The sequence below is a fragment of the Shewanella sp. Iso12 genome, from assembly GCF_012030025.1.
Classification (GTDB): domain Bacteria; phylum Pseudomonadota; class Gammaproteobacteria; order Enterobacterales; family Shewanellaceae; genus Shewanella; species Shewanella algae.
This window is the reverse complement of the sequence record NZ_JAAUHW010000006.1, coordinates 1-57,671: the sequence shown is the minus strand read 5'-3', so window position 1 is coordinate 57,671 and position 57,671 is coordinate 1. Positions and strand designations below refer to the sequence as shown.

General features: G+C 52.5%; 49 protein-coding genes, 6 tRNA genes and 1 pseudogene (1 of these 56 running past the window's edge). 16 read left to right on the top strand and 40 right to left on the bottom strand.

Going from position 1 to position 57,671, the window contains the following annotated elements:
• From HCX89_RS12255 to HCX89_RS12245, 3 genes are all read right to left on the bottom strand, one after another.
• Positions 1–943 carry the 5' portion of a class I SAM-dependent DNA methyltransferase gene (locus HCX89_RS12255; protein ID WP_167716213.1) on the bottom strand. The gene continues 677 nt to the left of window position 1, outside the view, so only the first 943 of its 1,620 coding nucleotides appear in the window; it begins with the start codon at positions 941–943; its stop codon lies beyond the left edge, outside the window.
• 730 nt (positions 944–1,673) lie between these two features.
• Positions 1,674–1,764: transfer RNA gene (locus HCX89_RS12250), tRNA-Ser, on the bottom strand.
• A 416-nt stretch (positions 1,765–2,180) separates the two neighbouring features.
• A tRNA-Ser gene (locus HCX89_RS12245) sits at positions 2,181–2,271 on the bottom strand.
• Positions 2,272–2,477: 206 nt separating this feature from the next.
• Here HCX89_RS12245 and HCX89_RS12240 point away from each other — a divergent pair.
• Both HCX89_RS12240 and fabA read left to right on the top strand, forming a co-directional pair.
• Positions 2,478–4,082, top strand: a complete 1,605-nt coding sequence (locus HCX89_RS12240) for a Lon-insertion domain-containing protein (RefSeq protein ID WP_044734388.1) — start codon at positions 2,478–2,480, stop codon at positions 4,080–4,082.
• Between the two features lie 76 nt (positions 4,083–4,158).
• A complete protein-coding gene (gene fabA / locus HCX89_RS12235) occupies positions 4,159–4,674 on the top strand; it encodes a bifunctional 3-hydroxydecanoyl-ACP dehydratase/trans-2-decenoyl-ACP isomerase (RefSeq protein ID WP_025009632.1) in 516 nt (171 codons plus the stop codon).
• Between the two features lie 97 nt (positions 4,675–4,771).
• Here fabA and rmf read toward each other — a convergent pair whose 3' ends face one another.
• From rmf to rlmKL, 5 genes are all read right to left on the bottom strand, one after another.
• Positions 4,772–4,948 carry a ribosome modulation factor gene (gene rmf, locus HCX89_RS12230; RefSeq protein ID WP_081737068.1) on the bottom strand — a complete coding sequence of 59 codons (177 nt, stop codon included), beginning with the start codon at positions 4,946–4,948 and terminating at the stop codon, positions 4,772–4,774.
• A gap of 181 nt (positions 4,949–5,129) precedes the next feature.
• On the bottom strand, positions 5,130–6,971 hold the full coding sequence (locus HCX89_RS12225) for a DUF3466 family protein (RefSeq protein WP_167716211.1): 1,842 nt from the start codon (positions 6,969–6,971) through the stop codon (positions 5,130–5,132).
• A 29-nt stretch (positions 6,972–7,000) separates the two neighbouring features.
• Complete coding sequence (locus HCX89_RS12220) at positions 7,001–8,914, bottom strand: ABC transporter ATP-binding protein (RefSeq protein ID WP_167716209.1); 1,914 nt, start codon at positions 8,912–8,914, stop codon at positions 7,001–7,003.
• Between the two features lies 1 nt (position 8,915).
• Positions 8,916–9,146, bottom strand: a complete 231-nt coding sequence (locus HCX89_RS12215; protein ID WP_144190525.1) for a glutaredoxin family protein — start codon at positions 9,144–9,146, stop codon at positions 8,916–8,918.
• The gene (gene rlmKL / locus HCX89_RS12210; RefSeq protein WP_167716207.1) at positions 9,139–11,268 is read right to left on the bottom strand and encodes a bifunctional 23S rRNA (guanine(2069)-N(7))-methyltransferase RlmK/23S rRNA (guanine(2445)-N(2))-methyltransferase RlmL; all 2,130 of its coding nucleotides are present in this window, start codon (positions 11,266–11,268) and stop codon (positions 9,139–9,141) included. The genes HCX89_RS12215 and rlmKL overlap by 8 nt, the downstream gene beginning before the upstream one ends.
• Positions 11,269–11,511: 243 nt before the next feature.
• Here rlmKL and HCX89_RS12205 point away from each other — a divergent pair.
• The 4 genes from HCX89_RS12205 (at position 11,512) to HCX89_RS12190 (ending at position 11,960) form a co-directional block, all read left to right on the top strand.
• Positions 11,512–11,588 (top strand) — tRNA-Met (locus HCX89_RS12205).
• A gap of 41 nt (positions 11,589–11,629) precedes the next feature.
• Positions 11,630–11,717 (top strand) — tRNA-OTHER (locus HCX89_RS12200).
• A 41-nt stretch (positions 11,718–11,758) separates the two neighbouring features.
• A tRNA-Met gene (locus HCX89_RS12195) sits at positions 11,759–11,835 on the top strand.
• A 48-nt stretch (positions 11,836–11,883) separates the two neighbouring features.
• Positions 11,884–11,960, top strand: a tRNA-Met gene (locus tag HCX89_RS12190).
• Positions 11,961–12,229: 269 nt separating this feature from the next.
• On the opposite strand, the gene lpxM is transcribed toward HCX89_RS12190, so the two are convergent.
• From lpxM to pheS, 4 genes are all read right to left on the bottom strand, one after another.
• A complete protein-coding gene (lpxM, locus tag HCX89_RS12185; RefSeq protein WP_167716205.1) occupies positions 12,230–13,183 on the bottom strand; it encodes a lauroyl-Kdo(2)-lipid IV(A) myristoyltransferase in 954 nt (317 codons plus the stop codon).
• 146 nt (positions 13,184–13,329) lie between these two features.
• The gene (gene ihfA / locus HCX89_RS12180) at positions 13,330–13,626 is read right to left on the bottom strand and encodes an integration host factor subunit alpha (protein ID WP_025009628.1); all 297 of its coding nucleotides are present in this window, start codon (positions 13,624–13,626) and stop codon (positions 13,330–13,332) included.
• A 3-nt stretch (positions 13,627–13,629) separates the two neighbouring features.
• Positions 13,630–16,017 carry a phenylalanine--tRNA ligase subunit beta gene (gene pheT, locus HCX89_RS12175; RefSeq protein ID WP_144168306.1) on the bottom strand — a complete coding sequence of 796 codons (2,388 nt, stop codon included), beginning with the start codon at positions 16,015–16,017 and terminating at the stop codon, positions 13,630–13,632.
• A gap of 15 nt (positions 16,018–16,032) precedes the next feature.
• On the bottom strand, positions 16,033–17,013 hold the full coding sequence (gene pheS, locus HCX89_RS12170; RefSeq protein WP_044734381.1) for a phenylalanine--tRNA ligase subunit alpha: 981 nt from the start codon (positions 17,011–17,013) through the stop codon (positions 16,033–16,035).
• A gap of 365 nt (positions 17,014–17,378) precedes the next feature.
• Between pheS and HCX89_RS12165 the strand changes: the two genes are divergently transcribed.
• The 3 genes from HCX89_RS12165 to HCX89_RS12155 all read left to right on the top strand — a co-directional run bounded on the left by HCX89_RS12165 (position 17,379) and on the right by HCX89_RS12155 (position 22,282).
• Entirely contained in the window at positions 17,379–19,127 is a 1,749-nt protein-coding gene (locus HCX89_RS12165; protein ID WP_129979761.1) for a DEAD/DEAH box helicase, read from the top strand.
• Between the two features lie 50 nt (positions 19,128–19,177).
• On the top strand, positions 19,178–19,435 hold the full coding sequence (locus HCX89_RS12160) for a GrxA family glutaredoxin (RefSeq protein WP_025009626.1): 258 nt from the start codon (positions 19,178–19,180) through the stop codon (positions 19,433–19,435).
• A 225-nt stretch (positions 19,436–19,660) separates the two neighbouring features.
• On the top strand, positions 19,661–22,282 hold the full coding sequence (locus tag HCX89_RS12155; protein WP_052658015.1) for an ATP-binding protein: 2,622 nt from the start codon (positions 19,661–19,663) through the stop codon (positions 22,280–22,282).
• Positions 22,283–22,537: 255 nt separating this feature from the next.
• Here HCX89_RS12155 and HCX89_RS12150 read toward each other — a convergent pair whose 3' ends face one another.
• The 4 genes from HCX89_RS12150 to HCX89_RS12135 all read right to left on the bottom strand — a co-directional run bounded on the left by HCX89_RS12150 (position 22,538) and on the right by HCX89_RS12135 (position 24,955).
• Positions 22,538–23,419: a RimK/LysX family protein gene (locus HCX89_RS12150; protein WP_025888977.1), complete on the bottom strand. Its 882-nt coding sequence runs from the start codon at positions 23,417–23,419 to the stop codon at positions 22,538–22,540.
• Positions 23,420–23,502: 83 nt separating this feature from the next.
• Positions 23,503–23,868 (bottom strand): STAS/SEC14 domain-containing protein, encoded by a 366-nt coding sequence (locus HCX89_RS12145; RefSeq protein WP_025009623.1) that lies wholly within the window; start codon positions 23,866–23,868, stop codon positions 23,503–23,505.
• Between the two features lie 22 nt (positions 23,869–23,890).
• Complete coding sequence (locus HCX89_RS12140) at positions 23,891–24,244, bottom strand: DUF3802 family protein (RefSeq protein ID WP_025888976.1); 354 nt, start codon at positions 24,242–24,244, stop codon at positions 23,891–23,893.
• A gap of 135 nt (positions 24,245–24,379) precedes the next feature.
• Positions 24,380–24,955 carry a YceI family protein gene (locus HCX89_RS12135; RefSeq protein ID WP_025009622.1) on the bottom strand — a complete coding sequence of 192 codons (576 nt, stop codon included), beginning with the start codon at positions 24,953–24,955 and terminating at the stop codon, positions 24,380–24,382.
• Between the two features lie 271 nt (positions 24,956–25,226).
• On the opposite strand from HCX89_RS12135, the gene HCX89_RS12130 reads away from it, so the two are divergent.
• Positions 25,227–25,442, top strand: a complete 216-nt coding sequence (locus HCX89_RS12130; RefSeq protein WP_025009621.1) for a cold-shock protein — start codon at positions 25,227–25,229, stop codon at positions 25,440–25,442.
• Positions 25,443–25,501: 59 nt separating this feature from the next.
• On the opposite strand, the gene pdxH is transcribed toward HCX89_RS12130, so the two are convergent.
• The 12 genes from pdxH to HCX89_RS12075 form a co-directional block, all read right to left on the bottom strand.
• Positions 25,502–26,140 carry a pyridoxamine 5'-phosphate oxidase gene (gene pdxH, locus HCX89_RS12125; protein ID WP_028779301.1) on the bottom strand — a complete coding sequence of 213 codons (639 nt, stop codon included), beginning with the start codon at positions 26,138–26,140 and terminating at the stop codon, positions 25,502–25,504.
• A 121-nt stretch (positions 26,141–26,261) separates the two neighbouring features.
• Positions 26,262–27,191: an agmatinase gene (gene speB, locus HCX89_RS12120; protein ID WP_167716203.1), complete on the bottom strand. Its 930-nt coding sequence runs from the start codon at positions 27,189–27,191 to the stop codon at positions 26,262–26,264.
• 31 nt (positions 27,192–27,222) lie between these two features.
• Positions 27,223–28,152: an adenosylmethionine decarboxylase gene (locus HCX89_RS12115; RefSeq protein WP_071239000.1), complete on the bottom strand. Its 930-nt coding sequence runs from the start codon at positions 28,150–28,152 to the stop codon at positions 27,223–27,225.
• Positions 28,153–28,204: 52 nt separating this feature from the next.
• On the bottom strand, positions 28,205–30,118 hold the full coding sequence (speA, locus tag HCX89_RS12110; protein WP_167716201.1) for a biosynthetic arginine decarboxylase: 1,914 nt from the start codon (positions 30,116–30,118) through the stop codon (positions 28,205–28,207).
• 28 nt (positions 30,119–30,146) lie between these two features.
• On the bottom strand, positions 30,147–31,022 hold the full coding sequence (speE, locus tag HCX89_RS12105) for a polyamine aminopropyltransferase (protein WP_028779304.1): 876 nt from the start codon (positions 31,020–31,022) through the stop codon (positions 30,147–30,149).
• A 107-nt stretch (positions 31,023–31,129) separates the two neighbouring features.
• Positions 31,130–31,276, bottom strand: a complete 147-nt coding sequence (locus HCX89_RS12100; RefSeq protein WP_093983023.1) for a hypothetical protein — start codon at positions 31,274–31,276, stop codon at positions 31,130–31,132.
• A gap of 224 nt (positions 31,277–31,500) precedes the next feature.
• Positions 31,501–31,635, bottom strand: a complete 135-nt coding sequence (locus HCX89_RS22995) for a hypothetical protein (protein ID WP_302476693.1) — start codon at positions 31,633–31,635, stop codon at positions 31,501–31,503.
• A gap of 120 nt (positions 31,636–31,755) precedes the next feature.
• Entirely contained in the window at positions 31,756–32,415 is a 660-nt protein-coding gene (locus HCX89_RS12095) for a CoA transferase subunit B (RefSeq protein ID WP_028779305.1), read from the bottom strand.
• Between the two features lie 15 nt (positions 32,416–32,430).
• A complete protein-coding gene (locus HCX89_RS12090; RefSeq protein ID WP_071239002.1) occupies positions 32,431–33,132 on the bottom strand; it encodes a CoA transferase subunit A in 702 nt (233 codons plus the stop codon).
• A 30-nt stretch (positions 33,133–33,162) separates the two neighbouring features.
• Complete coding sequence (locus HCX89_RS12085; RefSeq protein ID WP_167716199.1) at positions 33,163–33,933, bottom strand: 3-hydroxybutyrate dehydrogenase; 771 nt, start codon at positions 33,931–33,933, stop codon at positions 33,163–33,165.
• 36 nt (positions 33,934–33,969) lie between these two features.
• Positions 33,970–35,202, bottom strand: a complete 1,233-nt coding sequence (locus tag HCX89_RS12080; RefSeq protein WP_167716197.1) for a homoserine O-acetyltransferase — start codon at positions 35,200–35,202, stop codon at positions 33,970–33,972.
• 9 nt (positions 35,203–35,211) lie between these two features.
• Entirely contained in the window at positions 35,212–36,510 is a 1,299-nt protein-coding gene (locus HCX89_RS12075; RefSeq protein ID WP_167716195.1) for a GntP family permease, read from the bottom strand.
• Between the two features lie 288 nt (positions 36,511–36,798).
• Here HCX89_RS12075 and HCX89_RS12070 point away from each other — a divergent pair, with 288 nt between their 5' ends.
• Positions 36,799–39,078 (top strand): TonB-dependent receptor, encoded by a 2,280-nt coding sequence (locus tag HCX89_RS12070; RefSeq protein ID WP_167716193.1) that lies wholly within the window; start codon positions 36,799–36,801, stop codon positions 39,076–39,078.
• Between the two features lie 88 nt (positions 39,079–39,166).
• Positions 39,167–39,811: a response regulator transcription factor gene (locus tag HCX89_RS12065; RefSeq protein ID WP_167716191.1), complete on the top strand. Its 645-nt coding sequence runs from the start codon at positions 39,167–39,169 to the stop codon at positions 39,809–39,811.
• A 32-nt stretch (positions 39,812–39,843) separates the two neighbouring features.
• Here the strand turns inward: HCX89_RS12065 and HCX89_RS12060 are convergent, their stop codons facing one another.
• Complete coding sequence (locus HCX89_RS12060; RefSeq protein WP_144159624.1) at positions 39,844–43,296, bottom strand: PAS-domain containing protein; 3,453 nt, start codon at positions 43,294–43,296, stop codon at positions 39,844–39,846.
• A 275-nt stretch (positions 43,297–43,571) separates the two neighbouring features.
• Here HCX89_RS12060 and HCX89_RS12055 point away from each other — a divergent pair, with 275 nt between their 5' ends.
• The 4 genes from HCX89_RS12055 (at position 43,572) to HCX89_RS12040 (ending at position 47,172) form a co-directional block, all read left to right on the top strand.
• A complete protein-coding gene (locus HCX89_RS12055) occupies positions 43,572–44,405 on the top strand; it encodes a S1 RNA-binding domain-containing protein (RefSeq protein WP_096141686.1) in 834 nt (277 codons plus the stop codon).
• A gap of 170 nt (positions 44,406–44,575) precedes the next feature.
• Positions 44,576–45,277 carry a YceH family protein gene (locus HCX89_RS12050; protein ID WP_096141799.1) on the top strand — a complete coding sequence of 234 codons (702 nt, stop codon included), beginning with the start codon at positions 44,576–44,578 and terminating at the stop codon, positions 45,275–45,277.
• 150 nt (positions 45,278–45,427) lie between these two features.
• Entirely contained in the window at positions 45,428–46,270 is an 843-nt protein-coding gene (locus HCX89_RS12045; protein ID WP_044734371.1) for an ABC transporter permease subunit, read from the top strand.
• On the top strand, positions 46,267–47,172 hold the full coding sequence (locus tag HCX89_RS12040) for an ABC transporter ATP-binding protein (protein WP_093983030.1): 906 nt from the start codon (positions 46,267–46,269) through the stop codon (positions 47,170–47,172). Before HCX89_RS12045 ends, HCX89_RS12040 begins: the two co-directional genes overlap by 4 nt.
• Before the next feature lie 542 nt (positions 47,173–47,714).
• Here HCX89_RS12040 and HCX89_RS12035 read toward each other — a convergent pair.
• The 11 genes and pseudogenes from HCX89_RS12035 to HCX89_RS11985 all read right to left on the bottom strand — a co-directional run.
• Positions 47,715–47,924: a cold-shock protein gene (locus HCX89_RS12035; protein ID WP_025009607.1), complete on the bottom strand. Its 210-nt coding sequence runs from the start codon at positions 47,922–47,924 to the stop codon at positions 47,715–47,717.
• 253 nt (positions 47,925–48,177) lie between these two features.
• Positions 48,178–48,981 (bottom strand): 23S rRNA (guanine(745)-N(1))-methyltransferase, encoded by an 804-nt coding sequence (rlmA, locus tag HCX89_RS12030; RefSeq protein WP_044734369.1) that lies wholly within the window; start codon positions 48,979–48,981, stop codon positions 48,178–48,180.
• A gap of 43 nt (positions 48,982–49,024) precedes the next feature.
• Complete coding sequence (locus HCX89_RS12025) at positions 49,025–49,825, bottom strand: hypothetical protein (RefSeq protein WP_167716189.1); 801 nt, start codon at positions 49,823–49,825, stop codon at positions 49,025–49,027.
• Between the two features lie 459 nt (positions 49,826–50,284).
• The gene (locus HCX89_RS12020; RefSeq protein ID WP_025009604.1) at positions 50,285–50,755 is read right to left on the bottom strand and encodes a hypothetical protein; all 471 of its coding nucleotides are present in this window, start codon (positions 50,753–50,755) and stop codon (positions 50,285–50,287) included.
• 29 nt (positions 50,756–50,784) lie between these two features.
• Positions 50,785–50,997 (bottom strand): hypothetical protein, encoded by a 213-nt coding sequence (locus HCX89_RS12015; protein WP_025009603.1) that lies wholly within the window; start codon positions 50,995–50,997, stop codon positions 50,785–50,787.
• Positions 50,997–52,838 carry a hypothetical protein gene (locus tag HCX89_RS12010; protein ID WP_167716187.1) on the bottom strand — a complete coding sequence of 614 codons (1,842 nt, stop codon included), beginning with the start codon at positions 52,836–52,838 and terminating at the stop codon, positions 50,997–50,999. The genes HCX89_RS12015 and HCX89_RS12010 overlap by 1 nt, the downstream gene beginning before the upstream one ends.
• Before the next feature lie 9 nt (positions 52,839–52,847).
• Positions 52,848–53,147 (bottom strand): hypothetical protein, encoded by a 300-nt coding sequence (locus tag HCX89_RS12005; RefSeq protein WP_167716185.1) that lies wholly within the window; start codon positions 53,145–53,147, stop codon positions 52,848–52,850.
• On the bottom strand, positions 53,140–54,132 hold the full coding sequence (locus tag HCX89_RS12000) for a hypothetical protein (RefSeq protein ID WP_167716183.1): 993 nt from the start codon (positions 54,130–54,132) through the stop codon (positions 53,140–53,142). Before HCX89_RS12000 ends, HCX89_RS12005 begins: the two co-directional genes overlap by 8 nt.
• Positions 54,133–54,175: 43 nt before the next feature.
• Positions 54,176–56,599, bottom strand: coding sequence for a hypothetical protein (locus HCX89_RS11995; protein ID WP_345857453.1), 2,424 nt, complete (start codon positions 56,597–56,599; stop codon positions 54,176–54,178).
• Between the two features lie 4 nt (positions 56,600–56,603).
• The gene (locus tag HCX89_RS11990) at positions 56,604–56,984 is read right to left on the bottom strand and encodes a hypothetical protein (RefSeq protein WP_167716181.1); all 381 of its coding nucleotides are present in this window, start codon (positions 56,982–56,984) and stop codon (positions 56,604–56,606) included.
• Positions 56,984–57,671 (bottom strand): annotated as a pseudogene (locus tag HCX89_RS11985) (phage tail protein); the annotation flags it as partial. The pseudogene HCX89_RS11985 and the gene HCX89_RS11990, both read right to left, overlap by 1 nt.

Sequence of the window (57,671 nt, the reverse complement as noted above, 5' to 3'; positions counted from 1 at the left end):
CCCAGCGCGGATCTGTGGTGAGCTCGGCTTCCTGACGCCATTGACTCTGGTTAAACGGCGGGTTGGCCATAATAAAGTCGGCTTTCAAATCAGGATGCTGATCTTTAAAGAAGGTATCAGCGGCCACTTCGCCCAGGTTGGCCGCAATGCCACGAATCGCCAGGTTCATCTTGGCCAGCTTACGGGTGGTGTTAGCGTACTCCTGACCATAAATGGAGACATCCCTCTGGTTGCCCTGATGGGCCTGAATAAACTTGAGCGATTGCACGAACATCCCCCCTGAGCCGCAGCAAGGGTCGTAAATTTTGCCCTTGTAGGGCTCAAGCATTTCGGCAATCAGGGTAACCACACACTTGGGAGTGTAGAACTCACCGCCGCGCTGGCCTTCACTGGCGGCAAACTTACCCAGAAAGTATTCATACACCCGGCCGACCACATCCTGTTCCGACAGCCGGCACTCATTGGACTGCTGCTCAACAATCAGATCTATGTTATTGATGGTGTCCACCAGGGATGCCAGCTTGCTGGGCTCCAGATTCAGTCGGGAAAAGTAGTTTTCCGGCAAGGCGCCAGCCAATGATTTGTTGTTCTTCTCCACTGTCTTCATGGCAGTGTCGATAATCAGCGCCAGATCATCCTGCTTGGCATTGGCGATCACATGGCTCCAGCGCGCCTCCTGCGGCAGGTAGAAGACATTCTCCATGGTGTAGAAGTCCACCATATCGGCAAAAGTCGCGCCCATTTCTGCATGCTCTTTGAGGATTTGGGCTCGGCGCATTTCAAACTTGTCGGAGATAAACTTGAGGAAGATAAGACTGAGCACCACATGTTTGTACTCGGCAGACTCAACGCTGCCACGCAGCTTGTTGGCACTGTCCCACAGGGATTCTTCAAAACCTTTGGATACGTTTGCCGCGCCTTTAGCCGATGGGCTTTTCGCCATAATGATTGATTCTCTTCTCTGCGCTCTACCATGTTGCATAAACTGCGGCAAAGCGGTACTTAAGCTGTGACAGAAAAGGAAGCAGAGCACCTGGTGGTGCAAAAGACAGGATCCAGCTTCCTTATCTTTAGGATTAGCGGCGGTAATACCAGTAAACCGCCCAAGATATGGAGGGTGATTGTGCCATATATTGGTTTGAACTGACCAGCAGAGCAGCTTGATGGCCCTCATAAAAATCGCTTTTAGACCCGACTTACAGTTAAGCCGCCAGCAAACGCTGAAAACGCACAGAATAAACGCCAGTAACAGCAGAAAATTCTGTCTTGGCAAGCAGGTAATAATCACATCAGGCTACTAGTACGCCATTAGCGAGGTGTTGTTGCCGAAATTTTTGAAACATCATACAAAAAAGCCCGCCTGTTTACACAAGCGGTCTTCTCTAAATATGGCGGAGGAACCGGGATTGGTACCCTGCATGACGGCGCGATAACCCCAGCAATCCGCTAACCGATACCAGGCTAATCGCTATTATCAAAACTGAGATACGAAAAAGCCCGCCTGTTTACACAAGCGGGCCTCTCTGAATATGGCGAAGGAGCAAGGACTTGAATCCTGCATGACGGCGCTATAAACCCGCCATTCTCTAACCGCCTATACCAGGCTAATCGCTATCATCAAAACTGAGATACGAAAAAGCCCGCCTGTTTACACAAGCGGGCCTCTCTGAATATGGCGGAGGAGCAGGGATTTGAACCCTGGATGGGCTATAAACCCATGCCGGTTTTCAAGACCGGTGCATTCAACCACTCTGCCACCCCTCCGGAACGACGCAAATAGTATATCCAACAAAAAAGCGTGTAAACCTTTAATAAATCATTTTATTCCAACTGCTTATTCGTTAAACAAAGCGGCTTTTAGTTGAGCATTTCAGGGCTACAAACTGTCCCAACCCCGTCAGATAGATCTGAGTATCGTTGATGTAGTCGTTGGACAAACAAGTGGATTGCCTACTCTATTGGCGACTTTAAGTCTATGACTGGCATAGGAACGGAAATACGAAAAGCCCGCCTGTTTGCACAAGCGGGCTTCTCTGAATATGGCGGAGGAGCAGAGATTTACACCCTGCATAACGGCGCTATAAACCCAGCAATACTCTAAGTGGTACCTGGCCAATAGCAATCATCAAAACCAAATACGAAAAAGCCCGCCTGTTTGCACAAGCGGGCCTATCTGAATATGGCGGAGGAGCAGGGATTTGAACCCTGGATGGGCTATAAACCCATGCCGGTTTTCAAGACCGGTGCATTCAACCACTCTGCCACCCCTCCGGAACGGCGCAAATATTATAAGCTCACTAAGCCGTTGTAAACCCTTATTTCTAAAAATATGTTCATATGCCTAAATCTCAGCCATCCGAAAGATTCAAACGGAACTCATATCGAACAATAAAAGCCGCTCCAGAATGGAGATTTACCATGCCGCTCCGTCACCCCTGTGGTAAAATCAGCTTATCTTTAAATGACTTTGAGCCACAATGAAGCCTAGCTTGATCCCGGCCGGGGCCCTTACCCCTCAATACTCCAATCTGCAGCTTCCCACATCGAGCCAACTGACAGATCTATTACTTGGACAAGAAAGAGTCATAGACGCCTTTGGTCTGCTGCAAACCTTATCAGGACAACAGCTCTTCCTGGCAGACTTCCAGGGTATCCACCGCACTTGGCTGTTTGAAGCCCTGAGCGCCCAAAGCAAAATGCCGATGCAATATTTAAGCGGTCGCATCACCCGGGCGCAGCTACTCGGCTATCCGGATAGTCAACCATCAAGGCAACCGGGTGCCCTCACAAAGCCCGGACTACTTTTTATCTGCGCCGAGTCCTTGTGGAAACGTGAGCCTTTGTGGGAGCTATTGTTGGATGCCATCGAAAAAGGTGGCTTCGAGCTTCAGGGACAATGGCAGCCACTGCAAGCCAAAGTTGTATTGGTGGGCTCGAGTCTGCTCTACAGCGAGCTCAGGTACCATGAGCGCAGATTCAGCGAGTTGTTCGCCCTGCTTGGCGAGCTGGTATTTGAAATTGATTTGCAAAAGGTTACTGTCAACGCCTATGTAGCCTGGCTGGCAGAGCTGGCCAAGCTCAGTGATTGTCAACTGACCGAGTCGGCCTTACTGCCTCTGCTCAGATACAGCAGTCGCCTGACAGAGCATCAGCAGCGTTTGAGCCTCGCCAGCGCAGATTTGGCACAAGTGTTCGCTGAAGCTGCTTTTTACAGCCAGGGGCAAGCGCTGGATGCCAACGCCATTGAACATGCCCTGGCACAACGTCAGCAGCGACATAACGCCCAAGAACAGCAGTCGGCACAAAATCTTGATGACGCCTTCATCTATTTGCCAACTGAGGGTGCTATGGTGGGGCAAATCAATGGCCTGACAGTGATAGATACCTTGGATTATTGCTACGGCGAGCCAGCCAGGATCACGGCATCAGTGCATTATGGTGATGGTGAAGTGGCCGACATTGAGCGGAAATCTGAGTTGGCGGGCAATATCCACGCCAAGGGAATGATGATCCTGTCCGCATGTCTCTATCGGGTATTTGGCCGCGACGCGCCCTTGCACCTCAATGCCAATATTGTATTTGAGCAGTCCTATCAGGAGATTGACGGCGACAGTGCCTCCTTGGCCGAATATTGCAGCCTGATCTCGGCGATAACCGAACAGCCGATAGACCAAGGGCTGGCGGTGACAGGTGCGCTTGATCAGTTCGGCAACGTGCAGGCCATCGGCGGTGTCAATGAGAAGATTGAGGGGTTCTTCAAGCTCTGCGCCAGACGTGGCTTGACCGGCAGCCAAGGGGTGATTATGCCCAAGTCCAATGTGCAGCAACTCAATCTGGCACCCGAGATCATAGCGGCGGTAGAGCAAGGTCAATTCCTGCTCTACGAAATCACTCATGTCGACCAAGCTGTCACTCTGTTGATGGGGATAGAGGCCGGGGAAGCAGACGAAGACAACAACTTCCCCGAAGACACTTTATACGGCATGGTGCAACAACGACTGGACAAGTTGGCAGGCAATCTTGATGAGGAACCGGGCTATTTTGCGAGCTTGCTGGCAAGATTGCCATTTTTTCGCCAATAAGTAGCTGATCGGAGTTGTTTGGCTTACACCTGTTCGCTAATCTTGGCGGCACTTGATGAAGGATGTGGTAACAACAATGACTAAAGCAAACAGTTTCAACAAAGAAGAGCTCATCGCCTGCGGCCATGGTGAGATATTTGGCAAGAACTCCCCTCGCCTGCCCGTGGACAACATGTTGATGATCGACAGAGTCGTCACCATCAACGACAACGGCGGAGCCTTCGGTAAAGGTGAAATTGTTGCAGAACTGGATATCAACCCGGATCTCTGGTTCTTTGGCTGTCACTTTGTTGATGACCCTGTTATGCCAGGTTGTCTGGGACTGGATGCCATGTGGCAACTGGTTGGCTTTTTCCTTGCCTGGGAGGGCGCCGTGGGTAAAGGCCGTGCACTTGGTGTAGGCGAGGTCAAATTTACCGGCCAGGTGCTGCCAGGCGCCAAAAAGGTGACTTATAAGCTTAATATCAAGCGCACCATACACCGCAAACTGGTGATGGGTATTGCCGATGCGACTTTGGAAGTAGATGGCCGCGAGATCTACTCGGCCACGGATCTGAAAGTGGGTGTATTCAGCGATACCTCAACCTTCTAAAGCCATCGAATACAAGTAACAAGGTCGGCAATTGCCGACCTTGTTGTTTTCAGAGCGCTATAAAAATGCCCTCATCTGGGAGGGCAGTCTTGCTGAATTACTTATTGAACAGGCCGTTTATCCGGCCTTCTACCCCTTCGCGCCAGCCTCCTAGCCACTGGGAGCGAGAATCAAGATTCGAATAAGGACAAAGCTCCTTGGAGCGGCCGCCGACACCGGCTTGGAATCCCTTCGAAAAGGCTCGGTCTAAACGATCTCGTTTTTGTCTCTTCATGCAAGCGTCCTCTGTACTATTTTACATAGAAGCATCAGCTTCACTTGCTATGAATAGAACTTTTCAACGCCGAGATCAATCAAAAAATCGCCAATTATAGCGAAGAAATTTTAAACTATTGAGATCCTGATTAAAAAAATCGGCGCCTTTTGGGCGCCGATCTCACAGGCTTAAACTAAGCTTAAATTTTGCGTCTGCGCCACCAGATCAGCGGCAGCAATGCCAACCAACCCAAACTGGCCGCACCGGAACGCTCAAACGGCTTATCGATATCACCGTCGTCCACCTGAGTACAGGCTTCCCCACTGCCACTGGGCTTAAGAACAACCATACGCGGCAGATAAGAAGTCACTGGCTGACCGTTACCGTTAAGCTCAAACAGCGGCTTGCCGTTTTCACCGATCACCAAATTACCTTTTTCATCAAACTGGTAAGAAGGCTTACGGATAAAGGCGGTACCTACTATGGTGCCTTCCTCATTGATGCTGTTGGCTTCCACCACCACTATGTCAGTGTTGTAGGTCAGGGTTTTGCCTGAGCCATCTTCAACACTCACTTCATGACGTTTCCAGTTGCCTTCGGCATCTTTCTCATAGCCTTTGGACTCACAGGTCAGCAGCTTATTGAGATTACTGAACTCACCGGACTCTTTGTCAAACAGGAAACCCACCTTAGGTCTTGGTTTGTCCTTGTCATGGGTAGACTCGATATAACCCACGACCTGACCTTTGTTGTTGATATCTCTGGGCTTGCTGGAGAGATCAGACATGGTGTTGTAGAAATCATTGGGGGTAACCGGCTTGGTCTCAGGGTTATTGGTATCATAGATAAAGAACTTATCGCGGATATAACCCTGAATGTACTTGTTGTAGCTACCGACCAAGATCCCTGCATCATTGACATCATAGGCAATGGAGTTGCGCACATCATCATCGACAACCGGGATCCAATGGTACTTGTATTCACCATTGGCATCTTTACTCCAGTAGGCCGCATCCATTCTCAGGTTGTCTGAATCGTTATAACGATAAACATGGGAGCGTCCGGCAACAACTCCAGAGTTGTTCAGCCCCAGCCCCTGAGCGGTAAAGGTATAGTCTGAATCACCGGGAGTCAGACCAAGTGGTAGTTCAGTGCCGGTAACCGCGCCATTTTCATACTGCCAGACATAGGCACGCATCTGGTACTGAATATTGCGGGTGTTGTTGGCGTTGGGATATTTTTCCCGCTGCAGACACACATCCAGCGGCAGCGTGTTGTCGTCACTGAGACAAGCCGCGGCCCGTTCGGCGCCATAGTTACTGATGGCGGTACTGGCATAGCCGGCAACCAGGTTGTTGCTGTTGATGGCTGATGCCATGGACCAACCGCCGAGCTCGGCCGTCTTGTCGTCCTTGGTATAAGTGGTATAAGGCGGCAACAGCGGCACTTCAGTACTGCCGTCTTTAACAAAACCGCGCTGCTCGAAGTCACGGTAATACCAGTACTCCTGCCCTTCGGTTTCCCCGGTGTAGTCGACTTTCTTCTCTTTACCTGTCATGGCACCGACACGAATACCGGCGTCATTGACGTCATAGAAGAAACTGTCAACCGAATTGACACTGGCCGGATCGGCAGGGTCGGTATCCGCAGGCGGCGTGCTACCGTTTACACTCTCGAAATTGGGTGTCCAGGGACTGGCAGGATCGTTTTCCTGAGAGTTGAAGGTGAAGTTATTGGCAATGATGGGATCATTGATGGAATAGGTGATCTTTTCCTCTGGGGCGATACCATCTTCAATGTCGATAATGCCGTCATCATTATCCACATCCGAGGTGCTGAGCTTTTTCTTGCCCTTGGCCACACCTATGGCTTCATTATTGGCATTAACGCCCATACCATAACCAGTACGAGTATCGGTCAGGTTACCTTTGAGATCATATTCATCCAGGTTGACGACTTCATAGACAGGGGCCGCCTGCGATACCTGTAATACACTGATAACCCCCATGGCCACCAATGACAGCGCACTATTCAACTTCATTAATTTGATTCCCATTTAATTTTTTGAGCTTACTTCATTGACTCGAGTTCTTCCCAACGCTCGAAGTAAGCCTCCAGTTGCTGTTCTTTCTCTGCCAACTGTTGCAATTCGCTGCTCAAAATAGCTTGATCCTGCGAATAAAAGTCCGGCTGATTGACGCGCTCCTGTAGCTGTTCCAACTCCTGCTCCAGAGTTTCCATCAAGGCAGGTAAAGCATCCAACTCACGTTGAAGCTTATAGGAAAGCTTTTTGGCTGTCTTGGGTTCTGCGGCTTTTTGCGGCGCAACCTCCTGTTTGACAGGCTTAGCTGCCTCAGGTTCCTCAGCGTCGCGATAGAAACGTGCCCCTTGGGCAACCGCATCCTGATAGCCGCCGACATATTCACTCCAACGGCCGTTGCCACTGAACCACCAGGAACTGGTGACCGTATTATCAATGAAGGCCCGATCATGACTGACAAGCAGCAGAGTACCTTCATATTCAGTGAGCAGAGACTCTAGCAATTCCAGTGTCTCTATATCAAGATCATTTGTCGGTTCATCGAGAATGATAAGGTTGGCCGGCCTGAGCAGCAGTCTGGCCAGTAGCAAACGGTTTTTCTCACCGCCACTGAGCGCCTTGACCGGAGTACGGGCCCGCATAGGCGAAAACAAAAAGTCCTGCAGATAACTGAGGATATGCCTGTCTTTGCCGTTAACAGTAACAGTGCTCTTACCCTCGCCGACGTTTTCTTCAACCGTCTTCTCCGGATCCAAGGCTTCGCGGTATTGGTCAAAGTAGGCGACTTCCAGCTTGGTACCCGTCTTGATTTCACCACTCTGCGGCGCTAACTGACCTATCAACAACTTGATAAGCGTGGATTTACCGCAACCGTTGGGGCCAATCAGCGCGATGCGATCGCCGCGCATCACATTGGTGGAAAAGTCCCGCACCAGGTCCTTATCTGCCAGGTTGTAATTGAGATCCTGCACCTCAAACACCAACTTGCCACTGCGATCGGCTTCAGACACCTGCATTCTGGCATTGCCCTGGCGTTCCAGCCGGGCCCGGCGCTCCATTCTCAAGGCCTTGAGAGCCCTCACCCTGCCTTCATTACGGGTACGGCGAGCCTTGATCCCCTGACGGATCCACACCTCTTCCTCGGCGAGTTTCTTGTCGAAGTGCGCATTTTGCTCGGCCTCAACCCTGAGCCACTCCTGCTTACCATCGAGATAACTCTGGTAATCACCGGGCCAGGAGGTAACCACTCCGCGGTCCAGATCCACTATGCGGGTGGCTATCTTCTGAATAAAGCCACGGTCGTGACTGATAAAGGCGATGGCGCCCTTATATCCCAACAGAAACTGTTCCAGCCATTCTATGGTGTCGATATCCAGGTGGTTGGTAGGCTCATCAAGCAGTAACAAATCCGGCTCACTCACCAAGGCTCTGGCCAGGGCGACTTTTCGTTGCCAGCCGCCGGAGAGTTCAGACAGAGGTTTATCCGGGTCCAACCCCAGCAGCCGACAGTTTTGCTGAATACGGTTGTCGAGTTGCCAACCATCGAAGTGATCCAACTTGGATTGCAACCGCTCGAGGTTTTTCAGCATTTTCTCGAGCGCTTCACCCTGGGCCTTGGCCATAGACTGCGACAGCTGATGGTATTCTTCAAGCAGTTGGCCCACATCGGCCAGACCTGCGGCAATATAAGAATAGACAGTGCCCTGTTCCGCTTTGGGTGGGTCCTGTTGCAGGCGGCTGACTTTAACATCGGTGGCGATATTGAACTCACCATCATCGAGCAGGACTTCTCCTGCCAACACCTTCAACAGACTGGATTTGCCGGCGCCATTACGGCCGACAATACAGACCCGCTCGCCGGCTTCAATACTGAAATCTGCCTGCTGCAGCAGAGGGGTATAACCATAGGCAAGCGAGCCACTATTGATACGAACCAGACTCACATTATGCTCCTGTAAAGCGTTTTACTTGCTGTTCATCGAAGGGCCAACAGAGCTCTTCACCCTGGCAGTTGGCCAGCACAGGAATAAGCACTCCATAGCGCTCGGCAAGCGTTTCTTGCTCGCAAATATCCTGGGTGCGATAACCAATATTCAGGCCATCGAGCAAGGTCATGGCCAACTCACACAGATGGCAACCATCTGTGTGGTATAGGGTCAATGGCGTCTCAGGCATGGGTTATCAACCAGGTATTATGAATATGCGGATTGCGCTTGTAATCCATTGGCAGCATCTGGGCATCCATATTGGTGACTGACATGCCCTGAGCCGCCATGGCTTCGATATCCATTTTGAACTTACGTTTATTGTTGGAAAAGATTATCTCTCCGCCCAGATTGAGCAGCTTGAATAGATCAGACAACAACTTGACGTGATCGCGCTGCACATCGAACGAGTCTTCCATCCGCTTGGAGTTGGAGAAGGTTGGCGGATCGATAAAGATAAGATCGAACTTACGGTCACAATCGCGGATCCATTGCAGACAGTCACCCTGTTCGAAACGGTACTGTTTGCCAATCAAACCATTGAGCACAAAGTTATCCTTGGCCCAGTTAAGGTAAGTGTTGGACATATCCACAGTCGTGACCGACTTGGCACCGCCAAGCCCGGCGTGCACCGACGCGGTTCCCGTATAGGCGAACAGGTTGAGTACGTCGCGACCGTTGGCTTTACTGCCCACCAGTTTGCGAATAAGCCTGTGATCGAGAAACAACCCGGTATCCAGATAGTCAGTCAGGTTGAGTTTGAAACGAGCACCGTACTCCTGGGTAACCAGCTCCAGCTTTTCTTTGTCGAGCCGCTGATACTGATTTGTACCCTTCTGCCGCTCGCGGGTCTTGAGGATGATCTTGTCCGGCTCAACACCTATGGCACCGGGCAAAGACAGAAGCACATCGGTCAAACGTCGCTTGCTGACGGCTTCAGGTATGCTGGCGGGCGCTGCATACTCTTGGATCACCACATAATCCAGATACTTGTCGATGGCGACATTGTACTCGGGGATATCTGCATCATAGAGGCGATAACTGTCGATTCCCTCTTTACGGGCCCACTTATCCAGCTGTTTCAGATTCTTTTTCACCCGGTTGGCAAATGCACTGGCGATGTCACTGACCTCAGCCCCTGACTGCTCGGCCGCTACAGCCGCCCTGCGGGTAGAGTTGGCATGCAGGGTATAGAGATTAAAGGCGCACTCCAGTGCCCCGTTGAACATCTTCATCTGCTTATCGGCCTTGAGCTTAAGCGATGAGATCAATTCGATATCACTGCAAAGCAAGGCCACTTGCCAGCCTCCAAACTCACGCTTGAGCTTGTCGCCAAACTGATAGTAAAGCTGCAACAAAGAGGAGACATTGCCCAAACGCTCGCCGTAGGGCGGGTTGGAGATCAACAAGCCTTTGTCCAGCGGTGGCGTGATATTGAGAGCATTGGCCACACTGAACTCAATCAGGTGACTGACACCGGCGCTCTTGGCATTACGTTTGGCCAGCGCCACCATGCGCGAGTCCATGTCCGAGCCGAAGAACTTCACATCACAACGGTTCTTGCCTATGCTGGCCCACGCCTTGGCTTCCTCGACTATGCTTTGCCAAAGCTTGGCGTCATGGCAATACCAGTGCTCAAAGCCAAAGCGACTGCGTTGCAGCCCCGGGGCCATATCGGCCGCTATCATAGCCGCCTCAATCAACACTGTGCCGCTGCCACAAAATGGGTCCAGCAAAGGCGTTTGTTTATCCCATTGGGCCCTGGCTAACATGTTGGCGGCAAGGTTCTCTTTTAATGGCGCCTCACCGGTACCGCTGCGATAGCCACGTTGATGCAGCGCCGGACCGGAGAAGTTCAGCGCTATGGTTACCTGGCCGTTACGGTAGTGGGCATCGATTTTGAAGTCGGCATCGACACGTTGCACATTGGGGCGGTTGAGATCGTCTTCGCGGAAGCGATCCACTACAGCATCTTTAATCTTGAGGGCGCCGAACTGGGTGTTCTTGATAAAACCGCCCATGCCGTGAAAGTCGATACTAAAGGTACAACGGTTATCAAAGTGGCTCGGCCAATCGATACAGAAGGCCGCATTATAAAGCTGTTCGGCGGAATCACAGGGACCGCGATGCAATATAAGCAAAATACGGCTTGCCAGTCTGGTCCAAAGGGTAATGCGGTATGCCAGCTCCAGTGGACAGGAGAAATAAACCCCGGCCAGGCTTTCCTTGACCTCAAGCGCACCAAACTCGCGCAGTTCCTGCGCCAAAGCATATTCAAACCCCTTGGGGGCCGCCGCAAAAAAATTCAACATGAACAAACCAGATAGCAAAGCAAAAATGAATGGCGCATTATACCCTTTGATTAAGGTAAAAGATAAAAACTTCCGTTTTCAGGACCGCTTTTCTTGGTCAATCCTGCCGAATTGTTGGAGTTGTGACCGATACGTTTAATCTCCGCGCACGGATGAATTAAATTTGAACACTCAATGGCATTTTGATGATTTGTCCTTGCATTGCCGCCCCTTGGTCGTTATAGTCCACCCCGCTTTAACGGACGCGGGATGGAGCAGCATGGTAGCTCGTCGGGCTCATAACCCGAAGGTCGTCGGTTCAAATCCGGCTCCCGCAACCAATTCCTTAATTATGAATTCAAACTGATTAGCACAATTCGGACGCGGGATGGAGCAGCATGGTAGCTCGTCGGGCTCAGTTCTTTATAAGAGCCTCGAAGGTCTTCGGTTCAAATCCAGCGCCGCAACCAATTCCTTAATTATGAATTCAAACTGATTAGCACAATTCGGACGCGGGATGGAGCAGCATGGTAGCTCGTCGGGCTCATAACCCGAAGGTCGTCGGTTCAAATCCGGCTCCCGCAACCAATTTCAAATTCCTTAATTATGAATTCAAACTGATTAGCACAAATCGGACGCGGGATGGAGCAGCATGGTAGCTCGTCGGGCTCATAACCCGAAGGTCGTCGGTTCAAATCCGGCTCCCGCAACCAATTCCTTTCTAAAGAACCAACTCCTCTTATTAACTAAATTTGAATGATGAGCATAGCAAGAGCTTATCGGGATCGGCTTGTTCTCGTGTCGCAAGAAATTGTAAATGCTTCCCCTCCTCTTGCTTCAAGCTCAAAATATCAACCTTTGCCATAACCACCAATTCCTTGGGCACATGATTCTTCCCCAAGCCTGCAAGCAACAGGCAGCACTTTGCCGATAGTACATAAAAGAAAAGCCACTCTGTGAGTGGCTTTATCTGTGTTCTATTTCAATAAATCGGCGGCATACCTTCCGGACGAGTGCGTAGTACCTTAAGAAACCACATGTACTGCTCAGGATAGGCGTTGATCACCTGCTCCACCGCCTTATTCAGCGCCTTGGCTTCATTTTCCTTGCCCTGCATCGACTCGGGATCAATTGCCGGCATAACAGTCAAACGAAAGCACCTGGCTTGCTCGTCGTAGCCAATCTTCACCGGCATTACCTGAGCGTTACCAGCCTGTGCCAAACGGCCAACCACAGGTAAAGTAGCCTTGACTGTTCCTAAAAATGGCGCAAATACGCTCTGTTCCGGTCCCAAGTCTTCATCCGGCAAATAGAAGAAACTGTTACCCTGTTTCAGCTCAGCCAACAAGGCCCGGATCCCGGCTTCACGCATATAGATATTGCCGCCTTGAGAGCTGCGCATCCGGTTATTGAACCAGTTGAACAATTCATTTCGATGCGCCTTGGCCATGGAGACCATGGGCAAGTCCAAATTCAGCCTCAAACCGGCATACTCTATGCCCCACACATGGGGCATGATAAAGATAATCGGCTGCCCTGCTTCACGGGCAGCGGCAATATGCTCTTCTCCCTCAACCTTGACTCTTTTGCGTATATAGCAGCTCGGCATCAAGATAAGCTCAGATTGGGCCAGCAAGGTCATCACAAAAGCTTCGGTGTTGCGCTCCAGCAACTGCTCGATTTCCGATTCACTCTTATCGGGGAAACAGGCTTTGAGATTGGCTCTGGCCACCTTAATGGGCTTATGGGCTATACGCCTGACCAAACGTGACAAGCCGCGAGCGATAGGATCGCGAATAATGGCGGGCAAGAGACCGAAGAGAACCAGTACGCCTATCGCCAACCAACTGCCCCAAAATCTCGGATGCAACAATGAGCAACGGAAGCGCCTATCGAAGTATTTGCCTTTCTTAGGCTTGGAAGGTGTATTTGACAAGGTTTAACCCCTGGGTGTAATTCCAATGCAATGCCAAACCAGGCATTAAAAATGCGATACAGCATAGTAGAAGTGTTTTCTACAGACACAAACAGGGAAGCCACTCACAGGAGCGGCTTCCCTGTTCTGAATTACTGACCGAGCAGTTATTTGCCTTTGTTAGCGGCTTCTACGCGACTCTTCAGCTTCTGTCCCGGACGGAATGTCACCACCCGACGGGCAGAAATTGGAATGTCCTGACCTGTTTTGGGATTCCTTCCCGGTCTTTGATTCTTATCCCTAAGATCAAAGTTGCCAAAGCCAGATAACTTGACCTGCTCACCATTTTCAAGCGCAGTTCGGATCTCTTCGAAAAACGCTTCAACCATCTCTTTGGCTACCCGCTTGTTAATGCCAAGCGTTTCAAAAAGATGCTCTGCCATTTCGGCCTTGGTAAGTGCCATACTTTAATCCCTCAACGATGCGTTGAACTCGGACTTGAGTGCAGAAACCACTGTATCAACCATCTCAGCTATCTCTTTTTCCTCAAGTGTACGAGTGTTATCTTGTAACGTAAGTGCGATCGCCAGACTCTTTTTGCCCTGCTCTACACCTTTACCTCGGTATACATCGAACAAGTTTAAGCCAACCAACTGATTTTCGCCAACTTTTCTTATCAGCGTCATCACGTCACCTGCGGCGACTTCTTCATCAACCACTATGGCGATATCGCGGCGATTGGCTGGAAACTTAGACACAGCCTGGGCTTGCGGTAATTTAGCCTGCAGCAAGGCGTCCAATTCCAGCTCAAAAACTATGGTTTTGCCATTCAGCCCAAAAGGCTTCTCGAGGCTGGGATGGACTGCACCTATATACCCTATGACCCGATCATTTCTCAATATTTCAGCACATTGCCCCGGATGCATAGCCGGATGCTGCGCTCCTTTAAAACTAAATTCAGCTTCGGAAACTGTCAAGCCAATAATGGCCTCTAAATCACCTTTAAGATCGAAGAAATCAACGGTTTTCGACTCCATGCTCCAGTGCTCGTCGCTCTGGGGACCGGCGATCACCGCACCCAGCATGGCTTGTTGTCTTACGCCGGATTCTGCTTGTGCATCAGGAATAAAGCGTAAACCAGTCTCAAACAGGCGTACACGAGTCTGTTGACGGGCCTGGTTGTAACCCACCGCATTCAGCAATCCAGTGAACATAGACAGGCGCATAGCCGACATTTCACTGGAAATCGGGTTAGGCAGTACCATGGCTTCGCTGTCAGGATGCACCAGTTTTTGCAGCTTGGGATCGACAAAACTATAGGTGACAGCTTCCTGGAAACCTCGGGCCACCAACATAGCCCTCACCCGACTAAGCTTCAGATCCGACTCTTTATGATCTGTCATAGAGAGGTGCGCCAGCGGGGCTGTGTTCGGAATATTGTTATAACCGTAAATTCGGGCTACTTCTTCGATAAGATCTTCTTCAATTGCCATGTCGAAGCGATAAGTGGCGGTTTTCACCTGCCAATCGCTGCCCTGTTTTTCAACCTGGAAGCCCAGACGGGTCAGGATCTCTTCCACATCGGCATCACTAATCTGATGACCAAGCAGTTTGTCCAGCTTGCTGCGACGCAGTTTAATGTCGGCAGCCTTTGGCAGATGCGCTTCGCTCTTGGCCTCAACCACAGGGCCGGCTTCGCCGCCACAGATATCCAGCACCAGGCGGGTAGCTCTGTCCATAGCCTTATGCTGCAGCTCTGGGTCAACGCCGCGCTCAAAACGATGCGAAGAGTCGGTGTGCAGTCCAAGGCGACGGGCCTTACCCATGATGGCCAAAGGCGCGAAGAACGCACACTCCAGCATAATATCGCGGGTTTGCTCACTGACGCCGGAAGCCTCACCACCGAATACACCAGCCAGGGCCAATGCCTGGCTGTTATCGGCAATCACCAGGGTATCGGCTGGTACAGTAATTTCGTTGCCATCGAGCAGAGTCAGCTTCTCTTCACCGTTACCCAGACGCACCTTGATGCCGCCGTCAATCTTGTCCAGATCAAAAGCATGCATAGGTTGACCGAATTCAACCAATACATAGTTGGTGATGTCCACGATAGGATCTATCGAGCGAATACCGCTGCGGCGCAGTTTCTCCACCATCCAGTCAGGCGTTTGCGCCTTGACATTGACATTGCTGACCACCCGGCCCAGATATCTCGGGCAAGCTTCCGGATTGGCCACGTCAATTTCAACTCTACGCTCACTACTGACGTTGGCAGCTTCCCAGCTTGGCTCGGTCACGTTAAGACGGTTGAGCACGCCCACTTCGCGGGCCAGCCCCACCATACCCAGGCAATCTGCACGGTTGGCGGTCAGATCCACATCGATAATCACATCATTAAGCTGCAGATATTCACGAATATCGGTACCGATAGGAGCATCCAGCGGCAGCTCAATAATGCCGTCGCTCTCAATCTCTATGCCCAACTCGCCATAAGAGCACAGCATGCCGTGTGAAGGTTGTCCACGCAGTTTGGCTTTCTTGATTTTGAAGTCACCGGGCAGCACCGCACCAACAACGGCCACAGCAACCTTGAGTCCCTGACGGCAGTTAGGTGCGCCGCAGACGATATCCAACAGCTCTTCGCCGCCGACATTGACCTTGGTGACCCTTAGCTTGTCGGCATCGGGGTGTTGACCACATTCAACCACTTCACCCACTACCACGCCGGAAAAGTCACCGGCAACGGCAATGACGTCGTCCACTTCCAGGCCGGCCATGGTGATTTGGTGAGTTAATTCGTCACGGCTAATCGCAGGGTTAACCCACTCACGAAGCCAGGATTCACTGAATTTCATAATACTAAAGCTCCGTTATTTGAATTGCTTGAGAAAACGTAAGTCGTTTTCGAAGAAGGCGCGCAGGTCGTTGACACCATAACGCAGCATGGCCAGACGCTCGACGCCCATACCAAAAGCAAAACCGGAGTATTTATCAGGATCGATTCCCACACCGCGCAGCACATTAGGGTGAACCATGCCGCAGCCGAGTACTTCCAACCAGCCGTTCTTGCCTTTCACATCCACTTCGGCAGAAGGCTCGGTAAAGGGGAAGTAAGAAGGACGGAAACGTATCTCCAGATCCTCTTCAAAGAAGTTACGCAGGAAGTCGTGCAAAATGCCTTTCAGTTCGGCAAAGTTAACATTCTCATCGACCAGCAGGCCTTCCACCTGATGGAACATAGGCGTGTGAGTCATATCGTAGTCATTACGATAGACTCGACCGGGAGAGATAATCCGCAAAGGTGGCTTTTCCACTTCCATGGTGCGAATTTGCACCCCTGAAGTCTGGGTACGCAGCACTACCTTGGGATTGAAGTAGAAAGTATCGTGATCGGCACGAGCAGGATGATGCTCGGGAATATTCAAAGCATCGAAGTTATGATAGTCGTCTTCAACTTCCGGCCCCTGTTTGACACTGAAGCCCAACTCACCAAAGAAGCTCTCAATCCGTTCAATGGTTCGGGTTACCGGATGCAAACCACCATTGTCCAAACGACGCCCCGGCAGGGTGACATCGATTTTCTCAGCCTGGAGCTTCTGCTCCAACTCGGCTGCTTTCAGCCCTTCAATTCGCTGACTGAGGAACTGCTGTACCTTTTGCTTGGCTTCATTGACCTTCTGGCCGAAGGCGGGCTTTTCTTGTGGACTCAGGGTCGCCATCAACTTCATCATGTCGGTGATCTTGCCCTTCTTGCCAAGATAATCGACGCGGATGTCATCGAGGATTTTCAGATCACTGGCCCCTTCGATGGCGGCTAAGGCCTGTTCTACGATCTCAGTTAACTGCTGCATCTTCTCTTCCAGTGCATGCCGGCCCGTAGGCGGCGATTTTGGTGTCTGTTTGAATTAAAACAGTAAAAGAGTGAAATTTTACGTTAGCTACAGGTCTTTGACCAGTGGCGTGAGGCATTTTAGCAAATGAATTGCCTACAAAAAGTGCTTTTTTTAACCATTGATGCCCTGAACAGGACGAGTTGTGGTGTCCGAGGATAGAAAGTGGGCAACAATGCAGGAAAAGCACAGTACCCGAGCACGTCTGTGATAAGCTCGCCCCACGGTCAATTCCTCTTTGCAAGTCAGTGTCAACAGATAGTAAAAAGCCAGTAGCTCAGAAAGCGACGACAAAAACTCAGGCAGAAGATACTGCCAAGGCCGGCATTCGCCTACGTGATTATCAGCAGCAAGCCGTGGATGCCGCTGTGCGCTATTTCCGCACTCAATCAGGCTCGGCAGTGATAGTGCTGCCCACGGGTGCCGGCAAGAGTTTGGTGATTGCTGAACTGGCCCGTATCGCCAAAGGCAAGGTACTGGTACTGACCCATGTTAAAGAGCTGGTCGCCCAAAACGCCGAAAAAGTTGCCCTGTTAACCGACGAAGCCAGCATCTACTCGGCCGGCCTGAGGCAAAAGCTCACCCAAGGCAAAACCGTTGTCGCCAGCGTGCAATCCGCCGGGCGCAACCTGGAAGCCTTTGACAGCCACTACTCCCTGGTGGTCATAGACGAGTGCCACAGAGTGAGCCTTGAGCAGGACAGCCAGTATCAGCAACTGCTTGAACACCTCAAATCCCACAACCCCAAACTTAAGCTGCTGGGGTTGACGGCCACCCCTTATCGCCTTGGACTGGGTTTTATTTATCGCCGCCACTATCACGGCCGGGTTGGCAATCCCGACCGAGGGATTTTTGATGACTGCATCTTTGAGTTGCCCTTAAGGCCCCTAATTAAACGAGGCTATCTGACGCCGCCCAGGCTTTACGACGGCCTGAGCGCTCAGTATGACTTCAGCAGCCTGCCGAGCAACAGCAATGGGGAATATGATGAGGCTAAGGTCGATGCCCTGCTCAGTCACAGTGGCCGTGCGACCAAGGCCATTGTTAACCAGCTAAGGCAACTGGCCAACACCCGCAAGGGAGTGATTATTTTTGCCGCCACTGTGCGTCACGCCGAAGAAGTGCTAACGCTACTGGCTAACGAACAGGCAGCGCTCATCACAGCGACCACAGAGATGCAACAACGGGATGCCATCATCCGCGGCTTTAAAGCCCAGGAACTTAAGTTTCTGGTCAATGTGGCCGTGCTCACAACAGGGTTTGATGCGCCCCATGTAGACCTTATTGCCATCATGCGGCCCACGGCATCTGTGAGCCTGTTTCAACAGATGGTTGGCCGCGGCCTGAGGCTGGCCGAAGGCAAACAGGACTGTCTGGTCATAGATTATGCCGCCAGCGGCTTTGACCTGTTCTATCCCGAGGTCGGCACTCCCAAGCCCGCGGCAAACTCGGTGCCGGTACAGGTTCCCTGCCCAGAGTGCGGTTTTGCCAATATCTTCTGGGGCAAGACGGATGAGGATGGCGACATCATCGAACACTTCGGCCGCCGCTGCCAAGGACTGTTGCAGGACAATAGTCAATGCAGTTATCGCTATCGCGCCAAGTCATGCCCGGATTGCGGCGCCGAAAACGATATCGCTGCCAAGATTTGCCATCAATGCCAATCGACTCTGGTCGATCCGGACAAACGTCTCAAAGAGGTGTTGTCAAAACAACATCATCATCTATTCAAGGTGCAGCAAATGTTGCTGTACGCCGAAGAGGGGCGTCTCAGAGTTCAGTATCTGGATTATGACGGCAATGACTTCAACCAGTATTTTAAAATGGAGACCAGTGCTCAACGCCGGGCGCTGTTTGCTTGTTTTATCCATCCCCACAGCAAAACACCTGGGCTGAAACTGCCGAAATACAGTCAACCACAACAACTGGTCGACGATGCTGCGCGGTTTCGGGCGCCGGATATGCTGCTGCTGAAAAAACAGGCGCGGCGCTGGGATTTATTGCAAACTTTCTTTGATTACCAAGGCAGGTTTCAAACCGAAAAATCATTCCTGGGATCAAGCGACTTAGCATAGGTCTTTAAGCTGTGGTATAACTGCTGCAAATCAAGTCCATGGGAGTCAATATGTTTGTAGTTATTTTCGGTCGTCCAGGTTGCCCATATTGTGTACGTGCAGTGCAGCTTTCTGAGCAACTGGCTGAAAAGCGTGATGATTTCAAGTTTAAGTATGTCGATATTCACGCCGAAGGCATCACCAAGGCCGATCTGGAAAAAACCGTAGGCAAGCCGGTTGAAACAGTGCCGCAAATTTTCGTCGACAAAGAGCACGTCGGCGGCTGCACTGAATTTGAAGCTTATGTCAGAGAAAACAACCTGCTCTGAAGCAAGCCTCCTTCTCAACGCTAAGGCACCCAAAGGGTGCCTTTTCTATATCCCCAGTTCGGATTGCATATCTCTGCCCGGCTTCGCGCTCAGCCCAACTGCAAACCCCGCGCGCTCATTCAGCACGAGTGCCCCCACTAACTATTAGGTGCCCTTAGAAAAATGGCGGCTTTTCTCAAGAGGTTGTATTATGTAACAGCTTGAAAAGCTTATTACTGAGGATATATGCAAGGGAACCAGGCAAAGCAACAATCCAACCGATTACCTTGGCTTCCAGGCTGGCTGAAACGCTTGCCGGTCAAGTTTGCCCTCAGTCAGTTACTCATCAGCGCCCTCATTGTCATCAGCACTGTGCTGGTATTGCTCAGCATTCAACGTAACCAGTTGCTCAGTCAACAAAGAGCATTGAACCAAAGCTATGGTCAAGTCGTTACCGCAAGGCTGCAAGAAGTGACCTCACAGATAGAAAGCCTGGTCAGTACCATGGCGAATCTTGGTGCCCTTTACCGCAGCAATGGCACAGCGCTCAAGGCCAGTATCGAGTCGGTGCTGGAATTGGAAACCCAGAAAGAGATGATCACCGGCGGCGGGATCTGGCCTGAACCCCGAGCCTTTGAACCCGGGCGGATCCTCGACAGCCTCTTTTGGTATCGCGACAGCTACGGCAAACTGCAGCAACTCAACAGCTATAACGAGCAGCCACAGCAACGCTACCACAACGAAGACTGGTATAAACCCACCCGCTTTTTTCCGGCCGACAGAACCTTCTGGTCCAGCGCCTATCGCGATCCCTACACGGCTGAAGCCATGGTCACTGCCTCTGTCCCTATCTGGCAGGATCATGAGTTTATCGGTGCCGCCACCGTGGACATCAGCCTTGGCGGCCTTAATCGTTTCTTCAGAGGCGCCCTCAAAGATCTAAGCGGTTATGTGTTTGCCCTCGACTACCGCAATCATCTGCTCGCCTCTCCCTGGGAAGATGAGTTGCTGGACAGCACGCTGGAAAAGCCGCTGAGTCTGGATAATTTTCAACGCCTTGAACGCCTGTTCCCCGAGTTTCAATCTGTTGGTGAAGCACTGCGCAGTGCCGATCAGGTGCTTATTCAGGAGGCCAATCAACATAAGGCCTTCAGCAGTCAACAGCTCAAAAGCCTGATGGGCGAGCGTGATGAAATCGAGGCGGCACTGCTTGCCACCATAATCAACAACTCTGCCAGAGAATGGCCGGCCAATGCCAAGCTGCTGCTGACCCAAGAGCTGACCCGGGATCCCTTGCTCAACGAGCCGGCGCTGGTTTCGGTATTTTTGATGCCCAAGACCTACTGGAAAATAGTGATAGTCACACCGCTGTCATCCCTCAAAGAGGACGCGACATTGATTGCCGGCAAAGTCGGCATCTACCTGGTGGCGATCCAGTTGCTGGCACTGCTGCTGTTATTTCTGGTGCAGCACAGATTGTTTATCAAACCTATCAGCCGCATGGTGGCAGCGCTCAGGGAAAACAATCCTGCCCGGCTGGAGTTGGATGCCAGAGACAGAGAAGATGAACTGGGGATGCTGGCCGGCAGTTTTATCTCCCGCACCCGTCAGTTGGAAACGGCGATGGCCAGCCTGGATGCCAGTAACCTGGCGCTGGAGCAGCAACTGGAGGTGCAACATAACGCCCAACAAATTCTCAAAACACGTACCGAGCAGCTCAATGCATTGATGAATCATTCACAGAACATCATCTACATCAAAGATTTAACCGGGCAATATACGCTGGTCAACGACAAGTATTGCGAAATTACCGCCCACGAACGGGCGCAGTTTATCGGTGCGGATGACAATCAGGTCTTCCCTCTCGGCCTGGCACAAATTTACCAAGCCAACGATCAAAGGGTGATCAGTAACCAAAGCCCCTTCTGCTCCGAAGAACCCATTGCCACCCCTCTGGGGGATGTCCTGTATCAGGTAACCCGCTTCCCCATCCGCGACGAATTTGGCGAACTGTGTGGCATAGGGGCAATTGCATTCGATCTTTCCAGTCACAAACGCCAGGAACAGCAGTTGGGGCAAGCCCTGGAGTTACAGGCCGATATCAATAAACGCAACAGCCGTACCCTGCAACAACAGCAGCAACAGATAGCTCAATTGGAAGGTCAATTACAGCAGGCACAAAGCAAGTCTCAGTTGCTCAGTCTCAGCAGCACCTTGATGAAAGAGCAGGAGCTGCAGCTGCCAAGACTACTTGCCCAGCTGGTTGCTGACTTGTCTGCCGACTTCGATCAGCTCGGCGCGAGCTTGTTTGAAACCGAAAGCACCGAAGTTTTGAATCAATCCAAGGAACTTATTCTGCTTGGCTCCGCCAGATTGCGTCACCTGTTGGCGCTGGTCAATTATCCACAGACAGAGGTCAAGACGCTTCATTTCGATGAATTCGTGATTCACCTGCAGGCTCTGATGGCGCCGCAGTTTGCCGCCGCAAACGTTGAAATGAAATTGGCGATTGCGGACAAGCTGTTGCCTGGTGCCAAACCCTGGCAGCTTTTATTGCTATTCTACCCTTTGCTGAGCAATATCCTGCATCATGCATTTACCCATCAATCTGCCAATGCCCTGATAACTATTAAGGCGGACAAGCTGGACGAGCGCCATCTGGAGGTTACAGTAACAGACAATGGCAGCGGAATAAGTCAGGAGATGCTGGCCCGTATTGAACAGTCCGCTTCACAAAGCGGAACCGGTACTCTGTCACGGTTACAGAGCTATGTGAGGCTGAAACTGCTTGGAGAAATGACCATCAGCTCCCAAGAGGGAGACGGCTGCTGCGTCCGCCTGCTGCTGCCGCTTGAGTCCATTGAGTAGCTTAACCCGGCTCCCCCTGAGGCGAGAGAAGACTCAAGCACTGGACTTATCAAACCTTTGCAAAACTCTTTCAGCTAGACAATTTCACATGGGCCGGGATTTCAACATAACCCAAGTCTAAACAATGAGAAGCAAAGGGCTGCCATTCCATGCCATTGAAAAACATCACTATAATATTAATGAGTTTCACCTCTGAATGACAAAAGCCGCCATAATAGGCGGCTTTCCCGGGGTATGGTTAGAAGCGCTTAGCTGTCAGTCGCTTTCTTTCAGGCTGACATCCACCAGATAGTGACCCTGCAGCCAGTTTCGGCCAATCAACAGTTTATGGGTCATCTTGCTTCTGTCTTTAAGGTTAACCTTGACCGGATACTCTCTTCCCGGCTCGCCAATGTTGAGTTCCACCATATAACGAATTTCACTGCCTTGGGCATTACGGATAAGCGAGGTATTGGTGATCATGGCATGCAGGCGTTGCTTTTCGCCCTTTTCGTTTTCTGTGGTGAAGCTCAGCTGCTTACCGATATTCTTTTCCATATCCTCATCGCCGTTTTCCACTTTCAGATCCGTAGCATGCAGTGAATTTTCCACCGCGCCGGTATCTATACGGGTTTGGAAAATCAGTCCTGATTCCCGCACACTGATGGGAGCGACCGGCCCTATGATGCGCTTTTCAGCCACATCGACCAGAAAGTCATCGGACAGCCAGTTGCGGCCGATAAGCAGTTTATAATCCATGTGGCTGCGGTCTCTGAGATTAACCTTGACCTTACGTTTGTGATCGCCAAACGCGACGTTCAACTCCACCATGTAACGCGTCTCTCGTCCCTGAGAGTTACTGACAGTAGATGTCTTGACGATTTTGGCCTTGAGCTGCTTTTTCTCACCACGTTCGTTTTCTGTGGTAAAGCTGAGCATTTTGCCCACGTTATCCTGCATCTTCTTGGCACTGCCGCCAATGACCTTGAGATCCATCGCATGCATGGAGGTGTTGGCCGCCCCAGTATCGATACGGGCCTCAAAACTGAGCCCGGCTTCGGCGACCGTCATAATTTCAGTCTGACCTATGACTGTTTTTTCCTGGGCAAACACTGATGTCGAAAGCAACATAAAACAAAGACCAAGTTTTTTAAGCATAGGACTATTCCATTCATTTCACTTAACAAGATGAAAATCCGGCTGAAATGCCGGAACTTACAGATAAGACAGATGTTAACGCTTCAGGTTCCCGAGAGCCAGGCTCGGCCCTTGGCCATTTCCGCTCTGGGAAACACGGCCACCGGGCAAGGGAGCATCAGCGCCAAGGTTTGAGCCATGCCCTCGATGGCGGGGCTATCGGTGATCACAGCTATACGGGAAAAGTCCTGCAGATGAAACAGTCCAAGGCAGGCATCATCCCACACCGCTTGCAAAGAGATGCCCTCGAAGTCAGCTCCGTATTCATACCAGAGTTTAATGAGCACATGTTCCCTGAGTTTGGACTCGACCGCCGGCAGCAAAACAGCATCGTAATCATCACCGCTGATCACACCGCTGGCGCGAACTGCCACTGTATTGTCATCAAACCCGGAAAGCAGTGTCAGCATTGAGCGCCTCCACCTGTGTGCGTTATTGAGACAGGAGCTTGGCGATTTCCTGATCAAACAGATTCTTGATCAAACCGGCAAACTCGCTGATAAACAAGGTTTGCTTTGCCGTAGCCTTATGATTGGCCACCTTGGCCAGGATCTCTTCCAAATCGTACACTATGGCATCTATCTCACGGATAACAGTGTTACGCTGGGCAAAGGACAGTTGCGGATTCTGGCCACAGACCATAATAATCTGCGCCGACAGCTGCTCTTCAAACTGTTCCATGACGCTGCTGTCGCCCAAAGATTCCCCTTCGGGAGTCTCAAACAATCCAAGGTGTTCGGTCAGGAATTGTATGAGGTGCATATAGCCGTCTTTGTCTGTAACCATCTTTCTTCCCGCGTGCAACGTCTCAGGCCAACCCATAAGGGGCAAACTTCCGAACGCCGCCAACGCGGCGATCAGAGAGTCACATTATGAAACAAAATCCGCCTTGAGTCTTGCCTCAAATCAAGCCGTCGTTTGTTACTTGTTTAATCTTAGAACAAAAGAGACAGGAACAGCCTTACTGATGCTGGATAGACCGGCAATTTCACGTAATTTTTCAACCCCATCGGTCAAACCAAACTCTTCGGCGTTCACTATGACGGCTTTTTGCGAGGTTACCAAGAGGCTCGACTCACCGAGTCTGGCCACCACCACACCAAAGCGCTTGTTCTGACTCTTGCCATGCAGCGACAACACGCCATCAATCTCAGTGGTCAGCAACTCGCCGGGTTTGAGCTTGTCCAATAGATCCGCAGGCACTTGCGCTGTCAGCGTCAGGCTAGGAAAGTTAGCCACCTCAAACAACATGGTTTGCATCCGCTTGTCGCGGATTTCAATGCCGGTATTAACGCCGTTGAGCGGGATCTCCAACTTGAATTCGCCACTCTCGGCAAGTGTGCCACTCACCTGGTTGAACTCATGTACCTCGGCGATATCACCTTTCTTGACCGACACAAAGCTAACCTTGGAGTCGGCATTGTCCAACTGCCAGTCAGCCGCCAGGGCCAGGTTACTGAAGGCGCCGAGCGCCAGCAAGGGGATCCATTTCTGCATATTCTTGTTCCTTGTAGGGTGTGAATTGAACTGCGCCCGATTTCACCCGGGTAAAAGCAAGCGCTTTTTGTAGATTACTCATTACTAAAGCATATTGTTCACTTCAAGAAAACCTTTGCCGCTATTGAGTGAACTTTTGCTCACGGACCACCACGGCCGCCTGCAACCATTTCTCTCAGCGTCACCAGACTGTCAAGCCAATGAAACAAAACCCTTTTATTCTACAAACGCTAATACAGACCAGCAGCCAAGATTAGGTAACGAGGAAACTATGTCAGAGCAACAAGTGACAGGAACCGTTAAATGGTTCAACGATGAAAAGGGCTTTGGTTTTCTAACCCAGGAAAACGCCGCCGATGTGTTCGTCCACTACCGCGCCATTCAAGGCAGCGGCCGCCGCACCCTGAAAGAGGGTGAGAAGGTCAGCTTCAGCGTGACTGAAGGCCAAAAGGGGCTGCAGGCAGAAAACGTAGTGCGGTTAAAATAGCTGACGGGTAAAAGTAAAGGGACGGCAGATGCCGTCCCTCTTGTTATGCCATAGCGCCATCAAGGTGCAAGGCGATTGATCTCCCATCCGTCATCTGTGCGGCTGTAGAGGAATCTGTCATGCAGCCTGTGCTCACCGCCCTGCCAGAATTCCACACTGGAAGGCACTATGCGGTAGCCGCCCCAAAACTTGGGCAAGGGGACTTCGCCCTTGGCAAACTTGGCCTTCATCTCGGCAAACTTACTCTCAAGTGCCTGACGGGCGCTAAGCTTGCTCGACTGTTTCGAGACCCAGGCCGCTATCTGGCTGTCTTTCGGACGGCTGACAAAGTACTTGAATACCTCTGTAGCAGACAGGGCTTCGGCTACCCCTGTCACGGCCACCTGGCGCTCCAGCGGATGCCAGGGGAACAGTAAACTGACCTTGGCGTTGACGGCAATCTGCTGCGCCTTACGGCTTTCCAGATTGGTAAAGAATACAAAACCCTGCTGATCAAAACGCTTCAGCAAGACTATCCGCTGAAACGGTTGCCCGGTTTCGTCCACTGTGGCCACCACCATGGCGGTAGGGTCCGTCAAAGGTGCATCCTTGGCCTGCGCCATCCAGCGCTCAAACTGCGCCATGGGCTCGGCGGCCAGATCGGCGCGCCTGAGGCCGCCCTGGGTGTATTCGCGGCGAATATCACTCAAATCTGTCATTGTCTATCCTTGTCCCTGAGCCGGGCGCAGTGCCCCAGCGAAACGGAACCCCCAGCCTAGCTAGGGGGGCTCTATACAAGAAGGAAAGCCAACGACAAGCGTTGGCTTAACGTGAAGCTGCTTACTTGACTTTGCCCTGCCCCAGCGCCCAGACATGCAGCATTTCCAGGCCCAGCGTCGCGCCCGCCAGCGCGGTAATGTCGGCGCTATCGTAAGCAGGTGCCACTTCAACCACATCCATACCCACTATGTTGAGGCCCTTGAGACCACGGATAATCTTCAGCGCCTTGTCGCTGGTGAGACCGCCGCATACCGGAGTACCGGTTCCCGGCGCGAAGGCAGGATCCAGGCAATCGATATCGAAAGTCACATACAAAGGCATATCGCCAACCCGCGCCTTGATCTGCGCCACGATTTCATCGGCGGTCATATCATTGGCCATGGCGGCGTCAATCACCTGAAAACCGTGGCCTTCTTTGGTGTATTCGGTGCGGATCCCCACCTGCACAGAATGAGCCGGATCGATTAAGCCTTCGTTGGGGGCATGATAGAACATGGTGCCATGGTCAAACTTGCTGCCCTGACTGTAGGTGTCGGTGTGAGCATCGAAGTGCAGCAGCGCCATCTTGCCAAACTGTTTGTGGTGCGCGCGCAGCAGCGGCAGGGTCACAAAGTGATCGCCACCAAAGCTCAGCAGTGTCTTGCCGGAGGCCAGAACTTTGCTGGCAAAGTTTTCGGTGCGCTCGGTAAAGTCAGCGGCATCACCACAGTTGAATACCAGATCGCCGGCATCCACTATCTTGATATATTCGCTGAGGCTGAAATCCCAAGGCCAACGCTTCTCTTCCCAGGCCAAATTGGTCGAGGCATTGCGGATAGCTCCGGGCCCCATACGGCCACCGCTGCGACCGGTAACGGCCATATCGAAAGGCAAACCTATTACCACCACATCCGCATCGCTTTCTAGCGGTTTGAAATCCAGTGGCTGACGCAAATAACCAAACGCATTTGAATAAAGCGAGTAATCAGGTTTATCTGCTAAAGTGGTCATAAATACTCCAAAACTTGGCTAATGCCGATATTTACATGGACTCAGGGATCAGCACTTCATGGCACATCTGCTGATAGTGACTGAAGCCAACATTATAACCCTGCTCCAGGGACAAAGAGCAACTTCCCAGACATAAATGTTCAGGGTAACCACGGGTGTCCAACTGGGCGTTGAAGCCGATGACATCCCAGCTGCCGGGATTGAGAATGGCCAGCAAACGGGCGAAGATATCTATCGGTTGTGCGGCGAGATCCAGATTGGTCTCGAAGCTGACATAAGAGCTGCTTTCCTGGGGCGTAATATGAATAGTCATATACTCTTTGTCGCGAATGCCGTTGATGGAATAACCAAAGGGCTCAAACAGGAAGTCATCAAACTGGAATCCGGGCAGCATCTCTTCCAGTGCCAGCAATTGGCGAACCCCGGCGCAGCTTTGATTATCGGAGCGCAGATAGTCGGCCGCCTCACCGCGAATGTGATACATCAACAGCTCACTGGTGGCATCACCGCTCTCGGCGCTGAAGGCCTTGTCACTGCAAAACAGGTAATGGTGATGGGAATCCAGATGACCGATACGGTACGCCACACCGGACAATTTCTCTCTCAGTGCCTGTAAGTCCTGCTCAAAAGAGCTGGCCTGCAGGTGCGACAGATATTCGTTTTTGCGCTGAAAAGTCGCAAAGGCTATCGCCTCTTCGCCGAGGGAGTCGATAAAATGCAGGGTCGAGCGCGCCAGTGTGGTGGTACCACAGGTCAACATTAAAAACCTGTCGTCCCAAACAAACAGACTCGACTCGCTGAGCAGATAGGCATCGCAATAATCATTGCTGACGGAAGAGAGGATTTCTGCATTGGCCTTGGCCACCATCTCTTCCCAGAAGGGCTTTCCCAGTGAGCGCAGCGAAGGCGTAGCCGGCGTCACTATCACTTCAATTTTTTTTTCTGAACCTTCAAAAAACATCTTTTATCTCTACTTGTTGCAGGCCCCGAAGGGCCTGCTGAATGCACCGACCTTATGAAAAATCTTCCAGATAGGTATAACCCTTAAGACCCAATTGCAGCTCTTCAAGGATCGAGGTGCGTTCGTCTTCGGCAATATGCTGATTCACCAGCTCTTCGTAGGTGCGCATAAAGGATACGGCATCCAAGTTCACATAGCGCAGCACATCGGCCACAGTGTCACCGGACAGCACAGACTCTATGTTGGCCAGGCCGCTTTCATCGAGACGCACCACAGCCGAGTTGGTATCACCGAACAGGTTGTGCATGTCACCGAGGATCTCCTGATAAGCCCCCACCAGGAAGAAACCGATAAGATACGGGCTCTCGGCACTCCAGGCAGGAACCGGCAGTGTGGTTTCAATCCCCTGCCCGTCCACATACTGATCCACCATGCCGTCCGAGTCACAGGTGATATCCAGCATCACGGCGCGGCGCTCTGGCGCGGTATCCAGCCCGGTCAGCGGCAACACAGGGAACACCTGATCTATACCCCAGGCATCCGGCAGCGATTGGAACAGCGAGAAGTTAACGAAGAACTTATCGGCCAGTTTCTCATTGAGTTCATCAATGATGGGTCTGTGATAACGGTTCTTGTTGTTCATCAAGCCCTGCAGCTCGTGACAGACACGCAGGTTGGTCTGCTCCGCCCAGGCGCGCTCTTCCAGGCTAAGTTGCCCAAGAGCAAACAGAGCGTGAGCTTCGGCCAGATCCGATTGGGTATCGTGGAAAATCTCAATCAGGGCGCGGGAATCGGCGCGGCCGCGGATATCGCTCCAGGACTGCCACATGTTGTGCAGCAGCTGTGGGGCATCCTCTGCCGGTGGCTGGATATTCTCAGGGGAATAGGCCTCGGTACCGATAACATCCGTGATAAGTACGGCGTGGTGCGCCGTCAGGAAGCGGCCGGACTCAGAGATAATCCTCGGCACCGGCTGCTCATACTCGGCGCAGACATCACTCAGAGCGCTGACGATATTGTTGGCGTACTCGCTCAGGCCATAGTTCATAGAGTTGTTGCTTTGGCTGCGGGTACCGTCATAGTCCACCGCCAGGCCGCCGCCCACGTCGAAACAGTTGACCTTGGCACCCAGTTTTCTCAGCTCACAGTAGAAGCGCGCCGCTTCACCCACACCATGGCGAATATCGCGGATATTGGCAATTTGCGAACCCAGGTGAAAGTGCAGCAACTGCAGCGAATCCAGCATGTCGGCACTCTTGAGCTCGCTGACCACCCGCAGCACCTGCGCAGCAGAAAGACCAAACTTGGACTTTTCACCGCCACTGGCCTGCCACTTGCCCTTGCCCTGGAACGCCAGGCGTGCGCGCAGACCCAGACGCGGAGTAACCCCAAGCTCGCGGGATTCCTGCAGCACCATCTTAAGCTCGGACATCTTCTCCAGCACTATGTAGACCTTGTGGCCCAGCTTTTCGCCTATCAGTGCCAGGCGGATATATTCTTTATCCTTGTAGCCGTTACAGACTATGACTGAGCTGGCCTTTTGTGCCATGGCCAGTACCGCCATCAGCTCAGGCTTACTGCCAGCTTCAAGCCCTAGTTGCGGTGCTTCTTTGCTGACCTGGCTGGCGAGGATTTCCTCAACCACCGTCTGCTGCTGGTTCACCTTGATGGGATAAACCAACAGATAGTCCTCGCTGTACTCGTACTTTTGAATCGCCTGATTAAAGGCCTGGCACAGGCTATCGACCCTGTGGTGCAAAATCTGCGGGAAACGGACCAGCACAGGCAGGTTAACACCGGCCTTCACCATATCTTTGGCCAGTTCGTTCAGGCCGATTTTGCTGTCCGGATTCAAAGGATCCGGTGACACTGTCACCTCACCCTGATCGCTGATCCCGTAAAATCCCTGGCTCCAGTATGCGACGTTGTAGCCGACGCGGGCATCGTCAATAGACCAATCACTCATGTTCGTTAGCCTGTTATCAAAAAATGGGTTATGCGGTAACCGTCATCGCTGACGCGACCGCCTGTTCGACAAACGCCGGCAGCGCAAAGCTTGCCTGATGGATAGCCGGCGTGTAATAACGGGTGGTAATACCGGCCCGTTCAAAACGCTCTTCGAGAGTCGCCAGGCTATGCTGACGCGCCTCAAGATCATCGGTTGCCCAGGCAAAGGCCATGCTGCCACCCACATAGGTAGGCACGGCCGCCATATAGAACCGACACTCTTTCACATAAGAGCTCATGCGTCTGACGGTATTTTGCACTTCATCCAGCTGCATAAAAGGCACGCCGTTCTGAGCGACAAAAATCCCATTTTCATTGAGACAACGCTTACAGCCCTCGTAAAAGTCGGAACTGAACAGCACTTCTCCCGGACCAAGGGGATCTGTGCAGTCAGAGATAATCACATCAAATTTTTGCTGTGATTGCCTAACATAATCCATCCCGTCGCTGATCACCAAGTTGACTCTGGGGTCATCATAGGCACCTTGGGAATGGTTTGGAAAATAGCTTTTACACATTTCCACCACGGCGGCATCAATCTCCACCATGGTAATGGATTCAATCTGTTTATGTTTGACCACTTCCCGCAGCATGCCGCCGTCACCGCCGCCTATGATAAGCACCCGCTTGACATCGCCGTGGGCCAGAATAGGCACATGGGTCAACATTTCGTGATAGACAAACTCATCTTTCTCTGTGGTCTGGATGGCGCCATTGAGCGCCATGACCCGTCCCATAGCGGCATTTTCAAAAATGCTCAGGTGCCACTGTTCGGTCTTTTGCTCGAACAGCACCTTTTCCACCTCAAAATACTGCCCGTATGCCGGATGCAGTGTCTCGTAGTAAATATTCTTGGCTTGCATTTAACCTAAAACTCTTGGTGTTGAATGTAAGGGTGGACAAATAACCCGTCCTCGGCGATTCGAAAATGAATGCCGAGTGAATGTATCGTCGTAGATGGACGACGGGCTCAGTTGGGACTATTGGCCTGTTCGCGACCGGAATTGATGCGGATTAACGTGAGATGTTTCAAGCCGGTATTGTCATAGCTGACAATGGTTGAAAACCTGTGTTGTGGCACTTGGCGAACCAGTGCGGCAAATGAATGGCTGTGCATTAGCTAAAACCCTCTTAACCCCGTGTAAATGGTGCTTTGTTCATTTACACGGTTAATGACTCGTGAACCATAATAACCCTGTTACTCACGTTTGCCTGTCAGGACTGAATGTACCTTCAAAACGGCGCAATTAAACCTTGCTGTGCACCATAATGCAAGCACGAATCACAGTTTATCCAAGGCTTTGAAATATAAACTACAGTTGCTATGTTCACCTATGCCATTTAAACGGCTTTTTTTCGATTTATATCAATAGATTGAGCCATGAAAGCCGATTTCATCTGTTCAAGATTTTTTAAATACTCAGGCTCCCTATTTTGATCGCCAGATACCGCTTCGGGCACTGATGTTTGCTTCAATGCCGCTCCCTTGGGGAATTTGAGGGTGAAAACTCACCCTCAAACAAAGTTTTGTTATCGTGAAGCCTGGCGATTCAAGCAAAAATCGCAGCAGCTAAAAACGCCACCCAATTTAGCGAATTAATCAAAGGTCATTTCCGGCACAGACTCGCCACAATGCAGTCTGCCCGCCGTCTTGGCGCGGATCTCCTCAACAGTCACCCCCGGCGCGCGCTCCAGTAGATGAAAACCGCCGTCACGGATCTCCAGCAGTGCCAAGTCCGTCAGCACCCGCTTGATACAGTTAACCCCGGTCAGCGGCAACGTGCAGCGCTCAAGCAACTTGGACTCCCCCTGTTTGCTGCAGTGCATCATGGTACATATGATGTTGGCCGCGCCAGCCACCAGATCCATGGCGCCGCCCATCCCTTTGACCATCTTGCCCGGGATCATCCAACTGGCAATATTGCCCTGTTGATCCACCTCCATCGCCCCCAATACAGTGAGATCCACATGCCCACCCCTTATCATGGCAAAGCTCAGGGCCGAGTCGAAAATCGCCGCGCCTTTGACCGCAGTGACTGTCTCCTTACCGGCATTGATCATGTCGGCATCTATCTTTTCCTCCAGCGGAAACGGACCCATTCCCAACAGACCATTTTCCGAGTGCAGCATCACCTCTATCCCGGGTGGCAGGTAGTTGGCTACCAGAGTGGGAATGCCTATGCCCAGATTGACATAATCACCGTCACGGATCTCTCTGGCGACCCGCATAGCCATCTGTTCGCGACTCAACGCCATAATGCTGTTCTCCTGTTAGCTGGGTCGAAAGGTGCGCTTTTCGATGCGTTTTTCAAACTGTCCCTGCACCAGGCGATCGACAAAAATTCCCGGTGTATGAATTTGTGATGGCGGCAGGCTGCCGGGCTCGACTATCTCTTCGGCCTCTACCACGGTTATCTTGCCCGCCATCGCTGCCAAGGGGTTGAAGTTCATCGCGGTGTGGCGATAGATGCAGTTGCCCTGCCAATCGGCCTTCCAGGCACGAACCAGAGCAAAGTCGGCGACTATGCCGCGCTCCAGCAGATACTCCCGGCCTTCGAAATGTTCACTGGGTTTGCCCTCGGCCACCGGAGTACCGACTCCCGTGGCCGTGTAAAACGCCGGGATCCCGGCGCCGCCGGCGCGGATCCGCTCGGCCAGAGTGCCCTGAGGCACCAGCTCCACCTCCAGCTCACCACTCATCATCAATTGCTCAAACAGGGCATTTTCACCCACGTATGACGCCACCATCTTGCGAATTTGGCGGTTTTGCAGCAAGAGCCCAAGACCGAAGTCGTCGACGCCACAGTTGTTGGACACCAACTCCAGATCACGCACCTCTCTGCGCACCAACTCGGCTATCAAGCCCTCGGGAATGCCACAAAGGCCAAAGCCTCCGGCAATGATCCGCATCTCATGGGTTATCCCCTCCAATGCCTGTTCATGACTGGCAACCCTTTTATCCAACCCGGCCATAGTGATTCTCCTGTGTCAGCCTCTCTTGCCTTATTGCGCGGTCCAGCCACCGTCCAGCACCAGCGTCTGGGCGGTAATATTGCGCGCCGCCGGCGCCATCAAAAACGCTACCGAATGCACGATTTCATCGACGCCGATAAACGCCTTCTTCGGCATGGGGGACAGCATGATGTTGTCGATAACCTCTTGCTCGCTCATGCCGTGCTCCCTTGCCTGAGACGCTATCTGCGCCTCCACCAGCGGTGTTTTCACATAAGCCGGGCAGATAGTGTTGACGGTAATATCCCAGTCGGCGTTTTCCAGTGCCACGACCTTGCTCAGCCCCAGCAAACCGTGTTTGGCGGCCACATAGGCCGACTTGTACCTGGATGCCACCAGTGCATGGATAGAGCCGATATTGATGATGCGGCCAAAGTTACGCTCCCGCATTCCCGGCAGCAATGCCTTGCAAAGCATCGCCGGGCCGGTGAGCATCACCTGTTGCAGCAGTTGCCACTTCTCGGCCGGAAAGGCATCGAGGCGCGCCACATGCTGCAGTCCGGCATTGTTGATGAGCACATCCACTTCAATGTCAGCCAGTTGCTCGGTCAGCGCTTCGATGGCCCGGGGGTCGGCGACATTGAGCCCAAGGCCCAAGCTGTTGCCGCCGGCTTGATTGAGCGTGTTGGCGGCCAGTATCGCCCGCTCAGGGTCAAGATCGCTCAGCAATATCCTGTGGCCAAAGGCCGCCAGCTCAGTGGCAATCGCCAGGCCGATACCGCTGGCCGCGCCGGTGATCAATACGGTTTTAGGGTCTTTCATACAGGCTCCTTAAATTACGCCCTGCGGCGGCGTGACTCAGTCCGCCAGAAATGTACGGATTTCATCACTCTTGCTCTGAATGGAGAACAAGCCATCGAGATGCCCCCAGGGGCCTTTAATTTCACTTATCTCTACCTCTTTACCCAGTTCCTTCAGGGTGGCGGCCATCTGCCTCACTCTCTGGGGGCGCAGCAGCAGATCGCCACTGGCGGGCAGCAACAGGCTCTTGGCCTTTATCTTGGCCAAGGCGAGTTTCAGCTCGCCCCCTTGCCAATCGGCACTGAACAGTTGTGAAGCCCGTACCAGATACAGTACATGGTTGGCATCCTGCAATGCCGCCCTGGCCCCGGCGCGCTGTTGCAAGATCTGGCTGATTTGCGGCAGCGTGCGAATATCCGCCAGCGCGCCTTTGTCGGCCACAGTGAAATCCTTGAAGCTGGCCAGATAAGCCTCCGGCGCCATTGCATCCTGGGTGATATTGAGCAGCGCCGCGGTTAGCCCTGCCACCGGGGGCGTCTTGCCGTAGTAGTCGCCGCCGCGCCAGTTGGGATCCAACCGGATAGGCAGGGCCCATTTTTCCAGCGCCGGTACGCTCCAGGCATCCATGCTGTCGGCGCCGATAACATGAATGAGCCGCTCGACTCTGTCCGGGTAACTCACCGCCCAATCGAGCGCCTGAAATGACCCCATGGAGGCACCCATCACCGCATGGAGTTTTTCAATGCCGAGACTCTCCAGCAGCAAGCGCTGCACCTCGACGAAGTCGTGAATGGTCACCACGGGGAAATCCAATCCCCAGGGTTTGCCGGTTTCAGGGTTGATACTGGCAGGCCCTGTGGTGATGGTATGACCGTCGTGCACATTGGCGTTGACCAGAGTGTCGGCGCTGACAACAAAGAAGCGGTTGGTATCTATCGCCTTGCCCGGCCCTATGATGGCGTCCCAATAGCCACTCTGGGGATCAGACTCGGCGTACTTGCCGGCAGCGTGGGAATTACCGGAAAAGAAATGAGTGATCAGTATGACATTGTCCTTGGCCGCATTGAGACTGCCGTAGCTTTCCCAGCCGACGGTCACACTGGGCAACACTTTGCCCGATAATGTGCGAAACTCAGTGGTGGTAAACGACTTTTTCTCCACCAGCATAGTCTGGGCAGGCGCTTCCAAGGACGAAGCCGCCGTAGCAGAAACGGACTCGGCCGAAGCCGGAGCACTGGCTTGGGCAACCCCAAGCAGCGCCGCAAACATGCAGGATGCAAATAACTTCATATTCACCTCTTAAAACCAAATAAACAGAGCCAGTGCCAGCGCGACACCGATAAGTGGCAGCAGGGTCGTCAGCGCCGCCATCGCCCAATAGGCGCGCTTGTGGGTTTCCTTACAGATGGCGCGAATGGTGGTAACCACATAACCGTTATGGGGCAAGGTATCCAAAGCACCGGAAGAAATGGCCACCACTCGATGCAACTGATCCTGGTTCACCCCCATATCCAGATAATGGGGCGCCACCAAAGGCAAGGCTATCGCCTGGCCGCCACTGGCAGAGCCGGTAAGGCCGGCAATTACGCTCACCGCCACCGCAGCCCCCAACAGCTCATTGCCCGGCATATTGGTCATCACCTCAACCGCGGTGGCAAAGGCAGCCGATGATTTGGCCACGGCGCCAAAGCCGACCACGGCGCTGGTATTGCCTATGGCCACCAAAGCGCCTGTGGTGCCGTCATTGACCGCCCGTCCCAGATGATGAAAATGGCGGAAGTTGATTAACATCAGCGTCAGCACCCCACCGAGCAAGGCAACTATCAGGGCATTTTGTGCCAGGGTATCGTGCAGCCAAAAGGAGATAACCAGCACCACAATGAGAGGGATCACCCCTGTGATGGGATGGGGCAGATCCCGCTCCGGCACTTCAGGATCATCACTGCGCGCCTCGAAACGCTCACCTCTGGCGATGGCTCGGTTAATCATCCACTTGAGCCAGAAATAACCGCTGACCGCCATAAACAGGGCCACCACCAGGCTCACTTCCCAGGCGGCCCAGGGAGAGGTATTGAGGTATTTGATCGGGATCCAGTTTTGGATCTCAGGCGAACCGGCCGAGGTCATGGTAAAAGTCACCGAGCCCAGTGCCAACGCTGCCGGAATAAAACGCCGCGGCAGATTGGCATCCTTGAACAGCCCCAGCGCCATGGGATAGACGGAAAATGCCACAATAAATACGCTGACGCCGCCATAGGTCAACACGGCACAGGCGGCTACCACTGCCAGCACCGCATAGCGGATCCCGAGTTTCCCCACAATAAAATGCGCCACCGCATCGGCCGCGCCGGTATCTTCCATAAACTTGCCAAACAAAGAGCCCAGCAAAAACATAAAGAACCAGGACGCCAGAAAGCCGGAAAAACCGCCCATATAGGCACTGACAAAGTCAGCCCCCGAGGCATCGAATAACGGAATATGGTTGCTCAGCGCAACCAAGGCCGCGCACAGTGGCGCGGCGACAAACAGGTTGACACCTCTGAGTGTCAAAATGATCAGCAGCAGTAAGCCACCGAAGAGTCCCAGCATACTCAACATAAGCCCATCTCTTGTTGTTGGTCGCCCTATTCCGGCGCCGCAAATTTGCAGCGATTGACCAGGCGCCATTGTTAATTTTTTGCAACCAATTTTTGTAACCAAGAGAGTGACAAGCAAAAGCCGGATTGAACATAACACCATAGTGCTATACACAAAATAACCAATAAATTTCAAATTATTAAACAACACTGTACTAAGGTGCTAATTCCCTTCTGCTCCCTTTGCTCTAGAGTAAATGCCGAAGTATTAACAAAAACAAAACAAACAAAACAGCAAAAGGACTTAATCATGAGTCAAGCCAAGATCCCCTACTCTCTGCTGGCACTGGCCATAGCTTCGGCACTGACGCCGATAGCGGCTCAGGCAGAAGAAACCAACAATAAGGGCGAGCTGGAACGTATTGAAGTCACCGCCAGACGCACAGTGGAAAACCTGCAGGAAGTACCGGTCGCCGTCACCTCAGTCAGTGAGGCCGAGCTTAATGAACGCGGTATCACAGTGGTGACCGAAGTGCAGCAGTTCTCCCCCAATACCACGCTGCAGGCGAGTCGGGGAACCAACTCCACCATGACCGCCTTTATTCGCGGCGTGGGCCAGCAGGACCCGCTCTGGGGTTATGAGCCCGGCGTCGGTATCTATGTGGATGATATCTATATCGCCCGCCCACAGGGGGCGGTACTGGATCTGCTGGACGTGCAGCAGATAGAGATACTGCGCGGCCCTCAGGGCACGCTTTACGGCAAGAACACCATAGGCGGTGCGGTCAAGTATGTGACCAAGGTGATGTCCGGCGATCCCCAGCTGAATATTCAGGGCTCCTACGGCAGCTTTAATCAGAAAGATCTCAAGATCACCGGCCAGTATCCGTTGATAGACGAGCAGCTGTATCTGGGCTTTGGCTATGCCAACCTCAACCGCGATGGTTTCGGTGAGTTTTTGACCTCGGCCGAGCCGAACCAGGACAAAGAGAACTACAACAAAGATCTCAGTGCCATGCGACTCACCCTGGAGTATCACCCAACAGACTCACTGTTTTTCCGCCTCGCCTGGGATAAAACAGACGATAAGTCCAACGCCAAGGGGGGCTATCGCCTGCTGCCGAGTCTGCTGACCGATGCCCCGGTACCGGACAGCAAGTTCGACTCCTACACCAGTCTGCCCACCTGGAACGAGGTGGACCTCGAAGGTTGGAGCTTCACCGGCAGCTGGGATATAAACCACTCAACGCAGCTGAAATATATTGCGGCCAGAAGAGAGAGTTACTCACCCACCAACATAGATTTCGACAACACCTCACTGCAAATTTTCGACGTACCGGCCATCTATGACGACGAGCAAACCACCCATGAGCTGCAGCTGCATCACAGCGGCGACAACTACAAACTGGTGTCCGGTCTTTACTACTATGATGCCGAGTCCTGCGGCCAGTTTCAGGCGATTCTCGAAGAGCTTGGAAAGGCGCTCAACGCCCCTGGGCTGACCCGTGAAGTGAGCGGCTGCTCCAACTCCACCAGCAAGGCGGCCTATATTCAGGGCAGCGTAGACTTGAGTGACAGCTGGTCCATGACCCTGGGGCTGAGATACACCCAGGATGAAAAGCAGGCCTATGTCCGCAACGGCCTGATATTTGATACCGTCTATCCCGAATCCGGCTGGGTGCCGGGCTATGTCCGTCCAGAAGGCGACTTGGTGCCCTTGGTATTGGACGACAGCGAAGACTGGTCCAAGCTGACCCCAAGAGTCGGGGTGGAATACCAGTACTCGGATGACATCATGTTCTTTGCCAGTTACGCCCAGGGCTTCAAGTCCGGCACCTTTAATCCCAGGGCCGAAAGCGCCGAGCCGGCGGCAGATCCTGAAACCGTTGACAGCTTCGAGCTGGGGATGAAGAGCGAATGGGGCCGCAACTTAAGGGCCAACCTGACCCTGTTCAGCCTGGATCATAAGGACAGGCAGTATATCTCTGTTTTGTCGGGCGACACGGCCGCCGACCTCAATCAGCGCCTGGGTAACATAGGCTCTTCGGAGGCCCGTGGCGCAGAGCTTGAGATGACCTGGGTGGCCACAGACGCGCTGAACTTTGACCTGGCGGTGGGCTATATCGATGCTGAATTCAGTGAAGTGTTCGATACCGACCCTGCCACAGGTGAAACTTTCGACAAATCGGACAGATTTACCATAGCCAATACCCCGGATCTCACCTTTAACCTGGGTTTCACCTATCGTCTCTATGCCGATATCGGTGAGTTTGTCTTTAACGGCAACTATTACTATCGCGGTGACTATGTGCTGTTTGAGGAAGACAGCCTGCTAACCCAGGACGCCTACGGCCTGTTGAATCTGGGGATCTCCTGGTATAGCAATGACGGCAGCTGGTATGCCGGCCTCTATGGCAAAAACCTCACCGATGAAGAGTATCTTATCGGCGGCTATCAGTTTGTTACCCCGGATCCGAGCGATCCGACAGATGTCAGCAAGTACACCCCAGGACTCGGTGGCGACAACACCCTGATTGGTTATTACGGCGATCCACGCACAGTGACCCTGACGGTAGGCTACCGCTTTTAATCCGTGCCCCGAACAAGGCTTACCCTAGGGTAAGCCTTGTTTTTATTGATACTTTCCCGTATAAAATTTGAAACCCGGAGCCCTTAGGATGAGTCTGGTGAAAGCCATAATTGCCGATGATCACCCGCTGTTTCGCAGCGCCCTCAAGCAAGCCGCCGCCTGCGTATTGGATGAAGCACAGATACGCGAATGCGCCGATCTCGAGGGGTTGTTTGAGCTGCTCGGGCGACACAGTGAAACTGAGCTGGTGTTTCTCGACCTCGGCATTCCAGGAGCCAATGGTTTGCAGGGACTGTCGCAACTGCGCAATCAATACCCGGATGTGTTGATCATCATGGTGTCGGCCGCCGAAGCACCGGCGATTATGCAGCAAGCCATCGCCCTGGGCGCTTCGGCCTATGTGCCCAAGTCCTCGCCGCTGGAGCGGATATCCGAAGCCATCGCCGAGGTGCTCAATGGCGAAACCTGGTTACCGGCGGATCTGGCGCTGGACACTCTGGACGCCGATGACGAGCAGACGGACTTTGCCAGAAATCTGGAAAAACTGACGCCGCAACAATACAAGGTGCTGGCGATGATAGCCGATGGCCTGCTCAATAAGCAGATAGCCTATGAAATGCAGGTGCAGGAAACCACGGTCAAGCAGCATGTATCGGCCATTTTGCGCAAGCTCGGCCTCAACAACCGAACCCAGGCCGGCATCCGCTATAATCAGCTCAGCCGCCCCGAATAACGGTTTCCCCTTTCCCACAAAAAAAGCGCGCCTCAATTGAGCAAACGCTTGATACTGCGCCTGAGCGCCGGCAACTTCAGTGGCTTGTAAAGCAAGGGGAAACCGGCATCACTAACCTGCTCGCGAATGCTTTCGGCCTGATTGGCAGTATTGATAATCACAGGTAATCCGGACAACCCCTGGGAGGCCAACAGCTCAACCCCGGTGAGACCGGCATCCAACTGATAATCGACTATCAAAAGTTGCGGCAAGGGCAAACGCGCTTGCAGTTCAGCCAACTGCTCGGCGCCGGTGGCCTTTTCTATCTCGCAGCCCCAACTGCCCATGACCTGCCCCAGGGCTTCGAGCACGGTTTGATCATTATCCACCAGCCAAACCCGTAACCCGGCAAAATCAGACTCACTCTCCAAAGTCTTGGGTTTGACCGCGGCCACAGCCCCCGGCAGCGACTTGCACTGCAGCAACAAGGTAAACTGAGTACCGGTTCCTACCTGGGAACCCAGTAGCAAGGGGATGTCCAACAGATCGCAGATACGCTTGGTAATCGCCAGCCCAAGCCCCAGCCCTTCGGCGTTACCGCGGCTGCCGAGCTGCTTGAACTCTTCAAATATGGTCAGTTGATCTTCCTTGGCGATACCAATGCCCGTGTCTTCCACTATCAATGACAAGAGTCCGTTTTCAAGATAGGTCTTCAGCCGCACTTCGCCCTGCTCGGTATAACGAATGGCGTTGCTGAGCAGATTACGCAGCACACGTTTGAGCAGCGCCTTGTCGGTATTGAGCAGCACTTCCTGACTCTCGAGATGAAAGCCAATACCTTTTTGCGCCGCAAGCGCCTGATACTCGTGCCTGAGGGGATCTATGATTTGCCGCAATGGAAATTCGCTGACATTCACCTTGAAGGCTCCGGCGTTGAGCTTGGTCAATTCCAGAATACTGCTGAGCAGCTCTTCGGCGCTGCCAAGGGAGCTGCGGATATTGTCGGCCAGGGTTTCCAGCTCACTGCCCCTGGCTTTATCACTCATCAAGGAGCAGAACAGGCTGGCGGCATTGAAGGGTTGCAACAGATCGTGACTGGCGGCGGCAAAAAAGCGGGTCTTGCTCTCGGTTGCCTGCTCGGCCACCCGTTTGGCATTGGACAGTTCACGGTTGGCCTGGGTCAACGCCCGAGTGCGCTGGTTGACCTTTTCTTCCAGCGAGGCATTGACGTGTTCCAGCTGGCGCTGCTGGCTGACAAAGTCGGTCACGTCCGTATAGGTGGTCACAAAGCCGCCACCGGGTAAGGGGTTACCCTGCATCTCATACACCCGGCCATTGCTGTGGGTGCGCTGATACTTATAGGCACTGCCCTGACGCAGATAGTCGAGACGCTTGGCAATTTCCTGCTCGGGATCCTCGCCGCGAAACATGCCTCTGTGGGCGTTGAGTCGAATGATCTCTTCCACCGGCCGACCTATATAGAGCGCCTCATCCGGGTAGAGAAACATATCCTTGTAGCCCTGATTCCAGGCCACCAGCCTCAACTGGGAGTCCACCACACTGATCCCCTGTTGGATATTTTCTATGGTCGATTGCAGCAAGTCGCGATTAAAGCGCAGCACTTCGCGGGCCTCATCGACAAATTCGGCCACCTGCTCCAGCCCCTGATGTTTCTCATCTTTGGCGGCATCGATAATCAGCCTGGCCGAGGCGCCGCCGACCATGGCGGCGAGCTCTCTCTCGACCAACTGCTCGGTTCGCACCGGCGCATCCACTTTCCAGTGATTGGGATCCAGCGGGAACTCGCTGGCTACCAACTGACTGGCCGAGTCGGCTTCGCCGAAGCGTTTCAGCAAGGCCGCCAGATCATGAAAACTCAAACTGGCCTTGGGCACACCTTCCCGTCTGTCATCCCGGCTGATAACAAACTTGCTGCTCTGCAGCCGCTCGGCGAGCCCCGCCGGGCGCAGCACTGGCAGCAAGATATACACCAATAGATTGAGCCCAAGCGACAGCAGCATGGACTGGGTAATATCATCCAGCCCTAGCCCCAGTAGATCCCGCGGCGCCAAAGCCTGCACACCGAATGGGCCATTGTCGAGCCAGGGTTGGTAACCGACTGCGCCTATCACCAGATTCGGTAGCAGCAAGGTATAAAACCACACCAGCGAGCCTGAGGCGATCCCCAGTTGTGCCCCGAGGCAAGAGGCCTGACGCCACCACAAACCTATGATCAGCGCAGGTGCAAACTGCGCCACCAGGGAAAAAGACATCAAACCCACCATGGCCAGAGAGTTGGTATCGGCCAGTATTCTGTGGGTGAAGTAACTCAGTAGCAACAGCGCGAAGATCACCGCCCTTCTGGCCTGCAGCAAGGCGTTTTGGCTGAGGCCGCGACTGCCGGAGGCCAGTGATGAACGCCGCAGAATAAACTGATTGATAAAGTCGTTGGTGATCATGATTGACAGCACTATCGCCGAGACAATCACCATGCTGGTGGCCGCCGAAAAACCGCCGAGAAACACCATCAGGGAAACGACGTGATTCTCTACCGCCATCGGCAAGGCCAGTACGAAGGAGTCCGGCGCCACCTGCTCCTTACCGAACCATAACAGGCCGGCTACCGCGATAGGCAAAATAAACAGATTGATAAGAATGAGATACAGCGGAAACAGCCAGCGCGCCGTACTGAGATGGCCCTCGCCGCCCGGTTCAATAAACTGCATATGAAACTGACGCGGCAAACAGAACATGGCCAACACCCCAAGCAGGGTATGGGTGGCATAGATGTAGCCGGAGTCGACCTCAAAGCTCAAGTGCCCTTCAGCCTTGGCGCTCTGAGCCTGTTGCCAGAGTGCCAGCGGGCTGTCGAACAAACCGAAACAGACAAACAGTCCAACCGAGATAAAGGCAGCCAGCTTCACCAGCGATTCAAACGCCATACTGGCCACCAGCCCCGGATTGTGCTCGCTGGGTCTTGGACGCCGGGCACCAAACAGTACGGCAAACAGCGCCAGCAGCAACATGATATAAAAGGTACTGTCTTGCCAGAATCCGCCGGAGGAAACTTCTTCGCCCGTGAGCATGGCGATACTTTCCGAGGTGGCCGACAGCTGCAACGAAATATAGGGCACTATGGCAATCACGGAAATAAAAGACACCAGCCCGGAGAGGCTGGAAGACTGGCCATAGCGGCTGGCGATAAAGTCGGCCAGGGATGTGAGTTTTTCATCGCGGCAGATTTGCGCCACCCGGCAGTAAAGCCGCCAGCCAAATAGAAACAGGATCAAGGTACCGGCGTAGGTGGGCGCCAGCCACCAACCATGATTGGCAGCCTGGGCCGTGGTACCGAAAAAGGCCCAGGAGGTGCAGTAGACGCCGAGTGTCAGGCTGTAAAACAGCGCCCGAAAGCGTTTAGGTTTATATTTATCCGCCCACCAGGCGATGATAAACAACAGCGCGAGATACAAGAGTGCCAGCAGGCTGACGGACCAGATAGAGAACATAGGCAAAGGTTTTTATTTTCAGCTTAACCAGTTCTGCTGCAAAAAGCAGCGCTAACTTTAGTCTTATTCAAACTTAGGGAAGTCTGACTTCGACAGGCCCCGGCATGCCTTCAGTCAGATGCCTTGAACGCCAATTGCTGTGCAAGCCACGCCCTACAAAAGAGAAGGCCACGAGGACTTATTCGCACATCCCTAACAAAAGGCACGGGCATAGGTGAGCGCAATCCGTTATAATCCGCCGCAGCTGAAACAAAGTTAATCAGGTTCAAAAACAGATGGCAGAAATAGGTCAAAGTTGCACCCTGGAAGTGGTCAAACAGGTTGATTTCGGGGTTTACCTCAACGCTCATGAGTTGGGACAGGTGTTATTACCCAATAAAGTGGTGCCCAAGGGTTGTCAGGTGGGCGACAAGTTGGAGGTGTTCCTCTATCTGGACTCCAACGACCTGCCTATCGCAACCACTAAAAAGCCCCTGGCTCAGGTGGGTGAGTTTGCTTATCTCAAGGTGGTTTCCATTGGTCGGGTCGGTGCCTTCCTCGATTGGGGACTGGAAAAAGATCTGCTGCTGCCCTTCGGTGAGCAGCACAAGCAGGCCGAAGAGGGCCGCAGTTACCTGGTCTATGTTCACCGTAACCGCGCCGACGAACGGATTGTCGCTTCGTCCAAAATCGATAAGTTTGTCGATAAGAGCCCGGCTTGGTATAAAAATGGTCAACAGGTTGACCTTATCATTGCAGGTACCACAGATCTCGGCTACAAGGCGATAGTCAACAACAAGCATTGGGGCGTCATCTATCAAAATGAGGTGTTCCGTAAGCTGAAGTTTGGCCAAAAGCTCAAGGGTTATATCAAGCAGGTGCGTCACGACAACAAACTGGATCTGACCCTGCAAAAGGCTGACCGTCAGGAGTTGGATCAGCAATCACAGCGGATCATGAAGAAGCTGGCCCAGGCCGGCGGTTTCCTGCCCTACAGCGACAAGACCTCGCCCGAAGTGATCTACGCCGAACTTGGCATGAGCAAGAAGGCCTTCAAAAAAGCCATCGGCGGCCTGTTCAAGGCCGGAAAACTGCGCATTGAAGATGACGGTATCCACACCAGTAATTGAACAAAGAACTAACAAAGAATTGAGCAAAAATAACTCGCCTGCCCTATTCAGGACAAGCGCAGCCGAGGAAAACCGCGACATCGGCTCAAGGCTCTGATATAACTCAAAAACACTGAGTAAAATGTCGGTCAGTTGGCCGACATCTGCCTTGAATGGAACTGTCAATTATGTTGCAACTCAATGCCATCGAAGCCAGAGTGATTGGCTGCCTGCTGGAAAAAGAAGTCACCACTCCGGATCTTTATCCCCTGTCTCTCAATTCACTGACCCAAGCCTGTAATCAAAAGACCAGCCGAGATCCCGTGATGGAACTGAGCGAGTCTGAAGTGCAGCAAGCCTTGGACAGCCTGAGTAAAAAACGTCTGCTGAGTGAGCAATCCGGCTTTGGCAGCCGGGTCATTAAGTACCGCCACAGATTCTGCAACACAGAATTTGGCGAGCTGCAGTTTTCCCCGGCCGAGCTGGCGATAGTGTGTTTGTTGCTGCTGCGCGGCGCCCAAACCGCAGGTGAACTCAGAAGCCGGGCTCAGCGGCTGTTTGAATTTGACGGCCTGCCACAAGTGGAGCAAACCCTATTGGCGCTGAAAGACAAAGGCTTTATCCGCCAACTGGCCAGGGAACCTGGAAAACGTGAGATACGCTTTGCCGAGAACTTCACCGAGAATGATGGTGTATCTGAAGGTTCCGGCGGCGCAGATACCACCCAGATTGCCAATCAAGCTAAAGCTCACCATGAAGGTGAGCGCGAAAGAGAGCCAGAAACGGCGAGCCAGAGCCGGATAGCCTTGCTTGAACAAGAACTGGCGACAATGAAGCAAGAGCTGGCTTTACTAAAACATGAATTGGCCGAGCTTAAGGCGCAACTGGCATAATTGACCGTAAAAACGACAGCTACGGCTTGAAATAGTGGCCAGGCGTTGGCCTGCCTGGCCTCATGGTGTTAGGCTGGCGTCTTATCGGCAACCCAGTGCTTGCTCCGGTCGCTGCAAGGACTCCATATTTGGAGCAAAACAAGGAACCACATGACAACTGCAACTCACAGCACTCATCCCGGAGGGCTGAAAAACGCCCTGCAACTCGCGGGATTTGAACTCTATAAACTCATTTTCCACCGCCGTGGCACCCTGGCGATGATAGCTTTCGCCCTGGTGTGGCTGCTGATCCTCGCCTATCCGGTCCGAGGTGCCGCCAGCTTTCTGTTGAACCCGGACTTCAAGCATTTTGTTACCGGTGCCTTCGGTGAAGGCACTCTGGATCAACTATTTGCCTGGCCGGTTGCCGAGCAAGCCGTCTATTGGGTCATCAGTCTCTACCTGTTCCCCATGTTCAGCATTCTTATCTGCGGCGATCAGTTCGCCTCGGACAAAAACCGCGGCACACTGCGCTTCCTCAGCCTGCGTTCGGGCCGCGATGCCCTCTTCTTCGGCCGCTTCCTCGGCATGATGTTGATCCAATTGCTGTTGGTTGCCATCACAGTCATAGCAACCGTATTTTTGGCCATGAGCCGGGATATGGCGTTGGTGCTACCCGCGCTGACTTCCGGCTTGATGATGACACTCAATCTGGTATTGATCCTGCTGCCCTACACCGCCCTGATGGCGCTGTTCTCACTCTGGGCCAGCTCGGCCAGATTAGCCAGTGTTTTTGCGGTGCTTTTCTTTGCCGCCATGATGATAGTAATGGCGGTTATCAATGCTCAGCTGCCCATGCTCTCTTTCATCGGTTATCTGGTGCCCGGAGCACAGATAGATGCCATGCTCAATGCCCAGCCGCTAACGGCACTGTCAAGTGCTTGGTTGCCACTGCTGCAAACCATTGGGTTATTGGCAATAGGCCGCACCATGATGCAGCGAGGTGATCTATGAGTCTGATTAACTGTAAAGGCCTGAGCAAACTCTACGGCAGCAAGCGGGCATTGGATAGCGTCGACTTGCAACTGGAGCCCGGTAGTCCCATCGCCCTGGTCGGCCCAAACGGTGCAGGCAAGACCACATTGATGAGCCTGCTGCTGGGTTATATACGTCCAAGTAGTGGTGAAATCACTGTGATGGGGCAGCGCCCGGGCAGTAGTGAACTTTTGGGACAGATCTCGGCCCTGCCCCAGGACGCCGCCCTGGATCCCGGCTTCAGCCTGCTGACTCAATTCAGCCTGTTTGCCCGCATGCAGGGTATGGGCGCTGAAGCAGCCAAGGCAGAATCCCTGCGGGTGCTGGCTCTGGTAGGCCTTGAGGACGTCGCCAATCAAAAACCCAACTCTCTGAGTCATGGTATGGGGAAACGCGCCGCAATTGCTCAGGCGCTGATAGGCAACCCCAAGCTGGTGTTGCTGGATGAACCCACGGCCGGACTGGATCCCGCCAACGCCCGCAAAATTCGCGAGTTGGTAGAATCCCTGAGCGCAGACACCACCTTTATTATCAGCTCCCACAATCTGGATGAACTGGAAAAACTCTGTGATAGAGTGCTATATCTGGACAAAGGTAAACTGAGCCAGTCGGTCACCATGCAGCAGAGCAGCGCCGAAGCCTATCTGACGCTGCAGATGCAACACTGTGATCAGGAAAAACTGCTGGAGGCACTCTACGCCCTTGAAGGTGTTTACGAGGTCTCGGCCAAGGGCAAACAAAACTACCTTATCCGTTACCAACCGGAGAAGGACACCTTGGATATCGAACTGCTGCAGCTACTCAAGCAAAATGGCTGGCAATATCGCAGCCTTATGCGAGGCCGCACACTGGAAGATACACTGTTCGACGGCGCAGCCTGAATCTGAATCTCAGCCACTCGTCCATACCAGTCGAGCCCTGACACGAAAAAACCTATGCCTTGGCATAGGTTTTTTCTTTCTTCTACAGCAGGTTAGTGTCACGCTTTTACTTTTTTAATCGAACCACCCAGAGTATTTTCACCAACAAAGTCTTGGGAAAGGCACAAGTGCGTTCTTTTTCGTAAGGAGTGGCTTGGGCCTGACAGAAGTCATACCAAGGGCCTGCCAAAATCGGATAAATCAGAGACTCAATTGCGGTTATCGGGATAAATGAAGATATATTTTTTAAAACAGAGTAATAGCTTGAAATAAGTTAATCTTAATTTGAGAGATCACTACAAATTAGAACAAAAGCTCTAGCCAGAGACCACTTGTTGAAGAGATAAAAGACTGAAGAGATAGAAATTGAGCTGGCTTAACTATGAAGACATAAAAAGCCAATACATAAAAATCAAGGCATAAAAAAACCGCGCTTCCTTACACCTGAGAGTGTAGGTTCACGCGGTTTATTACTGTATCGCTCGGGTTACCCCGAAAAGCGATTAGCCGATAACAGAAACGTTTTCAGCTTGAGGACCTTTCTGGCCCTGAGTAACAGTGAAGGATACTTTCTGACCTTCGTCCAGAGTCTTGAAGCCGTCAGAGTTGATGGCGCGGAAGTGTACAAACACGTCTGGACCAGACTCTTGCTCGATGAAACCGAAACCTTTGTCAGAGTTGAACCACTTAACTACACCAGTTACTTGTGACATGATATAAATCCTGTAAATAAAACTATCTTTTAAGCCTTAACGGCGGTGGAGCTGAAAATGCCGGTATTACTTATGTTTACAGGACGAACTGGTCGTATTGAAGACATAAAAATAAGCCCAACTTTCAAGCTAAGTAGACTATAAATCATTCTGGAGATAAGTCAACAAACTTAATTGAGCCCTTGAGGTTTTTTTTACTTAAATTTCGAGTATTTGCCGTAACAAGTTGAAACCTATCTTATAGTTCTACGTCTTATGTATTACGCCGGTAAACCTGAATGTAAAAATCCAGCTCACAACCCAATCCCTCAGCTTGTAGCTGCTGTTTTTGTTCGGCGCTGAGCTTCCAAGCATAGGGAGTCATCTCCAAAAAGTCATTGCAAACCTGCCCGGCCGGTAAAACTAGCGGCCACTGCAATCGCTCATCATGCAGCAGACCAAAACCCGGTAGCTCTGACTTGGTCGGCTCATGCTCTCTTGGCTCACTGTAGATGATCTCTTTCAACTGAAAGTGATGTCTGGGGCCTGGGGATACACAGATAAAAATGCCGCCTGGCCTACACACCCGCGCCAACTCCTTATCTTTTGATGGTGCATAGATACGCAACATGAGCTCAAAAGCAGCATCGGCATAAGGCATGTCGTAGGCGCTGGCCACACAAAAGCGCATCTGGGGATGTGCCTTGGCGGCGTAGCGAATCGCGGTTCTGGAAATATCTAATCCATAGAGTTCGCCACCAACAGCTTGTTGCAAACGCTCGCTGTAGTAGCCTTCACCGCAGCCCAGATCCAAAATCTCGGGTTGTCCCTTGCCATACTCCAGCGCCAGCTCGTTGACCCTGTCGCTGAGAGCCTGATAATAGCCGGCGTTCAAAAAAGCGCGCCTGGCCTGCATCATCTGCTTGTTGTCACCGGGATCGCGGGAGTTTTTCTTCTGCACCGGCAACAGATTGACATAGCCTTCCTTTGCCTGATCAAAACTGTGGTTTTGGCCACAACGCCATTGTTTTCCGTCCTGCACCAACTCGCTGCGGCACAGGGGACAAATATAAGTCATGCATTACTTCCATCAGAATTGGGCTTTGCAGCCCAAGGTGGTTTTACTCTTCGTCGGTCAACTGCCTGACCATGGTATTGAGCTCCGGCGATGACAAGAGTTCATAGCACTCAAGCGCGCGCCTGAGCTTTTCTTCGGTGCCATCATGGTTGGCACTCTGGCGGTAATTGGGACGCTCAAGCGACTGATTATAACATCGCAGCAGCCATTGACGTTTCTGGGATAGACCTGTGAGCAGATGCCAAACTTCGTTGAGCAGGCCTTCAGGCAATTTAGCCCCATGCGCCTGCTGGTATCGTTCCAGCCTGATTCGAGCCTGAGTCACTTCACTGAGTTGCACCGCCAACTTTTCACCACTGGCTTGATAATCCTGAGCTTCAGCCAACGCTGTCTTGGCCAGAATGATCTCTCTTGGCTCCTGTGACAAACGCAAATCCTGCTCCAGGGGCAGCAGCTCGAATCTGCCGGTTTGTAACGAGCAGAGAAATGTCTGCCCCGGCCATAAATCGAGACACACTCCCTGCCTCAGGGCAGCGATGCAACTTGAAGTACTGGTTCCAACTTCAGAGTAGAGTCTAAAGCCCTGACCTGCCGTGCGCGACACTCCATCCTTCCTGACGGATTCCAAGGGTAGCAACTGCTGAGTCAGAAAAGGTTGCAGCCTCAAAATAAACTGCCCCTGCGAAGCCTTGTCTTCTCCTTCAAGCATTACCCACTCAAGCAGCGGCGAGCGCAAGGCCTCCGACAACACAAAATCACTGACACTGTCTGGCAGGCTGAGGCACAACCTGGTCGGCATTGAAAGATTGACTATGGTGGGTGAACTGAAAAACTGACTGTACATCTGCATCCCTTCGGGTAATCCGAACCTCGTTGTCCCTGCCGGCAGGCCGCTTATTGTAACCAGAGGCCATCGATTCACCAAGGGCGGTTTTTAACCGAAATACCAGCGATAATGCCGGCAAAATCCCATTTCCGTAAAAAAATGTTAAGATAAGCTTTTGTCTACAGAGCCAAAGTCATCAGCATGAGTCAAGCCCAACCTCAGCCTTCCATATTCTGGCATGATTATGAAACATAAAACTACAAAGCATTGATTAAAATCAGATTTTTAAAGACAAGCCTTTCTAAAATGTACTCACCAATGTACACAGCACTCATTTACCACTTATATAGACCATTTGTGTCATGGGATTCAGCCCGCCTCCCCCCGATCTTCCTTAACCTTCACTTACAGCTGATCATTGGTAAGTGATGCCAATTGGTAGTGTATTGCGGGGTTAGTAACTGACGCTGTTAGTTGCTATTGGGAGTTAGAAAAACTCTTGCTGCCACCAGGATCGACCACATATCCCCCTTCCACTATCGCATAAGACGGAAATCCATAACGGGGTTCGGTGAACCGATACTCTTTGTAATGCTTACCGTCTTTATAATACTCATAAACGTTGTACTGCTGAGGCCCAGCAATACTCAGCATTTGGCTCTCGGTCATACAAATAGCCAAATGCCGCCAACGTATTGCATCACGTGGTATTTTTTTCCCATAACAAGGGTGATTATTGGTCATGTCTGTGGAAGGTTTTTCTTCCACCGCAGGTTCATATTCCACTTTAGGTGGGACCCGGTATTCAACGTTGGATCCTTGTCGAAGCTCTAACGGCTTGCTGTCAATGCTACATGGCTCTGCTTGGAAAACCCCAGGCTCGCACTCGTACACCTCTGCAAATGCTGCCGAAGAACCCAGGGCCAATATTAGCGCTATCGTTCTCATGCTGCTGTTCCTCCTTGATCTGTTTCAGTCTACACAAGGATTTGCGAGTGCGGCAAGTCAGGCGCCGGGCCCAGTACCCGACCATCCTGAATATAAACGTATGAGCCAACATTGCCGCTGCCGGTTGCCCGGAATGTTTTACCGCTGCGCGTTGTTGCTGTCACTGTGCCATCGGCATTCTCGGCGTTCACCTTGGCTATCTCCCGCGCTGGCAGCAGCTCACGTTTCAGTTGTTTCAGCATTATGCCCCCTGCCTGATTAAACCAGCGTTCTGGCGCACTGTCAGGCCGCTACTGCTCATGCTGGCGCTGATGGTCACGGTATCACACAGCGCCTTATAGACTTCACCGCGCCAGGTAATGCCAATCAGCTGGCCGGGGCGCAGCGGCGGCAAGTCGGCCATCACTGTGGTGTTGATACTGACTCGGCGCTTGGTACCAGAATCGGCAATGGCATTGGTACCTGCCAACCTGGCGGCCTGAGTATCGACAATCAGCATGTTGCTGATATCGTCTGTTGGTTCATCACCGGCGGTACCATTAAGCCGAACTTCTACAGACACCCCCTGTTGTTCCCCGCGCACCCAAGCTGCATTGCATTGCTGGCCCCGTTCTGTTTGCTCGCTGTGATTGAAGATCACCGCATCGTGCAGGTTAACATCAGCAGTTGCTGCCGCCATGCTCCAGGGTGTATAGGTCCAGCGCGGCAGGATCCTGAGTTTGCTGTTATCTTCGTCCGGGTCCACCATGCAGCCAACCAGCCCAGCCAACTCGGCCACGGCCTCAAGCGGCGTTTTACCAGAGATATTGCAAACACCTGCTGGGATCACAAAGTCCGTTACCTGGGGCGCCAGTTCAATGCTCCAGCCGCTGTTGGCCACAATATCGCTCAGGCAACCGGCGAATGACCGGGCCGCTTGGTTGTGGTAACTGATCTCTCGCTTCCATGGCCATGCCAACTGAGAAGCCCTGCCCCTGGCTGCCGAGGTGTAGCTGTTAGAGGCCCAGGCTTCGCTGCTGCTCGGCGCCTCGGCCAGCAAGTAAAACTCATAGCCGTTAATGCCAATACGCAGCACCTCATCAACAGCAAGCAGCGCATCCACTTTGCTTGAAAACTTGATACTGCCAGCGGTCACAAACTGGCTGCGGCTGTCAGTTATGCTGCATTCAGTAATAACCAGCTCGCGGTTATCAGAGAGGCGGTGACAGGTCAGTGTCGGTTGCATTAAATACAGTCTCCGGATCTGTGGTTCAATGGGGACTTTGAGATCAAGCGGTGGCTGAACCGGATTGGCATCTATCAAGCCGCCGCCATCATCCCAATAGCAATGCCGTGGGTTTGGCTTGAACTTCAAGCTGACTGGGCTCTGGTAGTCCTGCCAAGGCTCATTGAAACGGATAGTGATTGGCCCTGGCTCAGGTGGCAGGTAGGCATCAGAGCAAATCCAAACGCCACGATGTGGCCCCCAAGCTATGGCAGGTTCTGCGCCGCGCTGATCTTCATAGCTGTAGGTGATCTCGGTTTCGCCATAGCATTCAATACCAAAGGCCCAAGCAATAGGCTGAGGTAAATAAACACTGCTAAGCGCTTTCCATCCAAGCTGCCAAATGGCTTGCCAGGCGGCAGGGTTTAACCAGCGAATACCGGCGGCCGTCTGCAGCGGTACCGGCAAGCGCCAGGTAACTGCAGTTGAATGCTGCAGAGCATCTTTACTTTGCCAGTTTGCCAGTACCTCAATACCATGCTGCCTGCCTTGGCTCCAGTAAACCTGCAGCCGGTCGGAAATGGTCGTCGGGCTCTGCCAGCTAAGTGCCAGCTGGGCCGTAGTGTGCGGCCCAACCATAGGCAGCTGCAGCTGCTGTTCAGTCTGGTGATTGTGGATCCAGCGAATAGCAATATCGGCGCCAAGAGACGGCTCTGGAATATCCGGCCCGGGATCCGGTGGGATATCACCACCAAACTTTATCTCAACGGGTGAAGTCACATTCTGCCATGGTCGGCTGAATGTGATGGTTACCCCGCCCTTATCGAATTTTGGTGATACCGGCGATTGAAGCTCGATCCATGCTTTGCTGAATCTCATCGGTTATCCTTACACTACTGGAATATTAGCGTCAGTAGCCTCCAGCTTTATGCCGTCAATAACCTCGGCAGCATATTGCTTGTCATCATCCAGTATCATCAGTATCACTGAGTTTGTGTGCTGATATCTTGGAGAAAATATCAGCGTTCTGTCGTGGGAACTGCCAAACACACCGACCCGCAATACCTTGCAGGTATCACGGTCAAGAACCATGTATCTCTCTGCCGCAGCATCGGCGTTAACAATGGTCAGTTTCGACATATTGCGGGGGATAGTCTTATCTAATGAAGCTACAAGCACTTTACTCATACCATGACTCCGCATTAATCCAGTATTGGCAAGCTCCGTTATGTGGGTTGGGGACCAAATAGTGTTCTACCCCATTAATCACTTTGGTGACCGGGAAAATAGCATCGGAATATGCTGGCGATGAACTCACCAATAGCCCAGGTAACTGCCCCCTTACTTGAGGCTGCAACAAACTATCTTTGAATAATACTCCCTCTGAGTCCTTGTATGTGTCGCCGGTACTTGATGCACTATATGCGTCAATGACTATGGCCATTTTCGAGTATATTGGGTTTGGCGAGCCCTCACCATTGTGCGTTGTACTAGGAGATAGCGCTGCTGAAAAAAACAGAGCTATCTCATGATCTTTTCTGGTATCTTCACCTGTGACCTGGCCAAATCTTCCAATAATTGAAGTACTGCTGGCGTAACCAAGCCCAAACTGCCATGAAGAAGTAATGTTGTCTGAATTCTGATGATAAGTAAGAACCCCGAATCCGTTAACATCATTGACGTAAAAGCTGTCAATACTCCCTATGCCGAATGCTGGATGTTCATAGGTACCCTGCGCCATTGTCGGCTTATAGTCTGAGCTGGTCAGGATGTAAAACGAAACGGCAGTGGCAATAACGATCCACTTTGTAGCATAAGACCCACCCCAAGAATAAAGGTAACTGACACCCGGAACAGAAGCCCAATCAGGATTGGACAATGATATTGCCGGAGCTGTTCTTACCTGCATACTTTCATTATTGCGGCCATCCTTAAACCTTGAAGACAACCACATGCAACCACCAGGATAGCCAGGTACAGCGTCAGCAGTTTTGAAAATCATGTAATTATTTGCGGCATCGTCCAAAATGACGCTCCACCCGGCAGGCTGTTTGGTGCCATATCCATCAACCAAGCACTTGCGAAGGATCTCAATCCATTCAGCATAAGTTCTATTTTGCAGCTGAGGTGCGCCGGGATCGTCCCAGCGGTAAACCGTTACTGGTAAAGACATTTGATAAACTCCAAATTAAGGCCAAGTCGGGCTGAGACTTTGATTAAGATTCGGTACCACGGAAGCTGAGCACAGATTTATCATCGGTTATCTGGCTGTGGCCGCTCTGGACTGAGCGAATGGCTTGAACTGGTTTTGATGCAGCATACTGCTGGAATCTGGCCGCTTCACCCGGTTGCCAGCCGCCTCCGAATATTCCCTGAGGCATAACAAAGAACGGTAATCCTGTGGCTTGGTTTATTGGCCTGAACTCCTGATGAATGTCACCAGTGGCCACCTGGCCCCGACCGCGGCCAATGAGCTTGAAAGTTTCCCCTGAGCCGGTAAACACCAGTGCCCAGTCTTCATTTACCGCGCTTTCGTTTACCACTTCGATGGGGTATTCAATCACGTTCAAGCTGCCGTTTGCTGGCGCACCGTCTTGATCCCAGTTGCCGTCCCAGGCGGTCATATCGCGCACTTCACCAATGCGGGATTCCAGCTCACCAAGTTTGAGAATGCTCGATACTGTGGCGCCAAGCTGATAGTCATTTTTCAATTGGCCGGCGAGCAGCAAAGAGTTATCTGATACTCCGGTTACCATGGCCAGCTCGCCAATGGTGTCTGACAGAATGAAAGGCGCGGTGAAGCCAGGGAACGCGCTCTGGATTGTTACCACGCCGGTTTCTTTGTCATGCTCGAAATGCTGATCGTCTACTGTCCAGAGGCTGAGGCCATCGGCATCCGTAATATCAACAAAACGGGCATTCTGGCGCACGTTGAGCGTTTGCCCTGCCTGAGGGTTATTAACAGGCTGAAAGTTGCTGTGCTGAACGCTGACAGTGCCGAACTTGCGGAAAATATCGACCTGCCCACCGCCGGGGATCCTCAGCGGGTTAAGGCCATACATTTCCGGCGGCGGCAAGAGCCGCACACGTTCAGTGAGGTCATAGGTTAGAGTGCTGAGGTTTACCGGCTGATCAAACGTCAGGGTTACCAGGCCGTTGCTGATAGTGCCGTTTACCCCGGCGCCGGTTACCGTTCCGTCATTATTTCCGCTGGCGCTGAGCAGTGAACCGGCAACCGCTTGCACTTGGATATAGAGCGAGTCCAGCAGAGGATCCTGAGAGTTGAGATTAAAGGCACACTCTGTTTCGCCTACCTGGCTGCGGATCAAAAACTGCAGGTCACGGTCACTGTATCCCTGTTCAAATGTGACTATGCCGCCCTCATAGTCAACAATCGCAACTCTGGTGTTAAAGCTGTATAGAGCATTATCTTTCTCTGATGTAATCTTGGCGGCCCATCCGTTTGACTCTTCGTTGGCGTTACCAAAGAAGCTGCCTTCTGCAATTATCGCACCCTGGGGCAGTGGGTCAGCCAGCATGTGTTCTTGATACACATCCGAGCTGATATAGGCACATGACACTTCCGAGCCCAAATCCGGCTTGCGTGTCAGTGTCGCGGCAATTTCACCCGTGCCAACCGTGACCACTGCTTCCTCGTTGCCGTAGATCACGCCGCCGGAAATGAAGCTAATCACCGGCTGATAATCCACGTTCTGGTTTTCACCCTGCAGCACATCAACAGCGGGCCAGCTGTAGCTCTGGGCGCCACTGGCGGCGGTAGTCACTATCTTGCGCACAATGCTGTTATCGCCTGCAGTGATACGGATCCCCGCCTTGGTTTGCTCGGTAACAATCGCAGGCAGCAGTTGCTGCTTGGTTTCCTTCACCGCCAGGCTGTTATCGCCGGAAGCGGCGGGGGCCGTTAGCTTAGTGACACCGTGGAAAATCACATTGTCGGCCGAGTTGGTGAGGCGCAGCTTGGTGCAGTTGGCCTCACCGTTGATCAACCTGTCATGCTCAGGGGTCGCAAAATCTATCGGCGGGTCAAACACTATGTTGCCGATGTTGTTACCCGGGGCATTGGTTTCAGTCACCATGGCGTAATGAGTGCGGCGCGGCCAGTTCTTATCCTCCTGGCCCTCATACTCGGTTGAAATGGCAATGATCTGCCCTACCCTGAGATCTATCCGGCGCACGTATTCTTTGCCGTTCAGCATGTAAATGCTTTCCAAATATTCGCGGCTGAAAGAGTTTTGATTTGGCAGGAACCCGGGCGCCCCGGATCGAAACAGTGAACCGGCAGTAACCGATGACTCAATGGCGTTAACCATTTCCGGCATGCGGCTGGCATCATCCAGGGTTGGCGACTCCACCAGAAACAGATTGACCAGAGGATCCTGAGGGGGCGAAGACCAGAAAACATGCGCCCCGCGCAGTGTTGCCGTGTCCTGGGTGACCAGTGACGGAAACGCTTTGGCGATATCAATGGCGGCCTCTGCGTGATCAACATCGGAAATGGCCCGGAATAATTCATTCAGGATCCCTGACCGAATGGGGTTAAGAGTACGCTGGCCCCCGGCATCTTCGTTCTGGCCAAGCTTTTCGGGTTTGTAAACTATCAGATTGTTCCGATTAATCACGATGCTATGCCTCTGCAGTCAGGAATTTAAGAACGACATTGCTCAGCAGCGAGTCGCCGCCGACTGTTGGGAATAGATCCGCGCCGACAACAGCCGGGCCATCGCGGTTATCCCAGATCACATTCCAGCTGTTGCCATCGAGTTCCAATTCAAACGGGGTGAGGGTCGAATAGTTGTGCTGTTGCAGCGCTTCAAAATCTGCGCGGGTCATTCCCGAGTTTGCGGTGCCGATAATCAAGGGGAACCCGCCAGGCAAAACAAATTGCTCGTATATCAGGGACCCATTCCCGCCGCGCTCAGCCACAGCCTGAACTCGCTGCTGTTCGTTTTGGTTCAACCAGAGCAACTGCTGGTGCTCTGGGATGATGGTGTCAATGCGCTGCATTAGCCCCCCTGGGTCAGTTTTGCTTTCTCGATAGAACGCAGCAGCTCGTCCAACTGATCTTTATTGGTATCCAGTTGTGTACGGCGCCCTTCAACAATCAGAGTCAGCGTTGCGTTATAGCTATTGCCGAAACTGGGCTGACTGGTTGTTTGTTTTGTTTGGGCTTGCTGCTGGGTAGAAGTGGGGTTTGATTGGGTGTCGCGCTGGTTCTGCTGTTGCTGTTGCTGGGCTTTAACTTCCTCAGTGCGATACTTGTAAACTTTGTTCAGCGTCTGCTCGGCGCGGCGCAGTTGATCAAGCAGCTCCCTGTCGCCTGTCTTTTCAGCCTCCGCCAGCTGGCTTTTGATATCGGCCAACTCTTGTTGATAACGGCGCTTCTCAATATCGGCTTGACGACCTTCGTACTCGTCCAGCTCATCCAGCAATGAGCTGAGCGTGTCTGATGCCGAGTCTTTCAGAGCCTCCATTCTCGAACGCGCCTTATCTATTGCGGCAGTGAGCAGATCAAGATCCTGTTCGTTCAATAGCCCCAGGGTCTTGCTTGCATGTTCGGCACTACGCAGCAATTGCATGTTGGCGCTGTCAGTATCGTCTAATGCTTCAACTAACTTCAGCAACTCTACACGCTGCTCGTAGTAGGCCATTTGAGCGGATTTGCTGGCTATGTCCTGCTCATACTGCCAGCGA

Excerpts from the sequence above, each read along its gene's own strand:
- HCX89_RS12075 (WP_167716195.1), bottom strand. The coding sequence starts at position 36,510 with ATGTTGAGTATGCTGGGACTCTTCGGTGGCTTACTGCTGCTGATCATT.
- rlmKL (WP_167716207.1), bottom strand. The coding sequence starts at position 11,268 with ATGTTGAATTTTTTTGCGGCGGCCCCCAAGGGGTTTGAATATGCTTTG.
- pheS (WP_044734381.1), bottom strand. The coding sequence starts at position 17,013 with ATGCAGCAGTTAACTGAGATCGTAGAACAGGCCTTAGCCGCCATCGAA.
- HCX89_RS12055 (WP_096141686.1), top strand. The coding sequence starts at position 43,572 with ATGGCAGAAATAGGTCAAAGTTGCACCCTGGAAGTGGTCAAACAGGTT.
- HCX89_RS12040 (WP_093983030.1), top strand. The coding sequence starts at position 46,267 with ATGAGTCTGATTAACTGTAAAGGCCTGAGCAAACTCTACGGCAGCAAG.
- HCX89_RS12160 (WP_025009626.1), top strand. The coding sequence starts at position 19,178 with ATGTTTGTAGTTATTTTCGGTCGTCCAGGTTGCCCATATTGTGTACGT.
- HCX89_RS12215 (WP_144190525.1), bottom strand. The coding sequence starts at position 9,146 with ATGCCTGAGACGCCATTGACCCTATACCACACAGATGGTTGCCATCTG.
- fabA (WP_025009632.1), top strand. The coding sequence starts at position 4,159 with ATGACTAAAGCAAACAGTTTCAACAAAGAAGAGCTCATCGCCTGCGGC.
- HCX89_RS12060 (WP_144159624.1), bottom strand. The coding sequence starts at position 43,296 with ATGTTCTCTATCTGGTCCGTCAGCCTGCTGGCACTCTTGTATCTCGCG.
- HCX89_RS12045 (WP_044734371.1), top strand. The coding sequence starts at position 45,428 with ATGACAACTGCAACTCACAGCACTCATCCCGGAGGGCTGAAAAACGCC.
- HCX89_RS12100 (WP_093983023.1), bottom strand. The coding sequence starts at position 31,276 with ATGCACAGCCATTCATTTGCCGCACTGGTTCGCCAAGTGCCACAACAC.
- HCX89_RS12155 (WP_052658015.1), top strand. The coding sequence starts at position 19,661 with ATGCAAGGGAACCAGGCAAAGCAACAATCCAACCGATTACCTTGGCTT.
- HCX89_RS12145 (WP_025009623.1), bottom strand. The coding sequence starts at position 23,868 with ATGCTGACACTGCTTTCCGGGTTTGATGACAATACAGTGGCAGTTCGC.
- HCX89_RS11990 (WP_167716181.1), bottom strand. The coding sequence starts at position 56,984 with ATGCAGCGCATTGACACCATCATCCCAGAGCACCAGCAGTTGCTCTGG.
- HCX89_RS12025 (WP_167716189.1), bottom strand. The coding sequence starts at position 49,825 with ATGTACAGTCAGTTTTTCAGTTCACCCACCATAGTCAATCTTTCAATG.
- HCX89_RS12095 (WP_028779305.1), bottom strand. The coding sequence starts at position 32,415 with ATGGCGTTGAGTCGCGAACAGATGGCTATGCGGGTCGCCAGAGAGATC.
- HCX89_RS12000 (WP_167716183.1), bottom strand. The coding sequence starts at position 54,132 with ATGTCTTTACCAGTAACGGTTTACCGCTGGGACGATCCCGGCGCACCT.
- HCX89_RS12070 (WP_167716193.1), top strand. The coding sequence starts at position 36,799 with ATGAGTCAAGCCAAGATCCCCTACTCTCTGCTGGCACTGGCCATAGCT.
- HCX89_RS12225 (WP_167716211.1), bottom strand. The coding sequence starts at position 6,971 with ATGAAGTTGAATAGTGCGCTGTCATTGGTGGCCATGGGGGTTATCAGT.
- HCX89_RS12240 (WP_044734388.1), top strand. The coding sequence starts at position 2,478 with ATGAAGCCTAGCTTGATCCCGGCCGGGGCCCTTACCCCTCAATACTCC.
- HCX89_RS12010 (WP_167716187.1), bottom strand. The coding sequence starts at position 52,838 with ATGAGATTCAGCAAAGCATGGATCGAGCTTCAATCGCCGGTATCACCA.
- speE (WP_028779304.1), bottom strand. The coding sequence starts at position 31,022 with ATGCAAGCCAAGAATATTTACTACGAGACACTGCATCCGGCATACGGG.
- rmf (WP_081737068.1), bottom strand. The coding sequence starts at position 4,948 with ATGAAGAGACAAAAACGAGATCGTTTAGACCGAGCCTTTTCGAAGGGA.
- HCX89_RS12085 (WP_167716199.1), bottom strand. The coding sequence starts at position 33,933 with ATGAAAGACCCTAAAACCGTATTGATCACCGGCGCGGCCAGCGGTATC.
- HCX89_RS12005 (WP_167716185.1), bottom strand. The coding sequence starts at position 53,147 with ATGAGTAAAGTGCTTGTAGCTTCATTAGATAAGACTATCCCCCGCAAT.
- pheT (WP_144168306.1), bottom strand. The coding sequence starts at position 16,017 with ATGAAATTCAGTGAATCCTGGCTTCGTGAGTGGGTTAACCCTGCGATT.
- HCX89_RS12015 (WP_025009603.1), bottom strand. The coding sequence starts at position 50,997 with ATGCTGAAACAACTGAAACGTGAGCTGCTGCCAGCGCGGGAGATAGCC.
- HCX89_RS12090 (WP_071239002.1), bottom strand. The coding sequence starts at position 33,132 with ATGGCCGGGTTGGATAAAAGGGTTGCCAGTCATGAACAGGCATTGGAG.
- HCX89_RS12140 (WP_025888976.1), bottom strand. The coding sequence starts at position 24,244 with ATGGTTACAGACAAAGACGGCTATATGCACCTCATACAATTCCTGACC.
- speB (WP_167716203.1), bottom strand. The coding sequence starts at position 27,191 with ATGACCACTTTAGCAGATAAACCTGATTACTCGCTTTATTCAAATGCG.
- ihfA (WP_025009628.1), bottom strand. The coding sequence starts at position 13,626 with ATGGCACTTACCAAGGCCGAAATGGCAGAGCATCTTTTTGAAACGCTT.
- HCX89_RS12080 (WP_167716197.1), bottom strand. The coding sequence starts at position 35,202 with ATGAAGTTATTTGCATCCTGCATGTTTGCGGCGCTGCTTGGGGTTGCC.
- HCX89_RS12065 (WP_167716191.1), top strand. The coding sequence starts at position 39,167 with ATGAGTCTGGTGAAAGCCATAATTGCCGATGATCACCCGCTGTTTCGC.
- pdxH (WP_028779301.1), bottom strand. The coding sequence starts at position 26,140 with ATGACAGATTTGAGTGATATTCGCCGCGAATACACCCAGGGCGGCCTC.
- rlmA (WP_044734369.1), bottom strand. The coding sequence starts at position 48,981 with ATGACTTATATTTGTCCCCTGTGCCGCAGCGAGTTGGTGCAGGACGGA.
- HCX89_RS12020 (WP_025009604.1), bottom strand. The coding sequence starts at position 50,755 with ATGAGAACGATAGCGCTAATATTGGCCCTGGGTTCTTCGGCAGCATTT.
- HCX89_RS12150 (WP_025888977.1), bottom strand. The coding sequence starts at position 23,419 with ATGCTTAAAAAACTTGGTCTTTGTTTTATGTTGCTTTCGACATCAGTG.
- HCX89_RS12130 (WP_025009621.1), top strand. The coding sequence starts at position 25,227 with ATGTCAGAGCAACAAGTGACAGGAACCGTTAAATGGTTCAACGATGAA.
- speA (WP_167716201.1), bottom strand. The coding sequence starts at position 30,118 with ATGAGTGATTGGTCTATTGACGATGCCCGCGTCGGCTACAACGTCGCA.
- HCX89_RS12115 (WP_071239000.1), bottom strand. The coding sequence starts at position 28,152 with ATGTTTTTTGAAGGTTCAGAAAAAAAAATTGAAGTGATAGTGACGCCG.
- HCX89_RS12035 (WP_025009607.1), bottom strand. The coding sequence starts at position 47,924 with ATGTCACAAGTAACTGGTGTAGTTAAGTGGTTCAACTCTGACAAAGGT.
- HCX89_RS12135 (WP_025009622.1), bottom strand. The coding sequence starts at position 24,955 with ATGCAGAAATGGATCCCCTTGCTGGCGCTCGGCGCCTTCAGTAACCTG.